This window comes from Rhodococcus sp. IC4_135 (assembly GCF_011602025.1).
Classification (GTDB): domain Bacteria; phylum Actinomycetota; class Actinomycetes; order Mycobacteriales; family Mycobacteriaceae; genus Rhodococcus_F; species Rhodococcus_F baikonurensis.
In genome coordinates, this window is record NZ_JAAOLG010000009.1 from 1 (window position 1) to 57314 (window position 57314).

At 61.5% G+C, this 57314-nt stretch carries 61 protein-coding genes (1 of these 61 running past the window's edge); 47 read left to right on the forward strand and 14 right to left on the reverse strand.

The window, feature by feature from the left end:
• Positions 1–38 precede the first annotated feature (38 nt).
• A complete protein-coding gene (locus G8767_RS17410; RefSeq protein ID WP_346843003.1) occupies positions 39–7451 on the forward strand; it encodes an amino acid adenylation domain-containing protein in 7413 nt (2470 codons plus the stop codon).
• Between the two features lie 169 nt (positions 7452–7620).
• Here G8767_RS17410 and G8767_RS17415 read toward each other — a convergent pair whose 3' ends face one another.
• The 9 genes from G8767_RS17415 to G8767_RS17455 form a co-directional block, all read right to left on the reverse strand.
• Positions 7621–8622 (reverse strand): alpha/beta hydrolase family protein, encoded by a 1002-nt coding sequence (locus tag G8767_RS17415; RefSeq protein ID WP_116058181.1) that lies wholly within the window; start codon positions 8620–8622, stop codon positions 7621–7623.
• A gap of 207 nt (positions 8623–8829) precedes the next feature.
• Positions 8830–9690, reverse strand: a complete 861-nt coding sequence (locus G8767_RS17420) for an ABC transporter permease (protein WP_116056981.1) — start codon at positions 9688–9690, stop codon at positions 8830–8832.
• Complete coding sequence (locus tag G8767_RS17425; protein WP_124566559.1) at positions 9687–10550, reverse strand: ABC transporter permease; 864 nt, start codon at positions 10548–10550, stop codon at positions 9687–9689. The genes G8767_RS17420 and G8767_RS17425 overlap by 4 nt, the downstream gene beginning before the upstream one ends.
• Positions 10547–11518 carry an ATP-binding cassette domain-containing protein gene (locus tag G8767_RS17430; RefSeq protein WP_116058180.1) on the reverse strand — a complete coding sequence of 324 codons (972 nt, stop codon included), beginning with the start codon at positions 11516–11518 and terminating at the stop codon, positions 10547–10549. The genes G8767_RS17425 and G8767_RS17430 overlap by 4 nt, the downstream gene beginning before the upstream one ends.
• A 514-nt stretch (positions 11519–12032) precedes the next feature.
• Positions 12033–12992 (reverse strand): diiron oxygenase, encoded by a 960-nt coding sequence (locus G8767_RS17435; protein ID WP_166810854.1) that lies wholly within the window; start codon positions 12990–12992, stop codon positions 12033–12035.
• Between the two features lie 6 nt (positions 12993–12998).
• The gene (locus G8767_RS17440; RefSeq protein WP_166810855.1) at positions 12999–13898 is read right to left on the reverse strand and encodes a prephenate dehydrogenase dimerization domain-containing protein; all 900 of its coding nucleotides are present in this window, start codon (positions 13896–13898) and stop codon (positions 12999–13001) included.
• An 8-nt stretch (positions 13899–13906) separates the two neighbouring features.
• Positions 13907–15991: an aminodeoxychorismate synthase component I gene (gene pabB, locus G8767_RS17445; RefSeq protein WP_124566556.1), complete on the reverse strand. Its 2085-nt coding sequence runs from the start codon at positions 15989–15991 to the stop codon at positions 13907–13909.
• Positions 15988–16512, reverse strand: coding sequence for a chorismate mutase family protein (locus G8767_RS17450; RefSeq protein ID WP_124566555.1), 525 nt, complete (start codon positions 16510–16512; stop codon positions 15988–15990). The genes pabB and G8767_RS17450 overlap by 4 nt, the downstream gene beginning before the upstream one ends.
• A 96-nt stretch (positions 16513–16608) precedes the next feature.
• Positions 16609–17085: a hotdog fold domain-containing protein gene (locus G8767_RS17455; RefSeq protein ID WP_124566554.1), complete on the reverse strand. Its 477-nt coding sequence runs from the start codon at positions 17083–17085 to the stop codon at positions 16609–16611.
• A gap of 565 nt (positions 17086–17650) precedes the next feature.
• Between G8767_RS17455 and rpsJ the strand changes: the two genes are divergently transcribed.
• The 32 genes from rpsJ (at position 17651) to truA (ending at position 35828) form a co-directional block, all read left to right on the forward strand.
• Complete coding sequence (gene rpsJ, locus G8767_RS17460) at positions 17651–17956, forward strand: 30S ribosomal protein S10 (RefSeq protein WP_003938093.1); 306 nt, start codon at positions 17651–17653, stop codon at positions 17954–17956.
• A 17-nt stretch (positions 17957–17973) separates the two neighbouring features.
• Entirely contained in the window at positions 17974–18630 is a 657-nt protein-coding gene (rplC, locus tag G8767_RS17465) for a 50S ribosomal protein L3 (RefSeq protein WP_003940826.1), read from the forward strand.
• Positions 18627–19301, forward strand: coding sequence for a 50S ribosomal protein L4 (gene rplD, locus G8767_RS17470; RefSeq protein WP_003940723.1), 675 nt, complete (start codon positions 18627–18629; stop codon positions 19299–19301). The genes rplC and rplD overlap by 4 nt, the downstream gene beginning before the upstream one ends.
• On the forward strand, positions 19298–19603 hold the full coding sequence (gene rplW / locus G8767_RS17475) for a 50S ribosomal protein L23 (RefSeq protein WP_003940990.1): 306 nt from the start codon (positions 19298–19300) through the stop codon (positions 19601–19603). Before rplD ends, rplW begins: the two co-directional genes overlap by 4 nt.
• Before the next feature lie 39 nt (positions 19604–19642).
• Entirely contained in the window at positions 19643–20479 is an 837-nt protein-coding gene (rplB, locus tag G8767_RS17480; RefSeq protein WP_003940895.1) for a 50S ribosomal protein L2, read from the forward strand.
• A gap of 13 nt (positions 20480–20492) precedes the next feature.
• On the forward strand, positions 20493–20774 hold the full coding sequence (gene rpsS / locus G8767_RS17485) for a 30S ribosomal protein S19 (protein ID WP_003940820.1): 282 nt from the start codon (positions 20493–20495) through the stop codon (positions 20772–20774).
• Positions 20771–21175 (forward strand): 50S ribosomal protein L22, encoded by a 405-nt coding sequence (gene rplV / locus G8767_RS17490; protein ID WP_003940717.1) that lies wholly within the window; start codon positions 20771–20773, stop codon positions 21173–21175. The genes rpsS and rplV overlap by 4 nt, the downstream gene beginning before the upstream one ends.
• Entirely contained in the window at positions 21175–21981 is an 807-nt protein-coding gene (gene rpsC / locus G8767_RS17495; protein ID WP_003941003.1) for a 30S ribosomal protein S3, read from the forward strand. The genes rplV and rpsC overlap by 1 nt, the downstream gene beginning before the upstream one ends.
• A gap of 3 nt (positions 21982–21984) precedes the next feature.
• Positions 21985–22401 carry a 50S ribosomal protein L16 gene (gene rplP / locus G8767_RS17500; protein WP_003940899.1) on the forward strand — a complete coding sequence of 139 codons (417 nt, stop codon included), beginning with the start codon at positions 21985–21987 and terminating at the stop codon, positions 22399–22401.
• Complete coding sequence (gene rpmC, locus G8767_RS17505) at positions 22401–22637, forward strand: 50S ribosomal protein L29 (RefSeq protein ID WP_003940734.1); 237 nt, start codon at positions 22401–22403, stop codon at positions 22635–22637. The genes rplP and rpmC overlap by 1 nt, the downstream gene beginning before the upstream one ends.
• Positions 22634–22915 (forward strand): 30S ribosomal protein S17, encoded by a 282-nt coding sequence (gene rpsQ, locus G8767_RS17510; protein WP_003941020.1) that lies wholly within the window; start codon positions 22634–22636, stop codon positions 22913–22915. Before rpmC ends, rpsQ begins: the two co-directional genes overlap by 4 nt.
• Positions 22916–23262: 347 nt before the next feature.
• Positions 23263–23631, forward strand: a complete 369-nt coding sequence (rplN, locus tag G8767_RS17515; protein ID WP_003940951.1) for a 50S ribosomal protein L14 — start codon at positions 23263–23265, stop codon at positions 23629–23631.
• Positions 23631–23948 carry a 50S ribosomal protein L24 gene (gene rplX, locus G8767_RS17520; protein ID WP_003941019.1) on the forward strand — a complete coding sequence of 106 codons (318 nt, stop codon included), beginning with the start codon at positions 23631–23633 and terminating at the stop codon, positions 23946–23948. The genes rplN and rplX overlap by 1 nt, the downstream gene beginning before the upstream one ends.
• A gap of 1 nt (position 23949) precedes the next feature.
• Positions 23950–24516: a 50S ribosomal protein L5 gene (gene rplE, locus G8767_RS17525; RefSeq protein ID WP_003940924.1), complete on the forward strand. Its 567-nt coding sequence runs from the start codon at positions 23950–23952 to the stop codon at positions 24514–24516.
• A 4-nt stretch (positions 24517–24520) separates the two neighbouring features.
• Entirely contained in the window at positions 24521–24706 is a 186-nt protein-coding gene (locus tag G8767_RS17530) for a type Z 30S ribosomal protein S14 (protein ID WP_003940698.1), read from the forward strand.
• Between the two features lie 451 nt (positions 24707–25157).
• A complete protein-coding gene (gene rpsH / locus G8767_RS17535) occupies positions 25158–25556 on the forward strand; it encodes a 30S ribosomal protein S8 (RefSeq protein WP_003940873.1) in 399 nt (132 codons plus the stop codon).
• A 14-nt stretch (positions 25557–25570) separates the two neighbouring features.
• Positions 25571–26110, forward strand: coding sequence for a 50S ribosomal protein L6 (gene rplF / locus G8767_RS17540; protein ID WP_003940970.1), 540 nt, complete (start codon positions 25571–25573; stop codon positions 26108–26110).
• A gap of 1 nt (position 26111) precedes the next feature.
• Positions 26112–26519 (forward strand): 50S ribosomal protein L18, encoded by a 408-nt coding sequence (rplR, locus tag G8767_RS17545; protein WP_003940996.1) that lies wholly within the window; start codon positions 26112–26114, stop codon positions 26517–26519.
• A 31-nt stretch (positions 26520–26550) separates the two neighbouring features.
• Complete coding sequence (rpsE, locus tag G8767_RS17550; RefSeq protein ID WP_003940718.1) at positions 26551–27222, forward strand: 30S ribosomal protein S5; 672 nt, start codon at positions 26551–26553, stop codon at positions 27220–27222.
• Positions 27222–27401: a 50S ribosomal protein L30 gene (rpmD, locus tag G8767_RS17555; RefSeq protein WP_003940751.1), complete on the forward strand. Its 180-nt coding sequence runs from the start codon at positions 27222–27224 to the stop codon at positions 27399–27401. Before rpsE ends, rpmD begins: the two co-directional genes overlap by 1 nt.
• A 2-nt stretch (positions 27402–27403) precedes the next feature.
• Positions 27404–27847 carry a 50S ribosomal protein L15 gene (rplO, locus tag G8767_RS17560; protein WP_003940829.1) on the forward strand — a complete coding sequence of 148 codons (444 nt, stop codon included), beginning with the start codon at positions 27404–27406 and terminating at the stop codon, positions 27845–27847.
• A gap of 257 nt (positions 27848–28104) precedes the next feature.
• Positions 28105–29424: a preprotein translocase subunit SecY gene (secY, locus tag G8767_RS17565; protein WP_003940773.1), complete on the forward strand. Its 1320-nt coding sequence runs from the start codon at positions 28105–28107 to the stop codon at positions 29422–29424.
• Entirely contained in the window at positions 29421–29966 is a 546-nt protein-coding gene (locus tag G8767_RS17570) for an adenylate kinase (protein WP_003940868.1), read from the forward strand. Before secY ends, G8767_RS17570 begins: the two co-directional genes overlap by 4 nt.
• A complete protein-coding gene (map, locus tag G8767_RS17575; RefSeq protein WP_003940806.1) occupies positions 29966–30763 on the forward strand; it encodes a type I methionyl aminopeptidase in 798 nt (265 codons plus the stop codon). The genes G8767_RS17570 and map overlap by 1 nt, the downstream gene beginning before the upstream one ends.
• Before the next feature lie 313 nt (positions 30764–31076).
• On the forward strand, positions 31077–31298 hold the full coding sequence (gene infA / locus G8767_RS17580) for a translation initiation factor IF-1 (protein ID WP_003418601.1): 222 nt from the start codon (positions 31077–31079) through the stop codon (positions 31296–31298).
• Positions 31299–31388: 90 nt separating this feature from the next.
• Positions 31389–31502: a 50S ribosomal protein L36 gene (gene rpmJ, locus G8767_RS17585; RefSeq protein ID WP_003938068.1), complete on the forward strand. Its 114-nt coding sequence runs from the start codon at positions 31389–31391 to the stop codon at positions 31500–31502.
• Positions 31503–31752: 250 nt separating this feature from the next.
• The gene (gene rpsM, locus G8767_RS17590; RefSeq protein ID WP_003940834.1) at positions 31753–32127 is read left to right on the forward strand and encodes a 30S ribosomal protein S13; all 375 of its coding nucleotides are present in this window, start codon (positions 31753–31755) and stop codon (positions 32125–32127) included.
• A complete protein-coding gene (gene rpsK / locus G8767_RS17595) occupies positions 32127–32540 on the forward strand; it encodes a 30S ribosomal protein S11 (protein ID WP_003940683.1) in 414 nt (137 codons plus the stop codon). The genes rpsM and rpsK overlap by 1 nt, the downstream gene beginning before the upstream one ends.
• A 22-nt stretch (positions 32541–32562) precedes the next feature.
• Positions 32563–33168: a 30S ribosomal protein S4 gene (gene rpsD, locus G8767_RS17600; protein WP_003940769.1), complete on the forward strand. Its 606-nt coding sequence runs from the start codon at positions 32563–32565 to the stop codon at positions 33166–33168.
• 120 nt (positions 33169–33288) lie between these two features.
• Complete coding sequence (locus G8767_RS17605) at positions 33289–34350, forward strand: DNA-directed RNA polymerase subunit alpha (RefSeq protein ID WP_003941016.1); 1062 nt, start codon at positions 33289–33291, stop codon at positions 34348–34350.
• A 29-nt stretch (positions 34351–34379) separates the two neighbouring features.
• Positions 34380–34937: a 50S ribosomal protein L17 gene (gene rplQ, locus G8767_RS17610; protein ID WP_095968898.1), complete on the forward strand. Its 558-nt coding sequence runs from the start codon at positions 34380–34382 to the stop codon at positions 34935–34937.
• A gap of 6 nt (positions 34938–34943) precedes the next feature.
• A complete protein-coding gene (truA, locus tag G8767_RS17615) occupies positions 34944–35828 on the forward strand; it encodes a tRNA pseudouridine(38-40) synthase TruA (protein ID WP_166810856.1) in 885 nt (294 codons plus the stop codon).
• Positions 35829–35885: 57 nt separating this feature from the next.
• On the opposite strand, the gene G8767_RS17620 is transcribed toward truA, so the two are convergent.
• Positions 35886–37028: an acyl-CoA dehydrogenase family protein gene (locus G8767_RS17620; RefSeq protein WP_166810857.1), complete on the reverse strand. Its 1143-nt coding sequence runs from the start codon at positions 37026–37028 to the stop codon at positions 35886–35888.
• Positions 37029–37085: 57 nt separating this feature from the next.
• On the opposite strand from G8767_RS17620, the gene G8767_RS17625 reads away from it, so the two are divergent.
• Both G8767_RS17625 and G8767_RS17630 read left to right on the forward strand, forming a co-directional pair.
• The gene (locus tag G8767_RS17625; RefSeq protein WP_124566553.1) at positions 37086–37664 is read left to right on the forward strand and encodes a TetR/AcrR family transcriptional regulator; all 579 of its coding nucleotides are present in this window, start codon (positions 37086–37088) and stop codon (positions 37662–37664) included.
• A gap of 22 nt (positions 37665–37686) precedes the next feature.
• Positions 37687–38244, forward strand: coding sequence for an NAD(P)H-dependent oxidoreductase (locus G8767_RS17630; protein ID WP_124566552.1), 558 nt, complete (start codon positions 37687–37689; stop codon positions 38242–38244).
• Positions 38245–38259: 15 nt separating this feature from the next.
• Here the strand turns inward: G8767_RS17630 and eccE are convergent, their stop codons facing one another.
• Positions 38260–39900 carry a type VII secretion protein EccE gene (gene eccE, locus G8767_RS17635; RefSeq protein ID WP_124566551.1) on the reverse strand — a complete coding sequence of 547 codons (1641 nt, stop codon included), beginning with the start codon at positions 39898–39900 and terminating at the stop codon, positions 38260–38262.
• 97 nt (positions 39901–39997) lie between these two features.
• On the opposite strand from eccE, the gene eccB reads away from it, so the two are divergent.
• Positions 39998–41464: a type VII secretion protein EccB gene (gene eccB, locus G8767_RS17640; protein WP_206029474.1), complete on the forward strand. Its 1467-nt coding sequence runs from the start codon at positions 39998–40000 to the stop codon at positions 41462–41464.
• A 14-nt stretch (positions 41465–41478) separates the two neighbouring features.
• Here the strand turns inward: eccB and mycP are convergent, their stop codons facing one another.
• Complete coding sequence (mycP, locus tag G8767_RS17645) at positions 41479–42891, reverse strand: type VII secretion-associated serine protease mycosin (RefSeq protein ID WP_166810859.1); 1413 nt, start codon at positions 42889–42891, stop codon at positions 41479–41481.
• Positions 42892–42905: 14 nt separating this feature from the next.
• Entirely contained in the window at positions 42906–44372 is a 1467-nt protein-coding gene (gene eccD / locus G8767_RS17650; RefSeq protein ID WP_166810860.1) for a type VII secretion integral membrane protein EccD, read from the reverse strand.
• Between the two features lie 197 nt (positions 44373–44569).
• On the opposite strand from eccD, the gene eccCa reads away from it, so the two are divergent.
• The 10 genes from eccCa (at position 44570) to G8767_RS17700 (ending at position 55602) form a co-directional block, all read left to right on the forward strand.
• Complete coding sequence (eccCa, locus tag G8767_RS17655; RefSeq protein ID WP_240952383.1) at positions 44570–48613, forward strand: type VII secretion protein EccCa; 4044 nt, start codon at positions 44570–44572, stop codon at positions 48611–48613.
• A 53-nt stretch (positions 48614–48666) separates the two neighbouring features.
• A complete protein-coding gene (locus tag G8767_RS17660) occupies positions 48667–50109 on the forward strand; it encodes a type VII secretion-associated protein (protein ID WP_346843004.1) in 1443 nt (480 codons plus the stop codon).
• 183 nt (positions 50110–50292) lie between these two features.
• The gene (locus tag G8767_RS17665) at positions 50293–50598 is read left to right on the forward strand and encodes a WXG100 family type VII secretion target (protein WP_095968907.1); all 306 of its coding nucleotides are present in this window, start codon (positions 50293–50295) and stop codon (positions 50596–50598) included.
• 86 nt (positions 50599–50684) lie between these two features.
• Positions 50685–50978: a WXG100 family type VII secretion target gene (locus tag G8767_RS17670; RefSeq protein ID WP_003940975.1), complete on the forward strand. Its 294-nt coding sequence runs from the start codon at positions 50685–50687 to the stop codon at positions 50976–50978.
• A gap of 288 nt (positions 50979–51266) precedes the next feature.
• Positions 51267–51710, forward strand: coding sequence for a 50S ribosomal protein L13 (gene rplM, locus G8767_RS17675; protein ID WP_166810862.1), 444 nt, complete (start codon positions 51267–51269; stop codon positions 51708–51710).
• Positions 51707–52219, forward strand: a complete 513-nt coding sequence (rpsI, locus tag G8767_RS35855) for a 30S ribosomal protein S9 (RefSeq protein WP_095968908.1) — start codon at positions 51707–51709, stop codon at positions 52217–52219. The genes rplM and rpsI overlap by 4 nt, the downstream gene beginning before the upstream one ends.
• 155 nt (positions 52220–52374) lie before the next feature.
• A complete protein-coding gene (gene glmM, locus G8767_RS17685; protein ID WP_095968909.1) occupies positions 52375–53712 on the forward strand; it encodes a phosphoglucosamine mutase in 1338 nt (445 codons plus the stop codon).
• Between the two features lie 140 nt (positions 53713–53852).
• The gene (locus G8767_RS17690) at positions 53853–54158 is read left to right on the forward strand and encodes a hypothetical protein (RefSeq protein ID WP_124566546.1); all 306 of its coding nucleotides are present in this window, start codon (positions 53853–53855) and stop codon (positions 54156–54158) included.
• On the forward strand, positions 54155–55297 hold the full coding sequence (locus G8767_RS17695; RefSeq protein ID WP_166810863.1) for a hypothetical protein: 1143 nt from the start codon (positions 54155–54157) through the stop codon (positions 55295–55297). The genes G8767_RS17690 and G8767_RS17695 overlap by 4 nt, the downstream gene beginning before the upstream one ends.
• Entirely contained in the window at positions 55294–55602 is a 309-nt protein-coding gene (locus G8767_RS17700) for a hypothetical protein (RefSeq protein ID WP_166810864.1), read from the forward strand. Before G8767_RS17695 ends, G8767_RS17700 begins: the two co-directional genes overlap by 4 nt.
• Here G8767_RS17700 and G8767_RS17705 read toward each other — a convergent pair.
• Positions 55563–56402, reverse strand: coding sequence for a dienelactone hydrolase family protein (locus tag G8767_RS17705; RefSeq protein WP_095968912.1), 840 nt, complete (start codon positions 56400–56402; stop codon positions 55563–55565). The two genes, G8767_RS17700 and G8767_RS17705, sit on opposite strands and share 40 nt — an antisense overlap.
• Positions 56403–56514: 112 nt before the next feature.
• Here G8767_RS17705 and glmS point away from each other — a divergent pair, with 112 nt between their 5' ends.
• Positions 56515–57314: the 5' portion of a glutamine--fructose-6-phosphate transaminase (isomerizing) gene (glmS, locus tag G8767_RS17710; protein ID WP_003940837.1), read on the forward strand. Its footprint extends 1063 nt past the window's final position; the window shows 800 of its 1863 coding nt (coding positions 1–800); the start codon lies at positions 56515–56517; its stop codon lies off the right edge, out of view.

Below are 57314 nucleotides of genomic sequence, written 5' to 3' on the forward strand. Positions count from 1 at the left end.
TGTTCGAGGTTGCGGTGTTCAGGGCTCCGGTGACGGCGGTGGAGGAGATCGTTGCGTCGGTGTTTGCCGAGGTGTTGGGTGTCGATCGTGTGGGTCTCGATGACGATTTCTTCGCACTCGGCGGCAATTCGCTGATCGCGACACGAGTGGCGGCTCGGTTGGGTCAGGCGCTCGATGCGCAGGTTCCGGTGCGGGTGCTGTTCGAGGTGTCCTCCGTTGAGGGGCTTGCTGCGCGGGTGGAGTCGGAGGTCGGTTCGGGAGCACGGGCGGCGTTGACGGCTCGGGTGCGTCCGGAGCGGGTGCCGTTGTCGTTGGCGCAGCAGCGGATGTGGTTCTTGAACCGGTTCGAGCCTGAGTCGACTGCGTACAATATTCCGGTGGCGATTCGGTTGTCGGGATCGTTGGATGTGGCGGCGTTGGATGCTGCTGTCTCGGATGTTGTTGCGCGGCACGAGATTTTGCGGACGGTTTACCCTGAGGTTGATGGTGTCGGGTTCCAGGACATTTTGTCTGCGGATCATGTTCAATTGCATCTGTCTCCGGTTGGGGTGTCGGAGTCCGATGTCGTTGGTGCGGTGACGGAGTTCTTGTCGACTGGTTTCGATGTGGCGGTGGAGGTTCCGGTTCGGGCGCGGTTGTTCGCGGTGTCGGAGTCGGAGTTCGTGTTGGCGATGGCGGTTCATCACATCAGTGGTGACGGATTTTCGATGGGGCCGCTCACGCGTGATGTGATGATCGCGTACGAGGCTCGTTCTCGGGGTGAGGTTCCGGGGTGGGCGCCGCTGCTGGTGCAGTATGCGGATTACGCGCTGTGGCAGCGCGAGGTGTTGGGGTCCGAGGATGATCCGTCGTCGGTGATTTCGCGGCAGGTCGACTTCTGGTCTCGGGCGTTGGCGGGGTTGCCGGATCAGTTGGTGTTGCCGTGGGATCGTCCGAGGCCTGCGGTGCAGTCGTTCGCCGGAGGCACAGTTGGAGTGTCGGTGGCTCCGGAGGTTCATCGGGCGTTGATGGAGTTGGTTCAGCGTACGAACACGACCATGTTCATGGTGGTGCACGCGGCGTTTGCGGTGACGTTGGCTCGTTTGTCCGGTAGCGATGATATTGTCATCGGTTCCCCGATCGCGGGACGTGGGGACGAGATCCTTGATGATCTGGTCGGAATGTTCGTCAACACGTTGGCATTCCGCACCAGAGTCGATGCAGGGGAATCATTCAGCGCTTTGCTTGCTCGTACGCGTGAGGCGGATTTGGCGGCGTTTGCGCATGCGGATGTGCCGTTCGAGCGTTTGGTCGAGCTGCTCAATCCGGCTCGGTCGACGGCGTATCATCCGTTGTTCCAAGTGGGGTTGTCGTTCCAGAACTTGGCGCAGTCGACTTTCGAATTGAGTGGCCTGACGCTTTCCGGCGTCGAGTACGAGAGTGGGAACTCGCAGTTCGACCTTCACTTGATCGTGACCGATCATCACGATGAGGTGGGCGCCGCGGCTGGGATAACCGGCATGATCACCTACGCGTCGGCGTTGTTCGACGATTCGACGGTGGCCGGTTTTGCGGATCAGTTCGTGCGCGTTCTCGAAATCATTTCAGCGGAACCGAGTGTCGCTGTGGGCGATATCGTTGTGTTGGGTGAGGTCGACCGCGCGCTCGTCTTGGAGTCCGGTTGCGGGGTGTCTCGTGCTGGTGTTTCGGGGACGTTGGTGGATTTGTTCGACGAGCAGGTGGTTCGTGGTGCGGATCGTGTCGCGTTGGTGTGTGGTGGTGTCGAGCTGTCGTATGGTGAGTTCGATGTGCGGGTGAATCGTTTTGCGCGGTATTTGATTTCGGTGGGTGTTGGGCCGGAGTCGTTGGTGGCGTTAGTTGTTCGTCGTGGTGTGGATTTGTTGGTGGCGATGTATGCGGTCGCCAAGGCTGGTGGTGGGTATGTTCCGGTGGATCCGGATCAGCCGGCGGATCGTACGGCGTTCATTCTCGAGGCTGCTGCTCCGGTGTGTGTGGTCAGTACTTCTGATGTTGGTTTCGATGCTGGTGGGGTGCCGGTGGTCGAGGTTGATGTTGTCGATGTGTCTGGTTTTTCGGGTGCGCCTGTCTTGGATGTGGATCGTGTTGCGCCGTTGCGGTCGGGGAATACGGCGTATGTGATTTTCACGTCGGGTTCGACGGGTCGGCCGAAGGGTGTGGCGGTTTCGCATGCAGCTGTGGTGAATCAGTTGCTGTGGAAGCGTGAGGTTTTCGGTCTTGATCAGGATGATGCGGTGTTGCTCAAGACTGCGTCGACGTTCGATTTGTCGGTGTGGGAGTTTTGGTCTGCGTTGGTTTCGGGTTCTCGGTTGGTGATCGCGAAGGTCGGCGGTCAGCAGGATCCGCAGTATCTGCTCGATGTGATGTCTGTGTCGGGTGTGTCGACGTTGCATGTGGTTCCGTCGATGTTGGAGGCGTTGGCGGCTGTTGGGGGTGGTGTTCTTCCGTCGGGGCTTCGTCAGGTGTTGGCGATCGGTGAGGCGTTGCCTGCTGATCTGGCGCGGCGTGTACGTGTGTCGAATCCTGGTGTGCGGTTGTTCAATTTGTATGGTCCGACGGAGGCGGCGGTTTCGGTGACCTCGCATGAGGTGACCGATGGTGATGTGTCGTCGGTGTCGATCGGGTCGCCGGAGTGGAATACGCAACTGTTGGTGTTGGATTCGCGGTTGCATCCGGTTCCGGTGGGTGTTGCGGGTGAGTTGTATCTGTCGGGTGCGCAGTTGGCTCGTGGGTATCACGGCCGGGTGGATTTGTCGGCGGAACGTTTCGTCGCGAATCCTTACGGCACTGCGGGTTCGCGGATGTATCGGACGGGCGATGTGGTGTCGTGGAGTCGTTCGGGTGAGTTGGAGTATTTGGGGCGCAGCGATTTCCAGGTGAAGTTGCGTGGGTTCCGGATCGAGCTCGGTGAGATCGAGGCCGCGTTGGTTGCCGTTGATTCGGTGGGTCGGGCGGTGGCTGTCGTGCACGAGGGTGCGCACGCTGGTGAGATGTTGGTTGCGTATGTCACTGCTTCGTCCGGGGCCGACGTCGATGTCGACGTTGTTCGTGAGGTGTTGTCGGCGGGTCTGCCCTCGTACATGGTGCCGTCGCAGATTCTGGTGCTCGATGAGTTCCCTCTCAATATCAACGGCAAGATCGATCGGAAGTTGTTGCCGGATCCGGTGTTCGAGAAGGCTGAGTTTCGGGCCCCGGTGACGCCGGTGGAGGAGATCGTCGCGTCGGTGTTTGCGGATCTGCTGGGTGTCGATCGAGTGGGTCTCGATGACGATTTCTTCGCACTCGGTGGTAATTCGCTGATCGCGACACGAGCAGCGGCAAGACTCGGTACCGCACTGAATACCAGGGTGGCCGTTCGTGTCTTGTTCGATGCCCCAGCTGTCGAAGCGCTGGCCGCACGACTCGGGTCCCACACGGGATCAGGCGGACGGCCAGCCCTAATTGCGCAGGACCGTCCGGCGTATGTTCCGCTTTCGATGGCGCAGCAGCGGATGTGGTTCCTGAATCGGCTTGATCAAGCCTCGGCTGCGAACAATATTCCGGCAGCGATACGTCTATCCGGCGTTCTGGATGTTCCTGCTTTGCAGGCTGCGATATCAGATGTGATAGCGCGCCACGAGGTTTTGCGAACGCTGTATCCAGAATCTGATGGTGTCGGCTTTCAGCGGGTCCTCGGAGTCGGGGAATTCGAGTTGGATCTAACCCCTGTCTCGGTCGACGAATCTGATGTGCAAGCTGCCGTCATCTGCTTTGTCAGCGAGGGCTTCGATGTCACAGAGCAGGTTCCCGTGAGAGGTCGCCTGTTCGAAGTCGGTGAAGACGATTTCGTATTGGTTCTGGTCGTTCATCACATCAGTAGCGATGGCTACTCGATAGCTCCGATGACGCGGGACGTGATGGTTGCGTATGCAGCCCGGAGAGTGGGGCAGGCACCCAGCTGGGCGCCACTACCCGTGCAGTACGCCGACTACTCGCTATGGCAACGTAAGGTTCTGGGATCTGAGCGTGACCCCGCATCTGTAATTGCACAACAAGTCGGCTACTGGTCAAATGCCCTGGCCGGACTGCCAGAACAACTATCGCTGCCGTGGGACAGAGCGCGTCCAACTGTCGCCACGCATGACGGTGCGCGTCACGATTTTTCGGTTGATGCCGAATTGCACAGTGCTCTCAAAGGTCTCGCACAAAGATTGAACTCGACAATGTTCATGGTTGTGCATGCGGCATTGGCGGTACTGTTGAGTCGCCTGGCGGGAACTCGCGACGTATCAATCGGTACCCCGGTTGCAGGTCGCGGCGAGCAGGAACTCGACGACTTGGTCGGGATGTTCGTCAATACTTTGGTGTTGCGGACTCAGGTAGATCCGGCGATGTCGGTAGATGGTCTGTTGGCATCGATACGGACGGTTGACATTGAGGCGTTCGATCACGCGGATGTTCCATTCGAGCGTTTGGTGGAAATACTCAACCCTGCACGATCACAGTCACACAATCCGTTGTTCCAAGTAATGCTCGCGTTCCAGAATTTGGAACAGGTCGCATTGGAGTTCGGTGAGTTGAAGGTGGCAGGAGTCGAGTTCGATACGGGATTCGCCAAGTTTGATCTGTCCGTCACCGTGGTCGAAAATATCGATGAGACAGGTGCATCTGGCGGAATGTCTTTCGGCGTCGACTACTCGACAGATTTGTTCGATGAATCGACCATTGCAGGATTCATGAGAAGATTCGTATCGATCTTGCGGGCCTTCGCGATACAGGATTCGGAGTCGGCTAGATCGGTGGGCGACATCGAGATCATGGACGATATAGAACGCACGCGAATGATCGAAGAGCGGAATTTGACCGAACATCGGCTGCCGACAAATTCGTTGGTTGACCTGTTCGACGCGCAGGTTCGTCGGTCGGCCGATAAGACTGCCCTCACGTATGGCGAGCATGAGCTGACATATGCCGAGTTCGACGCAAAAGCTAATCGTCTTGCCAGGAAACTTATTTCGATTGGAGTCGGCGCTGAGACTCGCGTTGCTGTGGCGCTTCGCCGATCGTTTGAGATGATGATTGCGGTCTATGCGGTCCTCAAGGCAGGAGGCGCGTATGTTCCAATTGATCCTGATCAACCGGATGAACGCAATTCGTACGTTGTGGGCGCCGCTGACCCGATTTGTATGCTCGTCACCAGCGATGTCCAGATCGATTCCGCTGGCGTCCCAGTTATTGTGATCGACGCCCCGGGTATTGATTCTCTTCCGGATTCTCCTGTCACGGATGATGATCGGATTGCTCCGCTCCACATTGAGAACGCGGCCTACACGCTGTTCACTTCGGGCTCAACAGGGAAGCCGAAGGGCGTTACGATTTCCCACGATTCAGTCGTCAATCAGCTGAGCTGGATGCAGGAACGATACAAACTCGATGGATCGGACGTCGTTCTGCACAAGACTCCGTTTACTTTCGATGCCTCGGTCTGGGAGATGTTTTGGCCCTTACAGGTTGGCGCGAGAGTGGTTCTCGTCGGGCCGGATGGGCATCGCCGGCCAGAGCATCTGGCCGAGATGATTTCGGAAAACGCTGTGAGTGTTGTTCAGTTTGTGCCCGCAATGATGGCCCCGGTCTTCAGTAGTTCAGTGAAACACGACCTTTCGCGTCTGCGCATGGTCTTTTCCGGTGGGGAGCAACTGCTCGCATCCACAGCAGCATTGGTGTGGGATCGATCTGGTGCTGCGATACACAACCTTTACGGCCCTACGGAGTCGACCATCCAGGTGACCTCGCATGAATACAAAGCGACGGAAGCGCCGATCGTCCCGATCGGCGTGCCGGCGTGGAACACTCAGGTGTTTGTTCTCGACGAGCGATTGAACCCAGTCCCGGATGGGGTTGCAGGCGAGTTGTACTTGGCAGGTGTGCAATTGGCGCGTGGTTACTATGGGCGCGCTGACTTGTCGTCTGACCGTTTCGTGGCCAATCCGTTCGCAGGTGAGCTCTCGATCAACGAGCGTGGGCGTTCGATTGGTGCTCGGATGTATCGAACCGGAGACATCGTTCGGTGGAGTCGGTCTGGGCAACTTGAATTCGTTGAGCGCAGTGACTTCCAGGTGAAGTTGAGGGGCCAGCGCATTGAGTTGGGAGAGATCGATGCGGCACTGACGACTCTTGCGTCGGTGAGCAATGGGGTCGTCGTCCTTCACGAGGACCCCAAAGCCGGAGCTAGGCTGGTTGCCTATCTGACTGGAGTTACAGCAGCACGTATCGAGATCGAGGATGTTCGTGAAGAACTTGCGAACAGACTGCCTTCGTACATGATTCCGTCGCAGTTTGTTGTGTTGGATACGCTTCCACTCACAGCATCGGGGAAAGTGGATCGTCGGAAACTGCCTGAGCCAGTGCTCGAGGAAAGGCCATATCGTGCTCCGGGTACTGAGACCGAGAAACTTGTTGTTGCCGTGCTCGAGGACGTGTTGGAAACTCGGATGGTCGGTCTCGACGACGACTTCTTCGAACTCGGCGGCAATTCCCTCATCGCAGCAAAGGTCGTTGCGCGATTGAGTGCTGCGGTGTCCGCCGATGTCCCGATTCGTGTGTTGTTCGCTCACTCCCGAGTCGAAACCTTAGCTGACGCTCTAGCATTGGGGATTCGTGTCGGATTTGAATCTGGCAGTGGTGCAGCGCTGCAGGTGGTCCTTCCGCTCCGGAGTAGCGGCTCGGAATCGCCTCTGTTCTGTGTGCACCCTCTGATGGGGTTCGCATGGCCGTTCGCGCCTCTGGCCGGCTACATCGAGCGATCGGTGCCGGTCTACGGATTGCAGACACCGGTGCTGTCCGACGACGGGTTCATGCCGACGCATCTGACTGACTATATCGACCGGTACGTGTCGGAGATGATGCTGATCCAGCCCGATGGCCCATATCGAATTGTCGGCTGGTCGTTCGGTTGCATTCTGGCTCAAGGAATTGCCACTCGAATCGAGTCGCTCGGAGGAGTGGTTGGCGCTTTGATTCTCCTTGACGGAACTCCGGAGAAGCGAGACGAGAAGGAATTCGCAGATATGGTCCGGGTCGAGCTTTCGGCGCTGGGGTTGGAGGTCGACCGAGACGAGCGGATTGATTCTCTCTCGGTCGAACGGGCTGCTGAAATCCTCGATTCAGTTCAAGGCGAACGAATCGGCTTGACTGTTGAGCGTGTGCAGCGATTGTTCGACAGCATCGCGCGTACGGCCACTCTGATCAACGAACATCAACCACGCGTGTTCACCGGACCGACGACGTTCGTTGCATCGCGGACCAGAAGTTCAGAAGTCGAGGGCGCAGACCGGTGGCGTCCATTCCTTCAAGGGGGATTGGCGACACACAGTGTCGACATCGAGCATATCGAGATGATGACGCCTCATGGACTCACGAAGCTCGGCCCGATTGTCGGGGAGGCTCTCAAGTAGGCCGTGGGTAAGAAGTATCTGCCCCGCCTGTTTGCCGACGCGGGTGGTGGCAGATTTCGAACTACGTCGATGCACAATTTTGAACTGCGCCAGGCGTGGATTCGCATAACAGAAGGGGTGGTGCAGTGGACCCTGTTGTCCCCTGCACCACCCCTTGGGTTTGAGTTCGTCAGATTCCGAGGGACTGCGCAATAAATGGCCAGGACTTGTGTAGGTCGTCCTGCCAGTAGCCCCACGAGTGAGTGCCAGTCGGCCGGAAGTCCACTACGGCTGGGATCTTCAATTCGAAGAGGCGTTTAGCCATGTTCGAGGTGCAAAGATTGGTTGCAAGCTCGATGGGGCTGCCGACAACGATCTGGTCGAACATCGCCGCGCGACCGTCTTGGATACGCGGGTTTGCGGGTGTGTCATTGGGGAAACCGGGGAGTCCGCTACCGGTGCTCATGTAGATCTGTGTGCCACGCAGCTTTTCCGCATTGACTAGAGGGTCGTGTTCTCGCCAGCCAGGCCCGTCGAACGGTCCCCACATGTTCTGTACATCTTCGACGCCTCCGATCCACTCTGTGGTGGTCTTGATGAACTGTTGTCCGAGAGGATCACTCGTCTGAGCGCATCCACTGAATGCGGCGACGGAGTTGTAGAAGCCGGGGTATTCGATCGCAAGGTTGAGCACCGAAGTGCCTGACATCGAAATTGCGGCGAGCGACTGTTGGCCGTTGCTACCGAGCTGCTTGTTCAGCAGTGGCGGGAGCTCCTTTCCTAGAAAGGTGCTCCACATGTTTTTCCCGAGCTTCGGGTCTTCCTTCTCCCAGTCGGTGTAGTACGAAAGGCGACCACCTACAGGTGTTGCGACGTTGACATTTTTGTCCTGGAAAAAGTCGACGACATCGGTCTGGTACTCCCATGTTGCCGAGTCTTCGCCGCCGCCGGCGCCGTTGAGAAGATAGAGGACGGGGCGGGGAACAGAATTGTCCGCGGGGGTGATGATCTGGATTGGAACAACGCGTTCCATCGACGCCGCGTACACGTTTACGATCTGTTGGCGATCGTTGATCTGCTCGACAGACTCGATGTAGGAACCATCCGATATGGACTCTGCTACATCCCCGCCGCCCTGGTGAGCGACAGGCGACGCGCTTGCGATACCGGCCGGAACCAGAGCGCACACCATCGACACGGCTGCGACGCCCGTCGCACGCCTCCATATGGACTGTCTTGTACGCGTCAAGTTAGATCCCTCTCGTTGCGCGGCACGGGAATGTCAATCTTCAACCCGGAGCCACTTGTTTTTCTCGATCTGTGAAGTCGGTTTTCGGGCCGAGATCGTTACGGCGCGATCAAATTCCTTGGCTCCATGAGGAGCCCCGATCCGCTCTCATCACGACATCGACGCGGCGCGTCGGTATCCACGAACTGCGGGGTACACAAAGACCGCGACCATGCCTAGTGACCAAATCAGGGTTTTGATCACGGGTTCGGCTACCGGGCCTCCCAGCGATAGCCCCTTCATCGCATCGATTGCAACCGACATGGGTTGTTCGGCAACTATGGGCTGCAGCCACTTGGGGTACGCGATCACTGGAACGAATCCGGAATTGAAGAACATCAAGAGAGTGCAGGAGATCGATACAATCTCGACGAGCGGCAGGTTGTCGGAGACAGTGGCCAGTGCCGTCACCATCATTGCGAAGCCGACACCGAAGATTATGGGTAACGCCAAGAGTGCAACGGCCGCGAGTGGGCCCTGGTTGAACCTGAATCCCAGCAGATATCCGACACCGAGGATCACAATTGATGTCACGAGAACGCGAACTGCTTCCGCGATCATTCGCCCTACGAGGCCTGACGCACGATGCGCGGGGAGCGTCCAGAATCTGCTCAAAAGGCCAGACGCTCTTTCGCCTTTGAGGCCGACTGCACTAGCAATCGACCCGAACATGGCGCCGACGAGAATGATCAGCGGAACCGTTCCGAAGATGCTCGACTGTCCGGTTGCTGCCGTGATCGAATTGCCCAAGACAACCCGAAACATCAAAAGCATGAAAGCCGGATATACGAGCGCTTGAATAGTCGTCGACGGATCCCGCAGCCAGGTGAGTAGCAGACGCTTGGCCTGTATCCCACTGTGCACGACGAGAGCCTTGAACGAGGTTTCCGGAAGCGCATTGTCGGGGTAGGGGAAGTTGAATCCCTCGACCGGACGAACAACCGCCATGAAACGATCTGTCGGCTCGCTCATGACCGCCTCATGCTTGCCCAGAACGCCAACGGCGCAAAGAAGACGATCAATCCGACGGTCCAAGCGACGACCGGAAACAGGACGTTCCAGGTGACGCCTCCTTGCGCAAGATCGCGCATGGCAAACGAGAACTGGGAGACCGGCTGGTTACGCACGAATGGGCGTATCCATTCGGGGAAGCCAGTCTCGGGTGCAAAACCGCAGGACAACATCCCCAAAATCAACTGTGGGAGTGTCAGCGCCTGACTGGTTGCCTGTGGGCTCTTCGACAACGAACCGATCGCGTCACCCGCGAAGGACAGACAAGTGCTGAAGGCCAGGGCAATCGCACAAAACAGTGCGGCCTGGCCTACGCCCGCGGAGAACCGGAATCCAATCAGGTGTCCGAAGGTCAACGCCGCGGCGAGGGAGACTGTCGAACGTACGAAGCCGCTCGATTGACGGGACAAGAGGGGCACGGGGCCGACGACGGGCATGGTTTTCATGCGGTTGCTGAAGCCGGTGATCGATTCTGTCGAAGACATCTGGGCGGCCGAGATCGATGTGAATGCCATGGCTTGCAGAACGATGATCGGCATCAAGAACTGTGCGTAGTTGATGCCCTGCAGTTGCATGACGAACTTCAACGGGAGGTAGAAACCGATTGTGAAGATCAACGGCGCGATGACCGCGATCAACAGTTCGTAGCGCTTCACCATTGATTTGACGGTGCGTGCCGTCAATACCCACCACTGGTTGATCGCTGAGGGATGTGGTCGGCGATGCTTGCCGACGCTCAAGGCTTCAGGGACTGCAATCTTGCTGCGCGTGTCCCCACGGACAGCCACCTGATCGACCCCGAATTTGGTTGTTGTCGTCACTTCGTCTCACTTACGTGCTGCTCACCTGTGAGCGCGAGGAAGACGTCATCGAGCGACGGGCGGCGAAGTGCGATGTCGGCAAGCGGTATCCGAGCATGATCGAGACGGCGAAGGGCTTCGGAGAGTGTTCCGGCGCCGACAGGCGCAGGTATGGCGATTCGGCCACTCTCCTGTGCCAGGTCGAACCGGAAGTCTCGCGGCACCAGATTTCCTAGGGCGTGGACCGCGTGGGCCAACTGCTTGAGGTCGGCAGGCACGATCTCACAAAAGCTTGCACCAGTTCGTGCCTTCAGTTGATCAGCAGTTCCCTCGGCGATAACCGCGCCTTTGTCGATGACGATGATGTTGTCGCTCAGGAGATCGGCTTCCTCGAGATACTGGGTGGTCAGGAGCACCGTGATGCCCTGTTCCTTCAAAGATTGAACCAGTGACCAGACACTCTGACGGCTTCGCGGATCGAGGCCGGTCGTCGGTTCATCGAGGAAAACGACCTCGGGGCGAACGACGAGGCCACAGGCGATATCGATTCGTCGACGCATACCTCCCGAGTAATTCCGGACAACGCGAGAGCCTGCCTCCACGAGGTCGAACTGCGAGAGTAGATCGGCGGCACGTACCTTTGCCGACACTCTGTCGAGTCCCATCAAACGGCCGAAAAGTTCGATGTTCTCGCGGCCGGTGAGTGAATCATCGAGGGCAGCGAATTGCCCTGTCATCATGATCGAGCGGCGCACCTCAGGAGCGTTGCGCACTACGTCGTACCCGGCGACCATTGCGCGTCCGCTGGTGGGGCGAATAAGTGTGGAGAGAACCTTCACCGTCGTCGTCTTGCCTGCGCCGTTAGGGCCCAAAATCCCCAAGACTGTGCCGCGGGGGGCAGTGAAGTTGATCCCTCGCAGCGCGTGCACGTTCTTGAAAGACTTGTGGACGTCTTCCACCAGTACTGCTGCATCCGTGGAAAAGGGCATCAACACTCCGCTGTCTGCATGGTCGGAACGGGCACGCGCTCCCGACGGGCGCACAGATGCCTTCTGTCTTCTATCTGTAATCTCTGGTCAGATGTTACCGGAGGGTCACGCGCTGGCCCGTTTGTCGGGCAGGTCCCAAGGTCGGGTGCTCCTCGAGCTGCTGGTCCCGGCGGGGAGTTCACCCTCCAATTCACCTTGTGCTCGATGTCACAGTCGATTCGAACTGTCTGAAGTGCTTGCGCAGGTCACCAACTACTCATTCTCTGAGGCTGCTCGGCCGTAGCTGTCATGATTTGGAGAAATTGAATTATCGGGTTGATAAGAACTCAATGGAATCGGGTTCTCCATGGGGGTTCATTCTTCATCGGAGGAAACCCGGTGTTATTTCTGACGCGCATGGCGGTATGAGAGGAGATGGATCTGACAATGCGATACTTCCTTGGGCTCGCAGTTTTTTATAGGTAGTGTTAGTCCAAAATCTTCGGATCTGGAAATAAGGAAAATTGATACGAATTTATGATTCCGTCGGGTGTAATGGTTCAATCGTCAATTTCTTGTACAAGGATTGAATGCCGCTGTAATCCTGTACGAACAGTTCGTTGCTCGGTTCCAACGCGACATCATCGAGCATTTTCTGTCCGCCGGGTATGGCTTCGATCTCCATGATTGCTCGCCACGCGCCGAAGTCGGTCCCGCTGAAAGCGCGCATGGCGCCCTCGAAGCCTTCCAGCAGATAGCTGCGATCTCCACTATCCAGGGAATCCCAGACCAGCACGGCCAGGTCACCAGCAATCGAGGCATGGCAGTACTCGTCGCGAGCGTGCAACCGGATCGTCGCGCGGTTGATCGACTGAACGCCCGGGTCGTCGGAGATCAGGTCGAGGTATGCGGTGATCGAGACCTCTGCGACTGTCATGAACGCCAACTCGGTCAGCGCGATCTTGCGATGATCACCGGCCGCGTCGAGGGCTTGCGCTCGCGTGCGGACCGTCAGGACGTCGGGCAGTGCCTTCGACGGAAGCGCCCAACCCCTCCCTCGTCGGGTCGCTGAGCTGGCATTGAAGTGCATGAGCGTGTGATATTGCTCGTCGACCATCGCCTGATTGACGGCCACTGCAGCCCAATCTCCGAGCCCGACGCCGAGTCGGTCTTCGGCGAGAACGTCGAATCCGGGATTGACGACGTACTTCTCGATGTCCATGACGTTCTTGTTGAACGCAATCCATGCCCAGGCCTGCAGGTGTTGCTTCTGCTCGGGACTCAATGCCAGGTAGGTCGGATGCTCTGCGAACGGGAGCAATGCTTCGGGGTAGTCGGACAGCGACGAATCGAAGAGATCGTCCAGTTCCGGCTCCGCTTTCTTCACGGTTGCCCGGCGTGCCCAGTTGCTCGCAAGCCGACTGACGATTGCACTCTCAACCGGATCGGAAGCGTCGAATTCCGGGAGGCTGGGCGGACTGACTCCAGGTCTCATCGTGCCCTACTCTCTGTGCCCTTCGGCAATCTCTCTGTGCCCTTCGGCAATGCGATCGAACAAGCTCTGGCACTCCGCGTTCAGTTGGCCTGAGCGGTCGCCGAGCGCTGCCTCGGCGGTTTTCATCAGCGTCGTGAATTTTGCGAGGGTCTCGGCCGCCGTGTCCACCTGTGAGGTGGCATCGAACAGTGCTTTTCGTGTCGCACCTGCATACGGATTGCCCGCTTGTACGTCCCAGTACACCTCCGGTTCGCCGCCGGCTACACGCGCCAGGAGCGCGAGCAAGGTCCGATGCGGGGGAGGGGCGACCGCGAGGAGATCGTCCGCGGAAACTCCGAGTTCGGCCAGGGCAACGCCGAATGCCAGAACCGACGCGTGGGTCAGAACCTGGGAAGCAGCAGCGAGTCGGTCGTGACGATCGGCATCCATCACCGAGACCGAGGCTCCCCACGAGCGCACGACGTCGAGAAAGCTCTGAGACTGCGGACCGTCGACGTACGGCACGGCGATGACGGCCCGACCGCGCGGGCCGAGCGACGGACGGAACATGGGGTTGAGTCCGAGGAACTCCCGTACTCGGCCCGCGTCGGCGATTGCTGCGTCCATCCGCGATTTGACCGAGAGAGTGTCCACAACGAGAGCGCCGGATGTTCGAAGCGTCGGTAGTGCGGCCAGAGCGACCTGTTCGGGAACCGCGAGCACGATGATGCTCGAGGACTCCACGTGCGCGAGGACCCGGTCACTGGGTTTCGTGATGTCTCCGACGACTACGTCTCCGTCAGGATCGCTGCCCGCTGGGTCGACGACGGTGACCGTCCACCCCTCGGCACGAAGCAGTTCGACGAACATGGATCCGACGGCACCCAGCCCGCCGACAACCGTCGCTGTGCCCGATGCCGCCGTCATGGCTGGATCTACCCGCCGTACTCGAGGACCCGCGAGGACACCGCGTCGAGCGCACGGAGCAGCGTGGACGCCTTGACCGTGGTCTCGTCGAATTCTTCTTCCGGATCGGACAACGCTGTGATGGCACCGCCGATTCCGAAGGTCACGCCGCTCTCGGTGCAGACGAGCGACCGAATTACGATCGAGAGGTCCGCGGCGCCACCGAGGGCGAAGTACCCGATCGATCCCGAGTAGACCCCACGTGGGCCGGATTCGAGGCGGTCGATGATCTCCATCGTCCGTACCTTCGGGGCGCCTGTCATCGATCCACCGGGGAACGCGGCACGGACACAGTCCACCGCCGACGATCCTGGACTCAGATGTCCACGCACAGTCGACACCATTTGGTGAACGGACGAGTACGACTCGATCGCGAACAGCCTCGGAACGTGGACACTTCCCGGAACGCAGACCTTGGTGAGGTCGTTGCGAGTGAGGTCCACGATCATCAGGTTCTCGGCGCGGTCCTTCTCGCTGTCGAGCAGGTCCTGCCTCAGGGCAGCATCACGCGCTCGCGTGACGCCGCGCGGGCGGGTCCCTTTGATCGGCTTGGACTCGACGTTGCCGTCCGAGTCGACGCGAAGGAACCGCTCAGGCGAGGCCGAGACCACCGAGATGCCGGTGAAGTCGAGCAGTGCGCTGTACGGCGTCGGATTGATCGAGCGTAGATACTCGAACGCCCGCCGTGCGTCGATCGTCTCGTCGACGCTCGCCATGTTGGTCAGACATACCTCGTAGGACTCACCTGCCCGGATCTCCGAGAGGGCCGTTCCGATCAACGACAGGTACTGATCGCGATCATGCCGCAGGCGAGCCTGCGTCCAGACGGTGTCGCTGATCAATGGAACTGGGGTGCGTTCCGGAAGGTCCGCGCCGAGTCGCGCCAGGGCGTCGACGGTCGATTCGAGCCAATCGTCGTGGCCGGCGTCGCGGACTTTCTCGCGCAACCTCAAAACGTGAGTGCGGCCGGCGGTGTGATCGATGACGACGGCGCGATCGGCAAACACCAGGGCGGCATCAGGAGTGGGTGCCGGATGGACTGCCCTTCCTCCGGTCTGCGCCTTCAGTTCGTAGCCGAGGTAGCCCACGTATCCGAGGTTGAAATCGAGTTCCGGATGCGAGGGAACGAAGCGTGTCGCGAGTTGCCCGTCCAGGTAATCGAAGAACGGAACTCGAATGTTCTCGTCGGACAGGCCTTTTCGGCTGACAGTGAGTACCTCGGCCTGCACGTCGTACGTGATGAACTCGGCCAGCGGCCCCGACGAATCGCCGAGAATCGAAAAGCGTGCACTCGGTTCTGCAGTTGCCGCGCGGTCCAGCCAGAACGCGTTCGGGCCGTCTGCGAAGAGTGCTGCAAAGGCCGCCGACGGATCCACCGCAAAATCGAGAGTCACGTCGTCGACGTCGTAGTTGATCGCCGGTCGCAGGTCGGGTGTTTGCGGAGCCGGTTCGGGTCGGATCACCGAATCCAGAGTTCGTCCGACAGACAGATCACGGAAGTTCTCGAGCAAATCGATGCCGAACTCCGTACTGATCGACTCCGGATGGAACTGCACGCCCCACATCGGCTTGGTCCGGTGCCGGACACCCATGAGCAGACCGTCGGACGTCCACGCGGTACGAACGAAGGCATTCGGCAGATTCTCGACGGTCAACGAGTGGTAGCGAACAGCTCGGAACGGCGACGGAAGTCCGGCAAAGATGCCCGAACCGTCGTGATCGATCAGCGAAATCCGGCCGTGCATCGGTACGGGCGCAACCACGACATCCGCGCCGAACAACTCGCACAGGCCCTGGTGGCCGAGACAGACACCGAGAAGTGGGAGAGGCGCTTCCTCGATGAAACGGCGGCTGATTCCGAAATCACGGTCGCGATCCGGCCGGCCGGGACCGGGGGAGATGACCACGTTGTCGTACGACGCCAGATCGAGGGAATCCCAATCCGCGTCGTTGCGGACCACGGTGGGAACAACCCCGTTGACCTCGGTCAACAGGGTGAACAGGTTGTAGGTGAACGAGTCGTAATTGTCCACCAGAAGGGTGTGGGAACTCATGTCGATGATCCTGATCTCGGTCCGACGGATTCCCGAACAGTGTCCTCCTCCTCAACAGGTGCGTTGATCACCAGGTCTTCGAGTCGACAGGTCTCGGCGATCATCAGCTCGTACAGGGCGTTGAAGAAGTCAGGGGAGAGGTCGTGGCTACGAGCGAATTCACGCGCCCGTTCCTGCACGAGGCGGACTCGGCCGGGTTGCATCATCGGAACCTCACGGGAGCGCTTCCACTCGCCGATGCGCAGGCAGAGTTCCAGCCGCTGCCGCACCGTCTCGAGAAGTAGCGCGTCGATGGCGTCGAGGTCGCGCCGGAAGCTGTCCAATCCCTCGGCCTTGTCCGGATACGACGAGGTCTGCGTGCCTGCTTCGGAACTCGTTGTGGTCAAGAACTCTTCCACGAGGCCTCCCGGTGCTCGGCGTGACGCGAGGTCGACAATGTGGTGCCCGGAACGCAACTCACCTCCGGACACCGGCACCCCGACCGACCATCGCCGTTCGGGGAGGTGTTCCACGATCGTCATTCGCCGAAACCTGCGGTGGTGCCCAATTCTGCGAAACCTGCCGGCGGGCGAATCAGCTTGCGATGCAGGCGGGTTCGTGAGCGCCTACGGGGGTGCCTATTTGGGGGAGACCCAGGTGGTGATTTCGGCGTGGACTACTTCCTTGCCGCCTCGGTCGAAGATCGAGATGGGAACGACCAGTTCGGTACCGCGCTCGATCGCCGCGAAGTCCGGCACAGTCTCGAGTCGGGCGACTGCCCGCAGGCCGGTCTCGGCCTTGGCGAGGTAGTCGACCTTCATGGACTTGGGGATCCAGCGGTGCGAGTTCGGAACCGTCGCTTCGCTCAGCATGCCCATTGCGACCTCCGCGAGATTGCATGCTGCGATCGCGTGAAACGTGCCGAGATGGTTGTGGACGCCCCACCATTTGGGGGAGCGGACCTCGCACAGTCCCGGTTCCAGCTTGGTCACCCGGGGGAGGACGGAGGCAAAGTAGGGCACACGAATGGACATCGCCGCCGAGAAAACTGCATGTCCGAGGGCGTTGTCCGGCAATTTCTGCCATCCGCGATAGGTGGGGCTGGAAGTAGTCATGTGCCTATCTTACTTCTGAGTAAGGTTGTTGTCGCGCAGCTCACTCGGAAAGGCTGGTTCGGGGGAGTTGAGGAATCGGGCCAGGTACGGCATACTGGTCGGGTTGCCTTGTCCGGGACGCGGTCGTTTGCGGCCGTGATCGGGTAAGGGTAAGACGTCACAGACGATCGATCGCAGATCCCGTCAGGGTAATCGGGTCAACGACTGTGACCATGCAAGACGAGAAGTAATGCAGGACGGAAGCAGTACCTACTTTGTGTTCGACATCGAACACGTCCGGTACGCATCACGCGCCAGATGATCGAAAGATTGTCCGGCGCAGGATGAGTGAGAAGGCGACACGCCCGACCGCGTGTACCGGAGAACAATGACAAACGAACAGCGGCAGCAGATCCTGATCTCGATCCGATGCTCGGTTTACCGCTAACACGGTCTCCCGAACTTCGACTTGGTCCCGATCGCTTCAGTGTTCGTCGTGTCATCGTCCAGGCAAGGACTGTGCAGACGAGGTAGCTCGAGCCTGACCAGGCGGGCTACGAAACGCGGCAAGAAAAGGACACTAAGCGTGGCGGGACAAAAGATCCGCATCAGGCTCAAGGCCTACGACCACGAGGCGATCGACGCGTCAGCGCGCAAGATCGTCGAGACGGTAACCCGTACGGGTGCCCGCGTCGTTGGACCTGTGCCGTTGCCGACCGAGAAGAACGTATATTGCGTCATCCGCTCGCCGCACAAGTACAAGGACTCGCGCGAGCACTTCGAGATGCGTACTCACAAGCGGCTGATCGACATTCTCGACCCGACGCCGAAGACGGTTGACGCGCTCATGCGCATCGACCTTCCGGCCAGTGTCGACGTGAACATTCAGTGACGGCGGAGACAAAAACAATGACTGATACCAAGATCAAGGGAATCCTGGGCACCAAGCTCGGCATGACCCAGGTCTTCGACGAGAACAACCGGGTTGTCCCGGTCACCGTCGTGAAGGCTGGGCCGAACGTCGTAACCCAGATCCGTACCGAAGAGCGTGACGGCTACAGCGCCGTTCAGCTCGCGTTCGGCGCCATCGACCCGCGCAAGGTGAACAAGCCGACTTCCGGCCAGTTCACCAAGGCTGGTGTGACCCCGCGTCGCCACGTAGTGGAGCTCCGCGTTGCGGACACCTCCGACTACGAGGTCGGCCAGGAACTCACCGCCGAGGTCTTCGAGGACGGCGCATACGTCGACGTCACCGGAACCAGCAAGGGCAAGGGCTTCGCCGGAACCATGAAGCGTCACGGCTTCAAGGGACAGGGCGCGTCGCACGGTACCCAGGCTGTTCACCGCCGCCCGGGCTCCATCGGTGGCTGTGCAACTCCCGGCCGCGTGTTCAAGGGCATGCGCATGTCCGGACGCATGGGTAGCGACCGCATCACGACGCAGAACCTCTCGGTCCACAAGGTGGATGCCGAGAACGGCCTGCTGCTGATCAAGGGTGCGATCCCCGGCCGCAAGGGCGGCCTCGTGATCGTCAAGAGTGCAGTGAAGGGTGGTGCACGGGCATGACCAGCACCGAGACCAAGTTGACCCTGGACGTCAAGGTCGCCGGCGGCAAGACCAACGGCACCGTCGATCTCCCCGCTGAGATCTTCGACGCTCCGGCCAACATCGCGCTTCTCCATCAGGTTGTCGTCGCGCAGCTCGCAGCTGCTCGTCAGGGAACCCACTCCACCAAGACCCGCGGCGACGTCCGCGGCGGTGGCAAGAAGCCGTACCGCCAGAAGGGCACCGGCCGCGCACGCCAGGGCTCGACTCGCGCACCGCAGTTCGTCGGCGGCGGAACCGTTCACGGCCCGCAGCCGCGTGACTACAGCCAGCGCACCCCCAAGAAGATGAAGGCAGCCGCTCTTCGCGGAGCCCTCTCTGACCGCGCACGCAACGAGCGCATCCACGTCATCACCGAATTGGTTGCAGGGCAGACGCCTTCGACCAAGGGCGCAATCGCGTTCCTCGGCGAGATCTCGGATCGCAAGAAGCTGCTGCTCGTCGTGGGTCGCCAGGATGTAGCCGCTTGGAAGAGCGTGCAGAACCTGGAAGGCGTGCATCCCATTGCACCCGACCAGCTCAACACCTACGACGTGCTCAATGCAGACGATGTCGTGTTCAGCGTCGAGGCACTCAACGCGTTCATCCACGGGCCCGCAGAGAGCGCTCAGAACAAGGAGGACGCCAAGTGAGCACCATCGCTGACCCCCGCGACATCCTGCTCGCTCCGGTCATCTCCGAGAAGTCCTACGGACTGATCGAGGAAGGCACCTACACCTTCCTGGTGCACCCGGACTCGAACAAGACGCAGATCAAGATTGCCGTCGAGAAGGTCTTCGGCGTCAAGGTGACGAGCGTCAACACCGCCAACCGTCAGGGCAAGCGTAAGCGGACCCGATTCGGTTACGGCAAGCGCAAGGACACCAAGCGCGCGCTCGTGACCCTGTCCGCTGACAGCAAGCCCATCGAGATCTTCGGAGGACCGGTCGCGTAAGCGCCGGGACTTGACGAGACATAGAGGACGAGAAGACTCATGGCAATCCGTAAGTACAAGCCGACAACACCGGGCCGTCGTGGCTCGAGCGTCTCGGACTTCGCCGAGATCACTCGGTCGACCCCCGAGAAGTCGCTGGTTCGCCCGCTGCACGGTCGCGGTGGACGTAACGCACACGGTCGTATCACCACCCGTCACAAGGGTGGCGGACACAAGCGTGCATACCGACTGATCGATTTCCGTCGCAACGACAAGGACGGCATCCCGGCAAAGGTCGCTCACATCGAGTACGACCCCAACCGCACAGCAAACATCGCACTCCTGCATTACGCAGACGGTGAGAAGCGCTACATCATCGCCCCCAAGGGCCTGGTGCAGGGTTCACCGGTCGAGTCCGGTGCAGGCGCCGACATCAAGCCGGGCAACAACCTGCCGCTGCGCAACATCCCGACTGGTACCACCATCCACGGTGTGGAACTGCGTCCCGGCGGCGGAGCCAAGATGGCTCGTTCCGCAGGCGCCAGCATCCAGCTCCTCGGTAAGGAAGGCAGCTACGCCACGCTGCGTATGCCTTCCGGTGAAATCCGTCGCGTCGACGTGCGCTGCCGCGCATCCGTCGGCGAGGTCGGCAACGCCGAGCAGTCGAACATCAACTGGGGCAAGGCCGGCCGTATGCGTTGGAAGGGCAAGCGCCCGACCGTTCGTGGTGTCGTGATGAACCCGGTCGACCACCCGCACGGTGGCGGCGAGGGCAAGACCTCAGGTGGACGCCACCCGGTCAGCCCGTGGGGTAAGCCTGAAGGCCGTACCCGCAAGAACAAGGCAAGCGACAAGATGATCGTCCGTCGCCGCCGCACCGGCAAGAACAAGCGCTAGGAGGGAGTGAAGGATGCCACGCAGCCTTAAGAAGGGCCCGTTCGTCGATGACCACCTCCTCGCGAAGGTGGATGTACAGAACGAAAAGGGAACCAAGCAGGTCATCAAGACCTGGTCCCGTCGTTCGACAATCATCCCGGACTTCATCGGCCACACGTTTGCAGTTCACGACGGCCGCAAGCACGTCCCCGTGTTCGTTTCCGACTCCATGGTCGGACACAAGCTCGGAGAGTTTGCACCGACCCGCACGTTCAAGGGTCACATCAAGGATGATCGGAAGGCGAAGAGGCGATGAGCAACACCGAAACCGCCAACCCGACTGCCAAGGCCGTAGCGAAGCACGTTCGCGTTACGCCGATGAAGGCACGTCGAGTTGTGGACCTGGTCCGCGGGCGCTCGGTTGAAGACGCCCTGAACATCCTGAAGTTCGCGCCGCAGGCAGCGAGCGAGCCGGTCGCCAAGGTGATCGCCTCCGCAGCAGCCAACGCCGAGAACAACCTCGACCTCGACCCCAGCACGCTTGTCGTTGCTACGGCGTTCGTGGACGAGGGCGCGACCCTCAAGCGGTTCCAGCCGCGTGCACAGGGACGTGCGTTCCGTATTCGCAAGCGCACCAGTCACATCACCGTGATCGTGGAGAGCCTGCCGAAGACCGGAACATCGACCCGTAATCGCCGGAAGGGAAGTGCTCAGTAGTGGGCCAGAAAATCAACCCGCACGGCTTCCGTCTCGGCATCACCACCGACTGGAAGTCTCGCTGGTACGCAGACAAGCAGTACGCGGAGTACGTCAAGGAAGACGTCGCGATCCGTAAGCTCCTCGCCACCGGCATGGAGCGCGCAGGAATCGCGAAGGTCGAAATCGAGCGCACCCGTGACCGTGTTCGCGTGGACATCCACACTGCACGTCCGGGCATCGTCATCGGCCGCCGCGGCGCCGAAGCCGATCGCATCCGCTCCGAGCTCGAGAAGCTGACCGGCAAGCAGGTCCAGCTGAACATCCTCGAGGTCAAGAACGCAGAAGCTGAAGCACAGCTCGTCGCACAGGGTGTGGCCGAGCAGCTCTCGAACCGCGTTGCCTTCCGTCGTGCAATGCGCAAGGCCATCCAGTCGGCCATGCGTCAGCCCAACGTCAAGGGAATCCGCGTTCAGTGCTCCGGTCGTCTCGGCGGCGCCGAGATGTCCCGGTCGGAGTTCTACCGCGAAGGCCGTGTGCCGCTGCACACGCTTCGTGCGGACATCGACTACGGCCTCTACGAGGCCAAGACCACCTTCGGTCGCATCGGCGTCAAGGTCTGGATCTACAAGGGCGACATCGTCGGTGGCAAGCGTGAGCTCGCCGCCAACACGGCCGCACCGGCCGGGGATCGCCCGCGTCGTGAGCGTCCGAGCCGTCCGCGTCGTTCCGGTGCCACCGGTACCACTGCGACCAGCACCGAGGCCGGCCGCGCAGCGACCGCAACCGCCGATGCTCCCGCAACTGAACAGAATCAGGAGGGCTGACGCATGTTGATCCCACGGCGGGTCAAGCACCGCAAGCAGCACCACCCGAGCCGTTCGGGTGCCGCCAAGGGCGGTACCCAGGTGACCTTCGGTGACTACGGCATCCAGGCTCTCGAGCCTGCCTACATCACCAACCGGCAGATCGAGTCCGCTCGTATCGCCATGACTCGGCACATCAAGCGTGGCGGCAAGATCTGGATCAACATCTTCCCGGATCGCCCCCTCACGAAGAAGCCGGCCGAAACCCGAATGGGTTCCGGTAAGGGTTCGCCCGAGTGGTGGATTGCCAACGTCAAGCCCGGACGCGTTCTGTTCGAGATGACATACCCCAACGAGGAGATTGCTCGTGAGGCCCTGCGCCGCGCGATGCACAAGCTCCCGTGCAAGTGCCGGATCGTGACCAGAGAGGAGCAGTTCTGATGGCTACTGGAACCCCAGCAGCAGAGCTCCGCGAGCTCAGTGAAGACGAGCTGGTCACCCGGCTCCGTGAGTCGAAGGAAGAGCTTTTCAACCTTCGTTTCCAGATGGCTACCGGCCAGATGGACAACAACCGACGACTGCGCACCGTTCGTCACGAGATCGCGCGCATCTACACCGTCCTGCGTGAGCGTGAGCTCGGACTCGCTGTGGGTCCGGATGCAGGTGACGCGGCATGAGTGAGGAAAAAGCAGTGAGCACAGAAGAGCGCGCGAGCCGTAAGGTCCGTGTCGGATACGTCGTGTCCGACAAGATGGAAAAGACGATCGTGGTCGAGCTCGAAGACCGCGTCAAGCACAAGCTCTACGGCAAGATCATCCGCCGTACGACCAAGGTGAAGGCGCACGACGAGAACGGCGTTGCCGGCGTCGGCGACCGCGTTCAGCTGATGGAAACCCGTCCGCTGTCCGCGACGAAGCACTGGCGTCTGGTCGAGGTCCTCGAAAAGGCCAAGTAAGCCTGATCGAATCCTCGAGCTGATCGAGTATCACCGAATGGCCCGCTTCCCCTTGGGGGAGTGGGCCATTCGGCTTTCCGGGACTTTCGCAGGCTTTGCCGGGCTAAGGGTTCGAGTTGCGTCGAGTACGGCTGATTTGGTAATCGGTGAACCCTTCCCTACAATAGAACGGTTGCCTGTGGCAGAGGTGTGTCTTCACGTGCGCAGCTCGAACGGTGCTTGCAGTGATCGTCTCCCGACGTCAGTCGGTGGGACTGCAGCTCGGACACGACGCAGGTGGCAACAATGACCGCGCGCACCGGGTCGGTAATCCGTTGCGCACGAAATTCCAGGTCTAGGGAGATCAAGTGATTCAGCAGGAGTCGCGAGTTCGCGTCGCTGATAACACGGGTGCCAAGGAAATCCTTTGCATCCGCGTTCTCGGCGGTTCGTCACGTCGCTACGCCGGGATCGGTGACGTCATCGTCGCCACCGTCAAGGACGCAATCCCCGGTGGAAACATCAAGAAGGGTGAGGTCGTCAAGGCCGTCATCGTTCGCACGACCAAGGAGCGCCGTCGTCCGGACGGTTCCTACATCAAGTTCGACGAGAACGCTGCAGTGCTCATCAAGGCTGACAGTGATCCCCGTGGAACCCGCATCTTCGGACCCGTCGGCCGTGAGCTGCGCGAGAAGAAGTTCATGAAGATCGTTTCGCTTGCCCCGGAGGTGCTGTGATGAAGGTGCACAAGGGTGACACCGTTCTGGTCATCGCCGGCAAGGACAAGGGCGCGAAGGGCAAGGTCATTCAGGCCTACCCCGCGACCGACAAGGTCCTCGTCGAAGGCGTGAACCGAATCAAGAAGCACACCGCGGTTTCCGCGAACGAGCGCGGAGCATCCTCCGGCGGCATCGTCACGCAGGAAGCCCCGATCCACGTTTCCAACGTTGCAGTCGTCGACTCGGACGGAAACCCCACCCGCGTGGGCTACCGCACCGACGAAGAGTCCGGCAAGCGCGTTCGGATTTCCCGGAAGAACGGGAAGGACATCTGACATGACCTCCACCGAAAACAAGGTCCAGCCGCGCCTCAAGGCACGCTACCGCGCTGAGATCAAGGACGCGCTCAACAGCGAGTTCGACTACTCGAACGTCATGCAGATCCCCGGCGTCGTCAAGGTTGTCGTCAACATGGGCGTCGGCGACGCTGCCCGTGACGCCAAGCTGATCAACGGCGCTGTCCATGACCTGTCGCTGATCACGGGCCAGAAGCCCGAGATCCGCAAGGCACGTAAGTCCATCGCGCAGTTCAAGCTCCGCGAGGGTATGCCCATCGGCGCGCGCGTCACCCTCCGTGGCGACCGTATGTGGGAGTTCCTGGACCGCCTCGTGTCTGTCGCTCTGCCCCGTATCCGCGACTTCCGCGGTCTCTCGGGCAACCAGTTCGACGGCAACGGCAACTACACGTTCGGCCTCAACGAGCAGTCGATGTTCCACGAGATCGACGTGGACAAGATCGATCGCCCCCGCGGTATGGACATCACCGTCGTGACCACCGCAACCAACAACGAAGAAGGCCGTGCACTGCTCAAGCACCTCGGCTTCCCGTTCAAGGAGAACTGAGCGCATGGCTAAGAAGGCATTGGTCAACAAGGCCAACAAGAAGCCCAAGTTCGCGGTTCGCGCCTACACCCGCTGCCAGCGGTGCGGTCGCCCGCACTCGGTGTTCCGCAAGTTCGGCTTGTGCCGTATCTGCGTTCGCGAGATGGCTCACGCAGGCGAGCTTCCCGGAGTTCGCAAGAGCTCTTGGTGATCTGAGGCCCTCGGGCTTCGTCACACCACGCATGTGAATGGGTGTGGGTTCCTTTGGAACCCACACCCATTCGTGGTTTCCGTCGAGATGTATGTCGTGCCGATCCTGAAAAGGACTGTCTCGCTGCGACTCTGGTTGAAAGCGATCATCATTCGTCGACGTCGCACTTCGGTCTCGAACGAGCAGTTCGGATTTCGGAGCGCGTCGACACCCGCCCGATCCGCGGCCGCGAGCCGCAGTGGGGGAGGCGACGCGGTATCCCGGTGGACACCTGCGCCAAAGTTCCCTACACTAGAGCGGTTGCCGTGGCTGACGCATGCGTTCAGCTCGGTGCGGTAACTTACGCCGTCTGACACAAGTCGGACGGCCCAGCCGAATTGCTGGAGGCCCACGATCGGATTCGTCCGGTGTTGCATGGGAACCACAGCGAGAAAGGTGTCGAGGTCGACCTATGACCATGACTGACCCCATCGCAGACTTCTTGACGCGTCTGCGCAACGCCAACACGGCGTACCACGATGAGGTGAAGCTTCCCCACTCGAAGATCAAGGCGAACATCGCCGAGATCCTCAAGCGCGAGGGCTACATCTCCGATTTCCGTACCGAAGACGCAGAGGTCGGCAAGACCCTCATCGTCGATCTGAAGTACGGTCCCAGCCGCGAGCGTAGCCTCGCCGGCGTGCGTCGCGTTTCCAAGCCCGGTCTCCGGGTTTACGCGAAGTCCACCAACCTGCCCAAGGTCCTCGGAGGCCTCGGCGTGGCCATCATCTCCACGTCGTCCGGTCTGCTCACCGATCGCCAGGCGGCCAATCAAGGAGTAGGCGGGGAAGTCCTCGCCTACGTCTGGTAAGGGAGGCCACCACAATGTCGCGTATTGGAAAGATTCCGGTCACCGTCCCCGCGGGCGTTGACGTCACGATCAGCGGCCAGGATGTCACCGTCAAGGGTCCCAAGGGCACCCTCGCGCTGACCATCTCCGAGCCCATCGCAATCGAAAAGGCAGAGGACGGCTCGCTGAGCGTCACGCGCCCCGACGACGAGCGTCGTAGCCGCGCGCTGCACGGTCTGTCGCGGACCCTGGTTGCGAACATCATCACCGGTGTCACCGAGGGGTACACGAAGAAGATGGAGATCCACGGTGTTGGTTACCGTGTGGCACTGAAGGGCAAGGACCTCGAGTTCGCGCTCGGCTTCAGCCACCCGGTGCCGATCGAGGCTCCTGAAGGCATCACCTTCGTCGTCGAGTCGCCCACCCGGTTCTCGGTGTCCGGCATCGACAAGCAGAAGGTCGGGCAGATCTCGGCCAACATCCGTCGTCTCCGTCGTCCGGACCCGTACAAGGGTAAGGGCGTGCGTTACGAGGGTGAGCAGATCCGCCGCAAGGTCGGAAAGACGGGTAAGTGATATGAGCCAGACTGCAAACCAGAAAGCCAAGCGGATTCCGCTGGGCAAGGATGCGTCCACCAAGCGTCGTCTCTCGAAGACGCGTCGTCACTTCCGTCTCCGCAAGAAGGTCTCCGGCACGCCCGAGCGTCCCCGCTTGGTCGTCAACCGGTCCTCGCGCCACATCCACGTCCAGCTCGTGGACGACCTGGCCGGCCACACCCTGGCCTCCGCGTCGACCATCGAAGCAGACGTGCGCGTGGCAGAAGGCGACAAGAAGGCTGCGAGCGCGAAGGTCGGTCAGCTGATCGCCGAGCGCGCCAAGGCTGCCGGCGTGGAAGCAGTTGTCTTCGACCACGGCGGACACGGCTACCACGGTCGCATCGCGGCCCTGGCAGACGCGGCTCGCGAAGGCGGGTTGAAGTTCTGATGACCAACATTTTCAACGGAAGGACAGCCTGATGCCGGGACGTCAAAGGCGTGACGGCGGAAGCGGACCCGCCGGACAGAATGGCCCCAACAGCGGTGACAACAGCAACGCTCGTGGGGACAACCGTGGTGGCGGCCGTGACCGTCGCGACGGTGGCCGTGGCGGAAACGCTGCGGAGAAGTCACAGTTCATCGAGCGCGTTGTCACGATCAACCGCGTTTCCAAGGTCGTCAAGGGTGGTCGTCGCTTCAGCTTCACCGCTCTGGTGATCGTCGGAGACGGCAACGGACTGGTCGGCGTCGGCTACGGAAAGGCCAAGGAAGTTCCCGCGGCCATCCAGAAGGGTGTCGAGGAGGCTCGCAAGAGCTTCTTCCGCGTCCCGATGATCGCCAACACCATCACTCACCCCGTTCAGGGTGAGGCTGCTGCCGGCATCGTCATGCTTCGCCCGGCAAGCCCCGGTACCGGTGTTATCGCCGGTGGCGCTGTGCGCGCCGTGCTGGAGTGCGCTGGTATCGCGGACATCCTGTCGAAGTCGCTCGGTAGCGACAACGCCATCAACGTCGTGCATGCGACCGTTGCTGCGCTCAAGGGTCTGCAGCGTCCCGAGGAAGTTGCGGCTCGCCGCGGCCTCACCCTCGAAGAGGTTGCACCCGCCGGCATGCTTCGCGCTCGCGCACAGGCTGCTGGGAGTGTGAAGTAATGGCAGATCTCAAGGTCACTCAGATCAAGAGCATCATCGGGACCAAGCAGAACCAGAAGGATTCTCTGCGCACGCTCGGTCTCAAGGGCATCCGTCAGACCGTTGTTCGTGAGGACAACGCACAGAACCGCGGTCTGATCAACGTGGTGCGCCACCTCGTAACAGTTGAGGAGGTCTAACCATGACCATCAAACTGCACCACCTGCGCCCCGCTCCCGGATCCAAGTCCAACAAGATTCGTGTTGGACGCGGTGAGGGCGGCAAGCGTGGTAAGACCGCAGGTCGCGGTACCAAGGGCACCAAGGCACGTAACACCGTGCGCGTGGGCTTCGAGGGTGGACAGATGCCGCTTCACATGCGTCTGCCCAAGCTCAAGGGCTTCACGAACCCGTTCCGCGTCGAGTACCAGGTCGTCAATGTCGGCGACATCGCCCGTCTGTTCCCCGAAGGTGGAGCAATCACGGTCGAGGATCTCGTCGCCAAGGGCGCAGTCCGCAAGAACCAGCTCGTCAAGGTTCTGGGCGACGGCGAACTGACAGTTGCCGTTCAGGTGACCGTCGACAAGTTCACCGGTTCCGCCAAGGAAAAGATTGCTGCTGCCGGTGGTTCCGCCACCGAGCTGTGAGTGATCACGCGTAGCTAGTCCGATGGCCGCAGCGCAGCGTTTGCTGCGCTGCGGCCATCGGCGTCTACCAGGTCTTGTCACAGATTGGTCGTGCATGCTCGGACGGGCCAGTATTCTGGTCACCGAGTGGCAAATGTATCTTCGGCTTACCCGGTTTTCGTGGTCTGCCCGCCTAGTTCCCAAATGCTCACTGTTAGAGTTCAAAAGTTCGACAGGTCAAAACGATCTGTCTCCCTACCGTCGTGCCAGGAGGATCTTTGCTTTCCGCCTTCGTCTCGGCCCTCAGGACCCCAGACCTGAGGCGGAAGATCCTCTTCACCCTCGGCTTGGTGGCTCTGTATCGGGTCGGCGCTCTCATTCCGTCCCCAGGTGTCGACTACGGCCGTGTGCGTCAGTGCATCGATATCGCCAACTCCGGTGATTCAGCAGGTATCTACTCGCTGATCAACCTGTTCTCCGGCGGCGCTCTGCTGCAGATGTCGATCTTTGCGATCGGCATCATGCCGTACATCACGGCAAGCATCATCGTGCAGCTGCTGACCGTGGTGATCCCGAAGTTCGAGGAACTTCGAAAAGAAGGCCAGTCCGGCCAGGCCAAGATGACGCAGTACACGCGTTATCTGTCCATCGCTCTGGCAATCCTGCAGTCGACCGGTATCGTCGCTCTCGCGGCACGCGGACAGTTGCTCCAGGGCTGTGACGACATCATCGCCGACAAGTCGATCTTCGGCCTTGTCATCATCGTGCTGGTCATGACTGCCGGTGCTGCCATGGTCATGTGGTTCGGCGAGGTCATCACCGAACGCGGCGTCGGCAACGGTATGTCGCTCCTCATCTTCGCCGGTATCGCATCGCGTATCCCGAGCGAGGGCAAGGCGATCCTCGACAGCCGTGGTCCGCTGGTCTTCGCCTTCGTCTGCCTCGCAGCGCTGTTGATCATCGCCGGCGTCGTCTTCGTCGAGCAGGGTCAGCGCCGCATCCCGGTCCAGTACGCAAAGCGGATGGTCGGACGCAAGATGTACGGCGGATCCTCGACGTACCTGCCTCTGAAGGTGAACCAGGCCGGCGTCATCCCGGTGATCTTCGCGTCTTCACTGCTGTACCTCCCGAACTTGATCGCACAGCTGACTTCGGCCAGCACAGCGGTCGACCCCAGTTGGTGGCAGCGCCTCATCAACACCTACCTGGTGAACCCGGCCAACCCGGTGTACATCGCGATCTACTTCGGCCTGATCGTCTTCTTCACGTACTTCTACGTCGCCATCACCTTCAATCCCGAAGAGCGCGCCGACGAGATGAAGAAGTTCGGCGGCTTCATCCCCGGTATCCGACCCGGTCAGCCGACCGCGGACTACCTCAACTACGTGCTGAGTCGCATCACCCTTCCGGGTGCGATTTACCTCGGCACCATTGCTGTTCTGCCCAACCTGTTCCTCGACATCGGGAATGGCGGCGGCGCGCAGAACCTGCCGTTCGGTGGCACCGCGGTGCTGATCATGGTCAGCGTCGGCCTGGACACCGTGAAGCAGATCGAGAGTCAGCTAATGCAGCGTAACTATGAAGGGTTCCTCAAGTGAGACTTGTCCTCCTTGGTCCTCCCGGTGCCGGCAAGGGCACCCAGGCCGCTATCTTGTCCGAGAAGTTCGGCGTTCCCCATATCTCCACGGGTGATCTCTTCCGCGCGAACATCGGTCAGGCCACCGCTCTCGGTGTGGAAGCAAAGAAGTACATCGACGCCGGCGAACTCGTACCGAGCTCGATCACCAACGACATGGTGAAGGCTCGCGTCGCAGAACCGGATGCCGCAAACGGTTTCCTCCTTGACGGATTTCCGCGCTCGGTCGAACAGGCTCAGGCTCTCGAGGGCATCTTGAAGGACCTCGACACCAAGCTCGATGGTGTTCTCTCCTTCGTTGTCGACGAGGACATCGTGGTCGAGCGCATGCTCGCTCGCGGCCGTGCAGACGACACCGAGGACGTCATCCGCAACCGACTCCGGGTCTACCGCGACGAGACGTCACCGCTGTTCGACTATTACAAGGACAGCATCGTCTCCGTCGACGCGATCGGCGAGGTCGAAGAGGTCAACGCTCGCGCACTGGCAGCGTTGGGTAAGTAATGGTCTTCGGGCGTAAACGCAAGGTCGTTCCGTTCCGCTCTGCGGGCGAACTCGACGCGATGGCTGCTGCCGGCGCGATCGTGGGTTCGGCTCTGGTGGCGGTGCGCGCTGCGGCGAAGCCCGGTGTCAGCACTTTGGAATTGAACGCGGTCGCAGAATCCGTCATTCGTGACGCCGGCGCCGTGCCCTCGTTCCTCGGGTACCACGGCTTCACCGGTTCGATCTGCTCTTCGGTCAACGACCGCGTCGTTCACGGGATCCCTTCAGCTCAGGACATCCTGGCTGAAGGCGATCTCGTTTCCATCGACTGCGGTGCGATCCTCGACGGTTGGCACGGTGACTCTGCCTGGACGTTCGGTGTGGGTGAGATCAGCGTCGCCGATCAGGAGCTCAGCGAAGCCACTCGGCTTTCGATGGAAGCCGGGATCGCGGCGATGATCGCCGGCAATCGTCTGACGGATGTTTCGCACGCGATCGAGGTCGGTACTCATGCCGCCGAGAAGCTGCACGGTCGTTCCTACGGCATCGTCGACGGATACGGTGGACATGGAATCGGTCGGGAAATGCACATGGATCCGTTCCTCGCCAATGAAGGTGCCCCGGGTAAGGGTCCTGAACTGGTAGTCGGATCGTGCCTGGCGATCGAGCCGATGCTCACGCTCGGTACCACCGACACGGTGATTCTCGACGACGACTGGACCGTTGTGACGACCGACGGGTCCCGTGCGGCGCACTGGGAACACACTGTCGCTGTGACCGAGGACGGTCCGCGGATTCTGACTCTCCGCCCGGAGTAGTCGACCCCGTCGCTGACAAGTGTTGGCAGCGAGCATGATTCACGTTCGAGAAGTCCCAGCCTCATGTCGAGGCTGGGACTTTTTCGTTGGGGGAGCGGTGTGCGTCGTCGCCCTGACCGGAGGCGCATTTGGCCTGGTCGTTTACATCGCGTAACATGGCTAGGCGGTGCGCTATGCGCGTCGATAGTTCGTGTGCCTACGCCCGGATCGCTCCGGGATCGGGTCCGCGAAGTGCCGACGATCTTTCCATTGCGTGCCAATGTAACGGAAGCCGATGCACGAAGCATGCCAAACCAAACGGATCGCGGAGGATATGGCTAAGAAAGACGGGGCCATCGAGGTCGAAGGACGAGTAGTCGAGCCGCTGCCCAATGCGATGTTCCGCATTGAGCTCGAGAATGGCCACAAGGTCCTCGCCCACATCAGCGGAAAGATGCGTCAGCACTACATTCGCATCCTCCCGGAAGATCGCGTTGTCGTAGAGCTCTCGCCCTACGATTTGTCGCGCGGACGCATCGTTTACCGCTACAAGTAACGAACTTCCCGGACCTGACCTGGGTCAGGGAGAAGTATGTCTGCTGCGGTTCATCGCGGCGGGCTGCGACAAAACAGGAGATCAGAAGACGTGAAGGTTCAGCCGAGCGTCAAGAAGATCTGCGAGAAGTGCAAAGTGATTCGCCGTAACGGTCGAGTCATGGTGATCTGCGAGAACCTGCGTCACAAGCAGCGTCAGGGCTAGATCTAGCTTTTCGAAGATCTGCTTGGCAACAAGCAAAGAAGACCTCCCAGTACCAGCCATTGTTGACGAGACCCCACGCGATCGTTCACCGATCGCCAAGGTCGGACAATGGTTCACCCCCGGCACGGAGGCCGGGGCCCCACTGAGTTAGTTGATGAGATCATCTGCGCCTTACGGCGCCGGTACTCGGCAAGAGGCACAGGGGAAGGGCTGGGAGCAGACCTCCGCACACCGATAAGGAAATGCCACCATGGCACGTCTCTCTGGTGTTGATCTTCCTCGCGAAAAGCGCATGGAGATCGCACTGACATACATCTACGGCATCGGCCGTACCCGCTCCAAGGAAATCCTTGACGCCACCGGCGTCAGCCCGGATCTCCGGAGCAAGGACCTCTCGGACGAGGACCTGGCAAAGCTCCGCGAGTACATCGAGGAGTCGCTCAAGGTCGAGGGTGACCTGCGCCGCGAGGTTCAGGCCGACATCCGTCGCAAGATCGAGATCGGCTGCTACCAGGGCCTGCGCCACCGTCGTGGTCTGCCCGTGCGTGGTCAGCGCACCAAGACCAACGCCCGTACCCGTAAGGGTCCGAAGCGCACCATTGCCGGCAAGAAGAAGGCGAAGTAATGCCCCCGAAGTCACGTAGCACCGGTCCGAAGAAGACCCAGAAGACGCGTCGCAGGGATAAGAAGAACATCCCGCACGGCGCCGCTCACATCAAGAGCACCTTCAACAACACCATCGTGTCCATCACGGACCCCGCCGGAAATGTCATTTCCTGGGCGTCTTCGGGACACGTCGGCTTCAAGGGTTCGCGTAAGTCGACTCCCTTCGCCGCTCAGCTTGCTGCTGAGAGCGCTGCCCGTAAGGCGCAGGAGCACGGTGTCAAGAAGGTTGACGTCTTCGTCAAGGGACCGGGATCCGGTCGCGAGACCGCAATCCGTTCCCTCCAGGCTGCTGGCCTCGAGGTCGGCACCATTTCCGATGTAACCCCCCAGCCGCACAACGGCTGCCGTCCGCCCAAGCGGCGTCGGGTATAGCGGGAAGGATAGGTAGAAGAAAATGGCACGTTATACCGGACCCATCACCCGCAAGTCGCGTCGTCTGCGCGTCGACCTCGTTGGAGGCGACCAGGCATTCGAGCGTCGCCCGTACCCGCCCGGACAGCACGGCCGCGCGCGTATCAAGGAGAGCGAGTACCTGCTCCAGCTGCAGGAGAAGCAGAAGGCTCGCTTCACCTACGGCGTCATGGAGAAGCAGTTCCGCCTGTACTACAAGGAGGCGAACAACCGCCCCGGCAAGACCGGCGAGAACCTGCTTCGCATCCTCGAGTCGCGTCTCGACAACGTCGTGTACCGCGCAGGCCTCGCTCGCACGCGCCGTCAGGCACGTCAGCTGGTCACGCACGGTCACCTTCTCGTGAACAACAAGAAGGTCGACATCCCGAGCTACCGCGTCTCGCAGTACGACATCATCGATGTCAAGGAGAAGTCGCTCTCCACGCTTCCGTTCCAGGTTGCGCGTGAGACCGTCGGCGATCGCCCGGTTCCCGGGTGGCTGCAGGTTGTCGGCTCGCGTCTGCGGATCCTGGTTCACCAGCTTCCCGAGCGCGCGCAGATCGACATCGCTCTGCAGGAACAGCTCATCGTCGAGTACTACTCGAAGTAAGGCGCTTCGCACCCCGTGAGTGGTTGAGGAGTCTCCGGACTCCTCAACCACTCACAGGGCCGCAGGCCCTTTCCCATCGTGGGCGTCAAATAGTGGACGTCCGTACAGGAGGAAATACCAATGCTCATTTCTCAGCGACCCACGCTGACCGAAGAGGTCATCGCTGATAACCGCTCGAAGTTCGTCATCGAGCCCCTGGAGCCAGGTTTCGGGTACACGCTCGGCAATTCGCTGCGCCGCACGCTGCTCTCGTCGATCCCCGGCGCTGCTGTCACCAGCATCCGTATCGACGGCGTTCTCCACGAGTTCACCACCGTCCCGGGAGTGAAGGAAGATGTCACCGACATCATCCTGAACCTCAAGGGCCTCGTCGTGAACTCCGAAGAGGACGAGCCGGTCACCATGTACGTCCGCAAGCAGGGCCCCGGCGCTGTTACTGCAGGCGACATCGTGCCTCCGGCAGGCGTCACCGTGAACAACCCTGATCTGCACATCGCCACCCTGAACGACAAGGGAAAGCTGGAGATCGAGCTCGTTGTCGAGCGCGGTCGCGGCTATGTCCCCGCCGTCCAGAACAAGGCGTCCGGCGCAGAGATCGGCCGTATCCCGGTCGACTCGATCTACTCGCCGGTGCTCAAGGTCACCTACAAGGTGGAGGCCACTCGCGTCGAACAGCGCACCGACTTCGATCGGCTCGTTCTCGACGTGGAAACGAAGAACTCCATCACCGCACGGGACGCGCTCGCTTCGGCGGGCAAGACCCTGGTTGAGCTCTTCGGCCTGGCCCGTGAGCTGAACGTCGAAGCAGAAGGAATCGAGATCGGGCCCTCGCCCGCCGAGGCCGATCACATCGCTTCCTTCGGACTCCCCATCGAGGATCTGGACCTCACGGTCCGCTCCTACAACTGCCTCAAGCGCGAAGGTGTTCACACCGTCGGTGAGCTTGTCGGCCGTACCGAGTCCGATCTGCTCGACATCCGCAACTTCGGACAGAAGTCCATCGACGAGGTCAAGGTCAAGCTGCATTCGCTCGGCCTGTCCCTCAAGGACAGCCCCGCATCCTTCGATCCCACCACCGTTGCCGGCTACGACGCCGCCACCGGAACGTGGAGTGACACTGATGCCGGTTCCTTCGGCGATGCCGAGGGTACCGAGGACTACGCCGAGACCGAACAGCTGTAGCAGCTCAGGTCCTTTACTAGGAGATCATCATGCCCAAGCCCAAGAAGGGTGCCCGCTTCGGCGGGTCGGCTTCCCACCAGAAGGCGATTTTCGCCAATCTGGCTACCGCGCTCTTCGAGCACGGTCGCATCACCACCACCGAGTCCAAGGCCAAGGCACTGCGCCCCTACGCCGAGAAGCTCGTCACGCACGCGAAGGCCGGCACGCTGGCTCACCGTCGTGAGGTGCTGAAGGTCATCCGTAACAAGGATGTCGTTCACACCCTCTTCGCCGAGATCGGCCCGTTCTACGCGGACCGTAACGGTGGATACACCCGCATCATCAAGACGATCCCCCGCAAGGGCGACAACGCTCCGATGGCAATCATCGAGCTCGTCAAGGAAAAGACCGTCACCTCCGAGGCTGACCGCGCACGTCGCGTCAAGGCTTCGCAGGACGCTCCCGCCGCAGAGAACGTCGTCGAGGCCGTAGAGGCCGACGCGACCGACGCTGAGGTCGAGAACGCTGACGCAGTCGTCGAGGCCATCGAGGACGAGACCGCAACTGCGGCCGACGCTCCCGAGGCCGAAGAGGCCAAGAAGGACTAGTCTCCCTTGGTTTCGGCACACGCTGAATCGAACGAGCCCGCCGCCCCCATCGGGGACGGCGGGCTCGTTCGATTGCGGCTCGACATCTCGTACGACGGCACCGACTTCTCGGGTTGGGCCCGCCAGACCGACCTGCGCACTGTGTGCGGCGAGATCGAAGACAAGCTGGGAACGGTACTACGGCAACCGGTTCAGCTGACTGTTGCCGGTCGGACCGACGCCGGTGTACACGCCACGGGTCAGGTAGCGCACGTCGACGTCCCGGGCGAGTTGCTCCCGGACGGCCCGTCGCGACTCGTGCGCAGGCTTGCACGCTTCCTGCCCAAGGACGTTCGGGTCAAAGAAATCTCGGTGGTTCCCGGTGAGTTCGACGCGCGCTTCTCGGCGATGCGACGCTACTACGAGTACCGGGTGACCAACGCGGCATTCGGAGTGGAACCCTTGCGCGCACGCGATACGGTGTCGTACCCCAAACCACTCGATCTCGGAGCGATGCAGGAAGCGTCGACTCGGCTTCTCGGCCTCCACAACTTCGCGGCATTCTGCAAGCGTCGTGAAGGTGCGACCACGGTGCGGGAGTTGCAACGTTTCGACTGGGCGCAGGAAGGCACGGTGTTCACGGCGTACGTGAACGCCGATGCGTTCTGCTGGTCGATGGTCCGGAGTCTTGTAGGGGCAGTCCTCTCGGTCGGTGAGGGGCGGCGCACCGCCGACTGGGTGGCAGGGTTGCTCGACGAAACTTCGCGATCAAGTTCCATCCTCGTTGCGCCGGCGCACGGACTTTCGTTGGTTCGCGTGGACTACCCCGACTACTCGGAACTGGCCGCCCGCAACGCGATTACTCGTGAAACCCGCGAGATTCCGTCTTCGGGTGGATGCTGCGGCGACTGACGACCACTATGCAAAATGCCCTCCCACTTTGTGTGGGAGGGCATTTCACGTGAGCGCCTAACCGGCCAGTTGGCGCGCGATGACCAGCCGCTGAATCTGGTTGGTGCCCTCGAAGATCTGCGTGATCTTGGCTTCGCGCATGTAGCGCTCGACGGGGAAGTCCTGGGTGTAGCCGTACCCACCGAAGACCTGCACGGCGTCGGTGGTGACCTTCATGGCCGCGTCGGTGGCAACGAGCTTGGCGACGCTGGCGTTGCGCGAATACGGAACTCCGGCGTCGCGGCGGCGGGCTGCGTCGAGGTAGGTGGCCCGAGCGGAGTCGACCGCGGCAGCCATGTCCGCGAGCACGAATCCGAGTCCCTGGTGATCGATGATCCGCTTGCCGAAAGCCTTGCGCTCCTTCGCGTAGGCGACCGCGTCGTCGAGTGCGCCCTGAGCGATTCCGACGGCAACGGCAGCGATTCCTAGTCGGCCGGAGTCGAGAGCGCTGAAGGCGATCGGCAGCCCTTGGCCGCGCTGACCGATCAGCCGTTCGTCAGGGATGAAGGCGTCGTCGTAATTCGCGGATGCGGTGGGGACCGCGCGTAGTCCCATCTTCTCTTCGGGCTTGCCGAAGCTGAGGCCCTCGGTGTCCTTGTCCACCAGGAGGCAGGAGATGCCACGTGAGCCGTCGTCACTGGTGCGGGCGAAGAGGTTGTAGAAGTCTGCCTTGCCGCCGTTGGTGATCCACGCCTTCGAGCCGTTGACGCGGTAGCCGCCGTCGGTGGGCGTCGCCTTGCACGACAATGCGGCGGCGTCGGACCCTGCCTGCGCTTCGGAGAGGCTGTACGCGCCGATGGTGTTGCCGCCCAGCATGTCCGGGAGCCAGCGGTTCTTCTGTTCGTCGGTGCCGAAGGTGAACAGCGGGAAGCACGACAGACTGTGGACACTGGCCGCCACCGCAACCGCTGCCCAGCGCGAGGCGATTTCTTCGAGGACTTGGAGGTAGACCTCGTAAGGCTGATCACCGCCGCCGAACTCCTCGGGATACGGAAGGCTCAGTAGTCCTGCCTGTCCGAGTGCGGGGAACACGCCGTCTGGGTACTTCTCGGCTTTTTCGTATTCGTTGACCTTGGGCGCGAGTACCTTGTCCGCGACATCACGCGTCAGTTCGATGAGATCGCGAGCTTCTTGGCTGGGCATGAGGCGTTCGACGGGCACGGTCGGCTCCTAGCTAGACGGTAGTACTGTGAACGATACTGCAGTACTGTTTTCAGTATGGCAAGGGTGGCTCACAAGACGACTGCACGCAGGGCTGAACTGTTCGACCAAATGGTCGAGCTGTTCTTGAGTGAGGGTTTCGCCCACTTCACGCTCGACGAGATCGCAGCCCGATTGCATTGCTCCAAGAGCACCTTGTACACCGTGGCAGCGGGAAAAGAGGATCTGGTGCGGGCCGTCACGGTTCACTTCTTCCGTGCGGCGACCGATGCGGTGGAGAGTGCCGTGACCGCAGAAGCGACACCCACTCGTCGAGTGGCGGTCTATCTCGAAGCAGTCGGCGATCGCTTGTCCGCGGCGTCCAGTCAATTCATGGAAGACCTGGCCGAATCGGCGTCGGCGAGCCAGGTTTACGAGAAGAACACGTCAATTGCTGCTGATCGTGTGCGAGCGCTCATCGTCGAGGGCGTGGATTCGGGCGCATTCCGGCAGGTACACGCATCATTTGTGGCCGATGCCGCCGCGGCGACGATGGTTCGGATCCAGCAACGAGCGGTCTACCGGGCAACAGGACTGGACGATGCCAACGCCTATAGGGAATTGGCCGCACTCATCACGGATGGGATCACTGCGTGACCAGTCGCTAGCATCGACGTTCATGGCACCTTTGAACGTCGAAGTCATCGTAGGTTCGGTCCGTGAGGGGCGAATAGGACGCGCAGTGGCGGATTGGTTTGTCGAGGAAGCAACCGCGAATCCGTCGTGGAACGTGTCGGTGATCGATCTCGAGGAGTTGTCGTTGCCCCAGGACTTCTCGGACTCACTTGTTACGGAGGATTTTCGCAAGCGAATCGGGCGCGCCGACGCGGTTGTTGCCGTGACCTCGGAATACAACCACGGGTATCCGGCCGCTCTGAAGACCGCATTCGACTCCGTGAAACACGAGTGGCGGGCCAAGCCGATCGGTTTCGTGTCCTACGGCGGGATTTCAGGTGGTGTTCGGGCCGTCGAACAGCTGAGGCAAGTGGTGGCGGAGCTGCACATGGTCTCGGTGCGTCAGTGCGTGACCATTCATCGGGTACGTAAGCAATTCGGACACCAGCCGTTCGACGTCGATTCGATCGCGATCGATGCACGCGAGAAGATGATTCGTGAATTGCATTGGTGGGGGAGCGGATTGCGGACGTTGCGTGCGAGTGACCCCTACCCCGGCTGATCGGAACCGGCACGATCACGCCATCTGGTGAGCGTCGCCGGCTCGTGGACGGCCGATGAACGAGGTCTCGGAAGCAATGGTCACCAGAGTCAGTTCAACGCGCGCGCGGCCGGTTTCGACCGTGATCTTGTCACCGAGTGCGAATGGCTGAACTATCGAGATTTCAGGGTCGATCCGAGGCCATTGGCGGGGATGTCCGTATACGTAGATCGCGGTCACGCCCGCACGCGGAGGTAGGCCCTCGACGCCGTCGAACAGGACGGTGTCGAAGGCTCCCTCAGACCCTCCACCCTGCCCGGACACACGGAGTCGGTCAGGCACTCCCATGGAGTCGGTGAGCGGGGTCCAGGCACCCGGTCGATCGGTGTGGACGAGTACTCGTGCGCCGGTCGCAATGGCTCGAAAGATCAACTGTTGAGCCAGATAGAGTTCGCCCGCGACGAAAACGGTGTTGACGCCGGGTCCCGACATTCTTGCCGTGACGCCGTGCCCGTTTCGGTCCGAGCCGATGAGCTGGCCGCAGCCGGCCAGGGGCAGAGCGAGTGAGTCGAGTGTGCCGCCATCCATGCGGATGTGCGGCGTGATCGGATCCAGCGCGGTCAGTGCGGTCGGCAAGTTGGTCAGCAATCCGTCGCGCTGGCGCCCACGTAGCGAGACCAAACCGGCCAGCGGTGCGTTCTCAGGTGGATTGCGTGTGGTGAAGCGACAGGTCGCACTGACCTTCGCCGTTCCGCGTTCGCCGGTCGGGCGCAACCGAATTGTCACGGACGTCCCGACCGTTGCCACTGCCCATACCTGAGTCAGGGTCGCGGCTGTGATGAAGCGGGGTTCGATCCCGTATCCGATGTTGGACACGCCGGGCAAGGGGGTACTTCGCCACGTTTCGGTGACCTCGTGGCTGGCGACTCCTCTTGTCACCTGGACTGTGGACGATGCGATCTCCGGTGCGGTCAGGATCCGCGCCTTGCATCCCGTTGAATCGAGCACCCGGATGACACGATTTGCGGCAACAGCGATCGCGCGACCCGCGCCCTGTTCGCCCCCGCCTCGGCGTTCGACTGCTGCACCACCCTCCAAAGCGTCGAAACGTAGAGCAAGCCAGACACTTCTGGTGGCGGTGGCCGGTAGTGGTCCGATGAGACGTTCGTAGACTTCGGTGGCCGGCGTTCCCGATGCGGCGCGGTATCCGTGACTGACAATGTCGATGCCGGTGAGTGAAATATCGTGCTGATAAAGACAATTGGCGAGGGCTGCCGTGGGAAGAAGGTGGGAAGCGTCGAACGAATGACGCCCGATTCTGGTCAGGTAGTCGCGTGGGGGAGCGATCTCGACGACAGCGACGAGTGAAGATCCCTCCACTCGGAGCCCGATCGACTGCTCGGAGGGGGAGTGAAAACTGACGATCGTGCCGCCGCCGACGTCCTTGCGGCGCAGATAGCGAAAGTACTTGACAATCCAGGACATTACCGACCAACCGCCCACATGAAGCAGCATTGATCCGGCGACCATACAACCGATTGCCAGCGCCCAGAGCCAATCCAGCCCACTGGCCATCGCGATTCCGCCCGCACCGATTCCGAGAATCTGTGCCGACACGAATTCGTGCGTCGAAATCCTGTGCGACGACGGCCAATGCCTCAACCGCGATCGGTCCACGGTTCCTCCCCGATACCTGACCTGCGAACTACCCGAAAATTTCCGCCCCGGCGAAACTGTACTGTGTCTTCGCAAGGGGATGTAAGGCACGGGGGGAATGATGGCTGCGACACCTACCACTCGCTGGCAGGTCAACGGGTACCGATTCTTGGTCAGGCGGATGGAACACGCGCTGGTCAGACGAGACGTTCGGATGCTTTACGATCCGATGCGGTCACAGTCGCGCGCCTTCGCCGTCGGAATAGTCCTCGCTGCACTGGGATTGGCGGGTTGCGCGGTGCTTGCTCTGTTTCGGCCACAGGACAAGATCGGCGATGCGGATATCGTCGTTGCAAAGGAATCGGGCGCGATGTTCGTCGCCATGGAGGGTACTTTTCGCCCTGTGCTGAACTTGGCATCCGCACGACTGATTCTGGGTTCGCCAGGAAAACCGGCAATAGTCAAGGCATCCGAGGTCGAGGCGAAACCCCGGGGCGCGCTCGTCGGCATTCCCGGCGCACCGTCCGCGCTGCCGGAATCGGCCGACCCGACCAACGCATTGTGGACGGTGTGCGATTCCGTCGGATCCGACGGGAGAAAATCGTTGACGACTTCGGTCCTGGTCGGCTCGTCCAATGTCGGTGAAAACACGACATATCTGACGAATGACCGTGCATTCCTGGTGAAGTCGGGGGCCGATCACTTTCTCGTGTACGACGGAAAGCGAGCGGAAATCGATGTGGACAATCCGGCGATCATGCGGGCTTTGGGGCTGGAAGGGGCACAGGCGCGACCGATCAGCATCGGATTCCTCAATTCGATTCCCGAAGTTCCGCGCGTCGACGCTCCGCGAATTCCCGAACTGGGCTCAGCACCCCGGTTTCCTCTGCAGAACAAAACTGTCGGCTCCGTCGTCCAGGTTTCGGCGGGTGCGGACCCGCAGTACTACGTGGTACTCGAGAACGGTATCCAGAAGGTCGGCGCGGCAGTCGCTCAACTGATCTACTTCTCGGATTCACAGGGCGCCACCGGGATCACGAACGTCACCCCTGATGCCATCAGTCGTATTCCCTCGGTGAGCGAGTTGACCGTCGACTCGTTGCCGCAGGCGGTTCCGGAGATCGTCGATGATCGCGGCGCGCCTGTCGGCTGTCTGCAATGGGCTCCCTCGCCTGCAGTCGAGGGCGGCGAAAGTAGTTCTGCAACGCTGAAACTCGTCGCTGGATTGCAGGTTCCGATCCCGGAGGGGGGCAAGTTGGTATCCCTGGCGCAGGCGGACGGATCGGGTGACAATCTCGACAGCGTCCATGTCGAACAGGGATTCGGCGGATTTGTTCAAGCGACCGGAATCGAGACGAGCAGCACCAGGCGCGACGGAGTGTTCTACGTATCCGATACCGGTGTGAAATACGGAGTTCCAGACGAAACCTCGGCTCGCGCACTCGGATTGACGCGAACGCCTGATCGCGCGCCGTGGCAGATGCTCGACCTACTTGCATCAGGTCCTGCGCTCGAGAAGGAAAACGCACTGATAGCTCACGACGGAGTCGCCCCCGATACAGCGCCGGCCGCTCCGGTGAACTGAACAGCGCTGACGGTTCAGAGATCGATGTTCCGGCGTTCGGGAAGATGCCGACGAATGACTCGACGAAGGGGCATCGATGCCAACAGCGTCAGTAGGGCGAGGGTGCCGACCGTTCCGGCTCCGACGAGTGCCGCGTCGCGAGATCGGTTGTCGGGGGTCGGCGGCGTGGGTAGGGGATCGATCGATACCGACTGATGATGGACCTGGACGGGTTCCCCCGGTGCCGATTCGCCAGTTACCGCAGCGAGTGGATCGATGACGCCGTGACCGACGTAGGGATTCCAACCCTGCGCCGGAGCGTGGGCCGTGGCTTCGATACGTCGCATGACCTCGAGCGCAGTCAGTTCCGGGTGAACCGACCGGACCAGTGCGGCGGTTGCCGCGACATAGGGCGCAGCGAAACTGGTCCCGTTGAACGACTGTACGGCGCCGTCAGGGCCGTAAACCCCGTTGGTCAGACCGGGCGATGTCGGGTGAAGCGAGGTGATTCCGGTGCCGGGCGCCGCCACGTCGACCCATGGACCTCCGAGGCTGAATGAGCTGGCGGCGCCAGTGGGGTCTACCGACCCGACGGTGAGGACATAGTCGTCGTACCAAGCCGGACTGGCAATCGTCACAACCGAGTCCCACGGATCGGCTAGGGGAGCGAGGGGATCCGGCGGTGGATTCTGGTTCTTGCACCCTCCTGATCCGACGTTACCTGCAGCAGCGACGACTACGACGTTCTTCGCGGCCGTGGCGTATTCGATTGCAGCGCCGAGTCGTTGGTCGTTGATCCCGTCCCCGGCAGGCTTACAGGCGACTTCGGAGATGTTGATGACGCTTGCACCCATGTCCGCAGCGTGACGGACCGCCGATGCCATGGTGTCGACGTTTCCGTAGCCAGACGAGTTCTCGGCTACAGCAGGGTCTTCGCGTTGGCCGGTCACCGAGAAGGCGGCACTGGACTGCCTGATCGAGATGATCTGTGCGTCAGGCGCAGCTCCGGTGAATCCGGAACCCTCGACCTGCTGGGCGGCGATGAGACCCGCCACGACTGTTCCATGTGAGTCACAATCATCGGTGCCGTCGGAGGTCCCGACATAGTCACCGCCGCCTTCGAGTGCCGGTAGCCGGGGATGTCTGCTGACGCCGGTGTCGATGACAGCAATTCGCTGCCCTGCCCCTCGGGTGATCGGCCACACCGAATCGAATCCCAGATCCTGTTGAGAACGTGGGATATCCGCACCGTCACCACCCGCTACGGCGGGGACGCACAGGGTTCGCTGTTCGGTGGGGTGGGGAGGTGCGGGCGGACCGTCCTCCGGCAGCATTGCAGGATCGATGGGGGAAGGAACCGCACTCGATGCGCCACCCGCCCCGGCGAGAACTGTGAAGGCAACGATCACGAATGCGGCACAGGTGTTTGTCGCGCGTCGAATCACCATCGAGATCCGATCGCTCAGAGACCGCGCATGAGCGCGAAGAGCCCGCTGACCCAGCAGATCAGCGGAACGATTGCTGCAATCGCAGCGAGGTCCAACAGTTCGGCCGCGCGCCGCATCACGGGGCTGAATGTGTTCTGGGGGGCGAGGATTCCCAGAATCAGTGACAGGAGGAGAACAGTCATAGTGATGGCGAAGACGACCAATGCATGGTCGCGATGGGTCCATGCCATGTCGCCCAGGAGAACGAGAATCACCGAGATGCCTGCCGCGATGAGTGGGACCGCCTGCTGTGCGCCCGCATAGGTGCGCCCGCGAAACATCAGCACGACGGCCGTCGCCAATGCGAGAGCAAGGTTCGGCCAGACGATTCCCTGACCGGTCCAGGACCACCCGAGTGCGACTGCGGCAGTGAGCGCGACCACCGACGTGGCCACGATCAGTCCGGTCAGATAGCTACGAGCCCGCCCCGCCCTGTCGGTCAACTCGGTCAGCCCGGGTAGCTCGGGCTCGGGCACGCCGTCGCGATCGTCGTCGAGGGGATTACTCGGCGTCGGAACCGGGGGAAGCGGTAATCGCGCGAACAGCATCGACAGTCGAGCAGTGAACGTGAGAACGATCAATGCCGCGGCAATCACCGCGCTGCTGACCGTCGCGGTGCGCGCCTCGGGAAGCGTCGTCGTGACGGCGAAGGTGCTCACCGCAGCAAGGAGGACGACGAGAAGTGTGGTGAAGACGGCTAATCCGGCACCGCACAAGCGGAGGCAGATCAGAGTTACCGCGGCTGCGAATGCCGAACCGAGAAGGAGATGAGCAGAAAGGACAGTGCCGGGTACACAAAGTGCGCCGGAGACGAAAGCCAGTGGCACCGCCGTGCATCCGAGTGTGATGGAGCTTGCAGTGTCTGCGTACACGCGCGCTGCCACGACGGCGGTGACGGTGAGCACCAAGGACGTGACTCCGCCGCAGACAGCGCCGATCAGACCCGTATCGCCGAGGACCAGGGCGAGGGCCGCGATGAGCGCTGCGACGAGGGCGGCGGACGAGCCGACGACGCGCGCGGTGATCGGAGTCCAGCGCCGGTAGATGTCTGCATCCGTGGCCGCGACGGTGTACATGATGTCGTCGAAGAGTGGGGGCGGGGCAGCCGTGTCCGCGGCCTCGAGTACGAGCAATTCCCCATCGCGTATTCCGTGCTCGTGCAGCGACAGCATCGGTGCCAGCGGCGCCCTGCCGACTTTCGACAGAGTCCAGTCGACGGGCTCGAATTGTTCGGTGCTGTGGTCGAACTGGTTGAGATTGCTGTGGTTGACAATTGTGTCCACAATGCCCGGAATGACCGCCGTGAGTGGAACACGAAGCGGCACCGCAAGATCCACCTGCGAATGGGCTGAAAGTACCGTCAACCTGCACAGTTCGGCAGAATGGGTCGCGCGTGGTCCGTGTCCGGTGTGTGCAGCGCTGGTTGTAGTGGTGCTGGTCAAGATCTGTCCCCTCCCATGACGCGATTCCCCTGTCGCGTCACCCCAGTTCACCCGAACGATACGACATGAACTGCGCGCCCGTGTCGGAGACAGCGCCGACAACAGGTGGCACCGACCCGAGTGTCGGTGTTGTGATCTACTCTCTTGCAATTGCGCGAGTACGCCTTGGGGGGCCGGCGGTAGCCGGGACGAGGCGCATGTCGGCAACAGTTGCAGCACCGATGGGGGTGGGTGAATTGAGCACTGTCAGATTTGCGCGTCGAGCGCGCCGTGAATCGCCGCGCACACCGGGCGGCGAGGTGACGCTTCAGGCCCCACCGGAGATTCCTCGCGTCACGCCGGGAAACCTACTGACCAAACTACTTCCGGTGATCATGGTGGTTGCCATGATCGGCATGGTGGCGCTGATGTTCTCTTCCGGCATGGCGCGCAATCCGATGTCTCTCCTGTTTCCGGTCATGATGATGGTGTCGATGCTCGGGATGCTCGCCGGGGGCGGTCGTAGCGGTGGAGCACGGGCGTCCGAAGCGAACGAGGACCGCAAGGACTACCTGCGGTACCTGGATCAGATGCGCAGCGATGTTGCTGCGACGTCTGGTGCGCAGCGTGCTGCACTGCAATGGAGCAACCCCGAGCCGTCGTTGCTCTGGACGTTGGTCGGAACTGTGCGGATGTGGGAACGTCAGATCACCGACTCGGACTACTGCCACGTTCGGGTCGGTCTGGGTACACAGCGATTGGCCACCAGACTCGTATCTCCGGAGACCGGGCCGGTCGAGGATCTCGAACCCGTCGCCGCTGTCTCGCTTCGGCGATTCGTTCGTGCGCATTCGGTTGTCAAGGATCTGCCGACAGCCGTCTCGCTTCGCGGATTTGCTGCGATGTCCATCGAGGGGCAGAGAGATTCCGCTCGTGCGCTTGTCCGCTCGATGTTGATGCAGCTGTGCACTTTCCACGGTCCGGACACGGTCCAAGTTGCGGTGGTGTGCGGTCCCGATACCGAATCCGAGTGGGAGTGGGTCAAGTGGCTCCCACACGTGCAACATCCGGAGTCTCAGGACGGCGCCGGCACTTCACGTATGGTGTTCGGTTCGTACCTCGAGTTCGAGAGTTCCCTCGGTGAATCGCTTTCGATGCGTGCTCGGTTCGCCCGCAACACTCCAGCGAGTGCGGGCGTTCCGCATCTCGTGTTGGTCGTGGACGGTGGCTTGCTCGAAGGTGACACCGGCCTGTTATCCGAATCCGGGCTCGACTCGGTGACCGTCCTCGACCTGTGCGGGTTCTGCCCGCGCTTGGCGGCGGCGCGTGGTCTGCGACTGGTCGTCGGTAGCGAGCAGATCGGCGCGGTGAGCAGCGCAGGAGTCGAGAACTTTGCGACGCCTGACGCTGCGACGACGAGCCTGGCCCAGTCGTTCGGACGTCGCATCGCACCGTTCCGCGCGGCATCGCAGAACGCCGTGGACGCAGCCGACGACGACCGGTCCCTTCGGACTTGGAGCCAGATGTTGGGGATAGGAAATGTTGCGAGGTTCAATCCCGAGCACGGCTGGCTGCCACGTCAGGGGCGCGACCGACTCCGCGTGCCGATCGGTGTCGGACAAGACGGAAACCCCGTCGAACTGGATCTGAAGGAATCGGCCGAGAACGGTATGGGTCCGCACGGGCTGTGTATCGGAGCCACCGGTTCTGGCAAGTCGGAGTTCCTGCGAACCTTGGTGCTCGGCCTGATCGCGACCCATTCACCCAACGCGCTGAACCTCGTCCTGATCGACTTCAAAGGTGGTGCAACCTTTCTCGGCCTCGAAGAGGCGCCGCACGTTGCTGCGATCATCACCAACCTTGCCGAGGAATTGGCGATGGTCGATCGTATGAAGGACGCGCTCGCCGGCGAAATGAATCGTCGACAAGAACTGCTGCGTGCGGCGGGAAACTTCGCAAACGTGTCCGATTACGAGAAGGCGAGGCTGGCCGGCGCTGCACTCGATCCGTTGCCTGCACTCTTCGTGGTTGTCGACGAGTTTTCCGAACTGCTCAGTCAACAGCCGGAATTTGCCGAATTGTTCGTGGCCATCGGGCGATTGGGGAGATCACTTCACATCCACTTGTTGTTGGCCAGTCAGCGGCTCGACGAAGGAAAGCTTCGGGGGCTCGACAGCCATCTTTCGTATCGGGTCGGTTTGAAAACTTTCTCGGCGAACGAGTCTCGTTCCGTTCTCGGTGTTCCCGATGCTTATCACCTACCAGGTACGCCCGGTGCGGGATATCTGAAGTCCGATTCTGCTGAGATCGTTCGCTTCCAAGGTGCATACGTGTCAGGCCCGTACGAGGGCGAGCGGATAGTGCCCGCTCGATTCTCGGTCGATTCCCCCGTCGAACTCGCGCCGCTGCCCTTTACCGCGACGCCCGTGATCGGGCCGGAGGCTGTTGTCGGTCCCGTCGAGCCCGATGTCGTCGACATGGGTGAAATTGGTGACGATGCACGTACTCTCATGGGAGTCCTCGTCGACCGCATGCGCGGTCACGGTCCGCGCGCGCACGAGGTGTGGCTCCCGCCACTCGACGCATCTCCGACGCTTGACCAGTTGCTGCCGCGGTGGGCGGCCGGTGATCAACCTCGCGGAAATCTGAGCGCACCCTTCGGCATAGTCGACAGGCCGTTCGATCAGCGCCGCGATCTTCTCGTCGCCGATCTCAACGGATCGACGGGCAACCTTGCGATCGTCGGCGGCCCGCAGTCGGGAAAATCGACGGCGTTGCGCACATTGATCCTGTCTCTGAGCATGACGCACACGTCGGAACAGATTCAGTTCTACTGCCTCGACTTCGGCGGTGGAACGCTCCTCGGGTTGAAGGATCTGCCGCACGTCGGATCGGTGGCAAACCGCTTGGATTCCGACCGCGTCCGGCGCACGGTTGCCGAGGTACTCGGTGTGGTCGCGAAACGAGAGCGGCTGTTTCGTGACCTCGGCATCGACTCGATGGCCGATTTCCGAAGACTGCGAACAGTTGATCCCACCGGGGAAGGTGTGGCGGCGGGACTCCGAGATGACCCGTACGGTGACGTCTTCCTCGTCGTCGATGGTTGGCCCAGTGTTCGTTCGGATTTCGAATCGCTCGAGCCTCAGATCAACATGCTCGCCGGTCAAGGATTGTCCTTCGGTGTGCACGTGATCGTCACGACGTCGAGGTGGGCCGAGATCCGGCCGGCACTCAAGGACCAACTGGGTACTCGTATCGAACTTCGGTTGGGCGATCCGGGAGATTCGGATGCGGGTCGCCAGAAAGCCGGCCTGGTGCCGGAAGGTCGACCGGGTCGAGGCATCACACGCGACGGACTTCACCTTCTTACCGGACTACCTCGAATCGACGGTTTGCCAGGTAGTGAGAACTCCAACGGGAGTGTGACGGCGACGGTCGAACGTATTGCGGCCATGTCGAATTCGCGTCCGGCACCGACCGTGCGGATGCTTCCGGATTCGTACTCGCGGGCAGAACTTCTCGAAGCTGTCGGGACCCGGTGGCCCTCACCGAGCGCGGCCGACGGTCGGTGCCTCACCGTGCCGATCGGCCTCGGTGAGACCGACCTCGCGCCGGTGTACATGGACTTCCGGGAACACCCGCACTTCTTGATATTCGGCGACACCGCGTGTGGCAAGACATCTCTTCTGCGCGCAATAGCGGAAGGGATCATCGCGTCGAACACACCGGCCCAGGCCAAGCTGATTATCGGTGACTATCGGCATTCCCTGCTGGGAGTGGTCGAAGGGAATCACCTCGGCGGGTACTCGGCGTCGTCGACGACCTTCGGAGAGTTGATGGTCGACTTGGCTCGGATAGTCGCCGCGAGGATGCCGAACGCCGAAACAACGCAGCAGCAATTGCGGGAACGATCGTGGTGGAGTGGGCCGGAGATTTATGTACTGATCGACGACTACGACCTTGTGGCTACACCGAGTGGAAATCCGGTGGCGCCGTTGCTCGAATACATTCCGCATTCCAAGGACATCGGTTTGCACCTGGTGATTGCCCGCCGTTCCGGTGGTGCGGCCAGAGCATTGTACGAGCCGGTGATCGCGAGAATTCGCGACATGGCACCGGCCGGATTGATCATGAGCGGGAGTCGTGACGAGGGAAATCTCGTCGGCACCGTCCGCGCGTCGACATTGCCGGAAGGTCGTGGGGTCTACGTTTCTCGCTCGCAAACCCAACTTGTCCAAGTTCCGTGGATGCCACCGCTGTGACCGTTCCGTCCTTGGTGTCAGTCTCGTTACATTGGGGTCCATCCAATATCTGGGTGGTATCGGGTCAACGCGAATTCTGTTGCAGTGCAGACCTCAGACGGGAAACGGCGTCGGGTCCCGGTACCGGTGAAAATGCGATCGATTTCGTCGACGACGACTATGTCGACGTAGATGGTCGGATTGTCCCGACGGTTTTGGAGCTGGCCAGGCTGATTTCCAGGGCGATGGACGGGTGCGGAATCGTCGATGTAGACATTCTCTATCTCAGTCATCCCTCGGATTGGGGTGCCCCACGCAGGCGGCGATTGCTCGATGCCGCACGGCGAGTGGCGCACGACGTCGTCCTCGTTCCGACGTCGGTCGCGGCGGCGAGGTCGGCTCACACAGCCTGGCGATCGCGGTGCGTCGTCCTCGAACTGCGTGGCGGAACGGTGGTCGCGTCTGTTGTCGGTGAGGTCGACGGCGAACTCCGAATCGACGGGGCACAAAGTTCGGCGATCGCAGACGTTGCGGGGTTGTTTTCCGCAATAGGGGACTTGTCGGTTCGGGACGCCGTGGTGCTGGTCGGGCCGCGCTCCCATGCCGTTGCGGCTTCGCTCGAACGTGGCTCGACGAATGTCCACGGCCACGCGAGCATTCGAATTCTGGACGAGAGTCGGGTGGCGTCGTCTCTGGTGGATCCTCAGACGCTCGTTCGCCAGACAACCGCGCGGGACAGTTCCGGTCGAATCGTCGACAATTCGGCTTTTGGCGCCGGGTGGGTAGGCGATTCGGATGGCGCGATGTCGATTACTTCCATGGACTCGACTGCCTCCTCACCGCGTCGAGTCGGCGGGAGGAACGGAGGCCGTCGATGGTTCGCTGCGGCGCTTGCGATGGTCGCCGTCGTCGCTGTGGTCGCGGCAACGGTTGTGGTGTTCACTCGCGATCGAAGCGATTCTCGGTCGGCAGGGTCGGTCGCAGCTACGGCGGAAGACGAAGTTGAGATCGCGGAGGCGTCGAAAGATCAGGGGAAGCCCGCACCGAAGACTTCGATTCCGTCGATCGAGCCCGATGCCACGCCGGAACTCAGGCGTGTGGACCTGGGAAGCGTTGCAGCAGAGTTGCCTTCCGATTGGAAGCTTCTGTCACCAGGGACTTCGAGCGGTCGTACCGATTTGATACCCAGCTCCGGCGAGGATCGCAAGATCGTGGTCATCGAGAAACGTCTTGCGGAAGGTGCGGGATTCGATTCCGTCGAAGCTGCTTTGCGTCAGCAGTTTTCGGCGTTCGAGGACCCGTTGCGGTTCGGAGAGTTTTCTGTGATCGACGATGCCGCAGGAAAACAGGCAGTGGTGTACGTCGAGTTTCCGGACGATTTCTCCGAGGTGCGTTGGCACGTGTACGTCGGCAACGGTCGGCAAGTGAGTATCGGCTGCCAGTATCTGGTCGGTGAGTGGGACAGTCTCGAAGCGGATTGTCTGCGGATGTGGCAGTCACTCGAATTCAAACCCTGATCGGATCGGTCGGTTCTGAAAATATTCTTCGGTCGGGCCGGAACCGTTGGCACGGAGATCGCGTCAAAGTATGTGTAGCGCACATCAGGGAGTTCCGCTCGGACCCCGGTGCACATTCGACGGGCAAGCCGTCGTGTGTGATCGCCGATACCGAACGGTACTCACCGAATCCAGGGGGACGACATGGGCTTTACCGCAACTACCGCTGAATTGATCGATTCGGCGGGGACCATCGACGGACATCTCGGTGACATCAGGGGACTGGTCAACGCTGTTCGGTCGGAGGCCGACGCTTCGCACAATTCGTGGAACGGCGCCGCACAGGTCGAATACGCAGGAATCATGGAGCGATACAACAGCGCGGCCCTGAAGTTGGACACTGCTCTGACCGACATCTGCGAGCAGATCAAACAGGCTGCTGGAACCTTCGACTCGACCGAAGACGACAACGTCAGCGCGCTTCGCGGCGCGACGGTGAACATGTCCTGACCGTGAGCGCTTCACCGTTCGATCAAGCAGTCCTCAGCCAGTAGTTCTCACAATTTCTCTCCAGTCACACCGAACCGGGAGCAGTTATGTCCGACAGGATCAAGTACGACTTCGGCGGCCTCGCAATGCTGTCCGACCAGATGAAACAGCAGGCCAAAGCGATCAACGACAAGCAGGGCGACATCAAGGTTGTCGTAGACAAGCTGCAAGCAGGCTGGGAAGGGGCAGGCTCCGAAGCGTGGAACGACGCTCAGCGCCGCTGGGCCCAGGCTTCCGAAGAACTGAACATGGTTCTCGCGCAGATCGCCGGAGCGACGGCGAGCGGCTCGGAGAAGATGCAGGAAGCTGATCGGATCGCCGCAAACGGGTTCGGTCGCTGACAGCATTCATGTCGTGATGACACCCCGCCTGCCCCGGTACCGTCAGGTTGCCGGGGCAGGCGCATGTCGATCGCTTACCCCCTGGTTCCGGGGAGGGCGTTGTCGACGGCGATGGCTGCGCTTTGACCTGGCAGCGGGTAGACCGGTATCGTCTATCGGTGGCGTGCCGTAGGGCTCCGGCAGAAATGCGTGGAGACCGGCGGTTCTCGGGTCTCAACTGGCCGCCGAGGATCGTTTACGCGATACGCACATGGTCAGCAGTGGAATGAATTAAGACGAGGAAGATCTGTGTCTACGTACACCCCGAAGGCCGGAGATGTGACCCACACGTGGCACGTCATCGACGCCACTGACGTGGTGCTCGGCCGTCTTGCCGTTCAGGCAGCGAACTTGCTGCGTGGCAAGCACAAGCCCACCTACGCGCCGCACATCGACGGTGGTGACTTCGTTGTCATCATCAACGCAGAGAAGGTTGCCATCAGCGGCAACAAGCTCCAGGGCAAGAACGTTTACCACCACTCCGGATTCCCGGGTGGCCTGAAGTCCCGCACTGTCGGTGAGGTCCTCGACAGGACTCCCGATCGTCTCGTCGAGAAGGCCATTGTCGGCATGCTCCCCAAGACGAAGCTCGGCCGCGCAATGAGCAGCAAGCTCAAGGTCTACGCGGGCCCGAATCACCCCCACACCGCGCAGCAGCCGGTGTCGTTCGAGATCAAGCAGGTCGCACAGTGACATCGCCGGAAGAGCAGAACGTGTCCGAAGAGAACATCGAAGCAGTGGAAGAGCTTGTCGCCGCTGACGCAGTCGAGGTCGTCGAAGAGGTTGCTGCAGCTACGCTCGCACCGATCGTCCTCGATCGCCCGGTCCAGACCGTCGGTCGCCGCAAGGAGGCTGTCGTTCGCGTCCGGATGGCTCCCGGCACCGGTCAGTTCAAGCTCAACGGCCGTACGTTGGAGGATTACTTCCCCAACAAGGTTCACCAGCAGCTGATCAAGGCTCCGCTGGTGCTCGTCGAGCGTCCCGAGTCTTTCGACATCATTGCACTGCTGCACGGTGGCGGCCCGTCCGGTCAGGCAGGCGCACTGCGTCTGGCTATCGCGCGCGCACTCATCGAGGTAACCCCTGATGATCGTCCGGCCCTCAAGCGTGCAGGCTTCCTGACGCGTGACGCCCGCGCGGTCGAGCGTAAGAAGTACGGCCTGAAGAAGGCCCGTAAGGCATCGCAGTACTCCAAGCGCTGATGCTTTGCCGAGGTTGACCCAACGGGTCTGCTTCGGCACCTGCTTCACCACAAGAGCGGGCGTCCATCGTTACCGGACGCTCGCTCTTGTGTTTCTCGGAGAAATTCCATTCTCGAGTTCCATTCTCGAGGTTCACAGGATTCAGGAGTCGTTCTATGGGTCGGTTGTTCGGTACTGACGGTGTTCGTGGACTTGCCAATTCGGATCTGACTGCAGATCTTGCATTGAGATTGGCAGTGGCCGCGGCGAGCGTACTGACAGCCGACACCTCGGATGCACGTCCGACCGCCGTGATCGGCCGCGATCCTCGCGCCAGCGGTGAGATGCTTCAGGCTGCGGTGACGGCCGGGTTGAGTTCCGCAGGCGTCGACGTGCTCGACGTGGGTATTCTTCCGACTCCGGCAGTTGCCTACTTGACGGCAAAGCTCGACGCCAGTCTCGGTGTCATGATTTCGGCATCGCATAATCCCATGCCGGACAACGGAATCAAGATCTTCGCGGCCGGTGGACACAAGCTGGACGACGCCGTCGAGGTGGCGATCGAGGATGCGCTCGACGGCGCTGCAGCGCCTGTACTTCCGACCGGTGCCGGGATCGGCCGAGTCCGTACCGTCGACGACGCCTCTCAGTTGTACCTGGCACATCTGGCGAGCGCGGCTAGCGAGCCGCTTGCCGGGCTCACCGTTGTCGTCGACTGCGCCAACGGCGCTGCTTCCGCGCTCGCACCGGCTGCCTACGCCGCAGCGGGCGCTCGCGTCATCGCGATCAGCGCCGATCCCGACGGCCTCAACATCAACGACGGTTGCGGATCGACACACCTGGAGAATCTTCAGAAAGCCGTGGTCGATCACGGGGCGGATCTAGGGCTCGCACACGACGGCGACGCGGACCGCTGCCTGGCAGTCGACGAGACCGGAGCGGTGGTCGACGGAGACGCGATCATGGCTGTTCTGGCGATCGCGATGAATGACGCCGGCGAATTGGTCGAGAACACTCTCGTCGCGACCGTCATGAGCAATCTCGGGTTGCACATCGCGATGCGGGAGGCCGGAATCAACGTCGTGACGGCGGCCGTAGGTGACCGCTATGTCTTGGAAGAACTGCGTGCGGGCGGGTACAGCCTCGGTGGAGAACAGTCAGGCCATGTCGTGTTGCCGGCGTTCGGTACCACCGGCGATGGAATTCTCACCGGTCTCCGTTTGCTCGGACGCATGGCTCGTACGCGCAAGTCGGCATCCGCATTGGCCGCAACGATGACCACCCTCCCGCAGGTGCTGATCAACGTCAAGGTCGGCGACAAGGCGACGGTGGCAGCGTCGCCGTCGGTGCTCGCGGCAGTCGCGGACGCCGAGCGCGTTCTCGGTGACGGTGGTCGAGTGCTCCTGCGTCCGTCGGGGACAGAGCAACTGGTTCGCGTCATGGTCGAAGCAACCGAACTCCCGCTCGCGCAGAAGTTGGCCGACCAGTTGGCCGAGATCGTCGGTTCGGTGTAGCCCCACATCGCGAGTTCGCATTGCCGAGAAAACGTAGACGCGTTCGCGTTTTCGAGGGAACGTAAATGCGCCCCGCTGCGTCCAAGGAGTCATAGGCCGCTCGACGTGCGAGTGGTTCCGCTCAAACTTGGGGGTCGCTCGTGGACGTCGACCGTGCTGGAACAGATGAATTGGCACGCCGTGCGGTGTCGGCGGCTCAGGATCTGCGCGCTTCTGCGGAACCGATCAGGCATTTGCGATTCGGCGGTGCTGTTTCGGGCCGTGACTATGCCGAGCACGGGGTCGCGTTGGCCTCGGCATTGGCGGTCGTGAATTCCCGCTTGGTCGGGCGTGCCGATTTTCTCGAGATGCTGGGGCGCAGGCTTTCCTCCTCGACCGAGGCGGTCGTCGACGTGGACCGTGCGGGCGCGCAGCGGTTGCGCGGCTCCGGCGGGTCGGCTTCGTGACCCCCAACAGCGTGACGCCTCACGCCGTGACGAACGGCTTTAGGTTCGTCGAAGATATTCTTGCACTGCGTGATTCGCTCGTGCATCCCGACGAGATCCTGGATGCTGGTGCGAGAGGACTGCAGTTCTTCGGTCGATTTCACGACCTGGCCACTCAGTTGGGTTTCGAAGAACGACTGCTTACGTCCTACGAGGATTCGTATCGTGCTGAAGTGGGCATCGATTTGGAGGCACTGACGCGGGACGTGTCGGACTTGGCTGGGGCCGTGGATGGTTCGGTCGCGGAGATCACGATGCTGACGGTCCTGGCGGAGAACCTTCCAGCGGCGTGGAATGTTTCCGGAGTGGATGTGGTCGTAGATCAGGTCTTCGGGGCGAGGCGAGAAGCTCGGTCCGATGCAGATTCGGCGCCACTGTTGATCGCACTGGCTGACGAATTCGCGCGGACTGTTCGAACGGCGCTGGCCGACAAGGCTTTCAAGGTGGCCAGTCTCGACCGGGCGACGATCGGCGGTCTGGGCGTGGGGGAGATCGAGCAGTTGACCCGCGCCGCTTCCAGCGGTTGTGGTGCGGAGCAATGGCTGGAGACAGTTTTTCGTTCTGTGTATCTGGACGCTCGCGACGAATTCGACAGGGCGTGTACGCAGTGCGCGAGTGCAGTAGGTGATGCTTTCGACGTTGCGACGCAGTGGCTGACAGATGCGTTCCCGTCAAGCTTGCCGGTCGCGGAGCCGAGCGCTTCCGGTGCCGCGGCGTCGCCGTTCTCGTTTTCGATCGGCGGCAACGTGTGGGGCTTCTCGATTACTCCCGACGGTCGCGGGGTGAGTCTCGATGTCACCGGCGCTGACGGGAGCGCTGCGTCGGTCAGCGTGGAGTTGGACGAAAATGGTTGGCCGCGAATAGTGTTCGACGCCGATCAGCAAACGCTGCAGGAACCGCCCCAGTCGGAGGTACTTCGGCCCGAGCTGCCGGTTGAAACCACCACCGAGGTATCCACCACTGAGGTTTCCGCCGCAGAGGTATTGCCGGGTCCGGAGATGGAGCCAGACGCGGAGCCGACTGTTGCAGTTCCCGAGGAGTCGTCTGCCGTCCCCGCCGACGAGACGGGTGCCGAGTTGGCCGGCGCTGGTCCGCTGTGAAGTCCGTACACGCGCCGTTCGAAGCGATCCGGCGAACCCTCGATGCTCAACTCGACGATTTCCGTGAGCGCAGAGCAGTCGCGGCGACCGAGGAAGCGCGTCGGAGCCCACCGTCGCTGCGATTCGATACCGAAGTTGCCGCGAACGACACCGCTGACAGCGATCCTGAAAGCTCCGTCGGAGTCGGCCCGTACCTGCGGGCCGCGTCCGAGCCGACGCCGACTGAGCCGAGCCCGCCGCCGAAGACGGGGGCGAGCCCGGACCCCTACTTACGCAACAGCTGGCTGGCCCGCGCGTCGGAGTGAGGTTCGACAGGGAGCAACGGTGACGTGTGCGGGATTTCGACGTCGGGATCAGCGAAGTCCTTGTACTTCTTGTCTCCGGTCAGATGGAACAACAGGAAGCCCGTGAGCAGGCACCGTGTGGCGGCCTGTGTCTTACGCTCGGACCCACCGAGACCCAGAGCGCCGAGTAGTCGTCGGCCTTCGATCAGTCCGGCGTCCTGACCGTCGTTCACGGTACGTGCCACGACGGGTCCGCCCCACTCCACGCTCAGCGGGCGGGCATTGCTGGTCATGGAATCGACGTCGTCTTCGCCCGCGAGGATCAATCCGGGCGCTGTGATCTTCGACGCGTAGTTCTCCGCCTTGGGTGCCGTCGGGGCCGGGAACAGCGCGGCCACCGCACCGACATCCCCACGTTGAGCTGCCGCCAGCACTGCCGCGCCCGCGCCCATGCCGTGACCGGCAAAGGCGACCCGATCGGGTTGGACGCTGATCTGGCCGGGGCCGAGGCGTACGCCGACGCAGATGTCGAGAGTGGCCCGAAGATCTGCCGCCAATCCGAGGTGTGACGGGACCGGACCGCGTTCGCTGTCGGGCGCCGCTGCGACGATTCCCCAGGAAGCGAGGTGCTGGAGTGTCTGCTCGTACTTGTGGGACCCGACCATCCACCCGTGCGCGAAGGCAACGGCGGGGAGATTGAAACCGGTTTCCGGCGTGTACACGACACCCGGCTGTCCGGCCAGGGCGAGGTTGCCGCGGAGAACTCGATGCGGGCCGCGCTTGGACAGCTCACGGGTCAGTGTCTTCAGTTTCGGTGCCACGGTTGAAGACGTTATCCGATGAGTCGCCTCGTGTATGCGGAGCGGACACTGCAACCAGGTGCGGGAACCGCAAAATGCGCCCACTGCCGATGTCCAAGTACCCTGAGTCACCATGTGCGGAATCGTGGGATACGTCGGCCACCGCCCAGCTCTGGGCGTTGTGGTGGAGGCTTTACGGCGAATGGAGTATCGCGGGTACGACTCGTCGGGAATCGCGATTCTCGACGGAACCGGTGGGGTCGAGATCGAGCGTAAGGCCGGTAAGTTGGCCAACCTCGAGGCGGAGCTCGGCGAGTACGGCGCGGATCACTTCGTCGGTACGTCCGGTATGGGCCATACCCGGTGGGCGACGCACGGGCGTCCGACGGATCGCAATGCACACCCGCATCGTGATGCGTCGGGCAAGCTGGCTGTCGTTCACAACGGAATCATCGAGAACTTCGCCCCGCTGCGAGCGGAGCTCGAGGCTGCAGGCGTCGAGCTTCAGAGCGACACGGATTCCGAGGTGGCAGTCCACCTGGTAGCCCGGGCGTACGCGCAGGGGCCGACGGCAGGCGACTTCATCGAGAGTGCCCTGTCGGTGGTTCGCCGGTTGGAAGGTGCGTTCACGCTCGTCTTCACGCACGCCGACCACGCGGACACGATTGTCGCCGCGCGTCGCTCGACGCCGCTCGTCGTCGGTGTCGGTGAGGGCGAGATGTTCCTCGGCTCCGACGTCGCCGCGTTCATCGAGCACACGCGCGATGCGGTCGAACTCGGACAGGATCAGGCAGTGGTGATCACTGCCGACAGCTACCGGATCTCGGACTTCGCGGGCAACGAGGCAGAAGGACGCCCGTTCCGCATCGACTGGGATCTCGCGGCCGCCGAAAAGGGTGGTCACGACTACTTCATGCTCAAGGAGATCGAAGA

What these genes read in the sequence shown, in the direction of transcription:
- G8767_RS17670 (WP_003940975.1), top strand. Translation starts at nt 50,685, where the DNA reads ATGTCCGACAGGATCAAGTACGACTTCGGCGGCCTCGCAATGCTGTCC.
- infA (WP_003418601.1), top strand. Translation starts at nt 31,077, where the DNA reads ATGGCTAAGAAAGACGGGGCCATCGAGGTCGAAGGACGAGTAGTCGAG.
- rpsS (WP_003940820.1), top strand. Translation starts at nt 20,493, where the DNA reads ATGCCACGCAGCCTTAAGAAGGGCCCGTTCGTCGATGACCACCTCCTC.
- G8767_RS17530 (WP_003940698.1), top strand. Translation starts at nt 24,521, where the DNA reads ATGGCTAAGAAGGCATTGGTCAACAAGGCCAACAAGAAGCCCAAGTTC.
- G8767_RS17625 (WP_124566553.1), top strand. Translation starts at nt 37,086, where the DNA reads ATGGCAAGGGTGGCTCACAAGACGACTGCACGCAGGGCTGAACTGTTC.
- G8767_RS17630 (WP_124566552.1), top strand. Translation starts at nt 37,687, where the DNA reads ATGGCACCTTTGAACGTCGAAGTCATCGTAGGTTCGGTCCGTGAGGGG.
- G8767_RS17450 (WP_124566555.1), bottom strand. Translation starts at nt 16,512, where the DNA reads ATGACGATCGTGGAACACCTCCCCGAACGGCGATGGTCGGTCGGGGTG.
- G8767_RS17605 (WP_003941016.1), top strand. Translation starts at nt 33,289, where the DNA reads ATGCTCATTTCTCAGCGACCCACGCTGACCGAAGAGGTCATCGCTGAT.
- rplB (WP_003940895.1), top strand. Translation starts at nt 19,643, where the DNA reads ATGGCAATCCGTAAGTACAAGCCGACAACACCGGGCCGTCGTGGCTCG.
- rpmC (WP_003940734.1), top strand. Translation starts at nt 22,401, where the DNA reads ATGGCTACTGGAACCCCAGCAGCAGAGCTCCGCGAGCTCAGTGAAGAC.
- rplX (WP_003941019.1), top strand. Translation starts at nt 23,631, where the DNA reads ATGAAGGTGCACAAGGGTGACACCGTTCTGGTCATCGCCGGCAAGGAC.
- glmM (WP_095968909.1), top strand. Translation starts at nt 52,375, where the DNA reads ATGGGTCGGTTGTTCGGTACTGACGGTGTTCGTGGACTTGCCAATTCG.
- G8767_RS17420 (WP_116056981.1), bottom strand. Translation starts at nt 9,690, where the DNA reads ATGAGCGAGCCGACAGATCGTTTCATGGCGGTTGTTCGTCCGGTCGAG.
- rplQ (WP_095968898.1), top strand. Translation starts at nt 34,380, where the DNA reads ATGCCCAAGCCCAAGAAGGGTGCCCGCTTCGGCGGGTCGGCTTCCCAC.
- rplF (WP_003940970.1), top strand. Translation starts at nt 25,571, where the DNA reads ATGTCGCGTATTGGAAAGATTCCGGTCACCGTCCCCGCGGGCGTTGAC.
- G8767_RS17415 (WP_116058181.1), bottom strand. Translation starts at nt 8,622, where the DNA reads ATGGTGTGCGCTCTGGTTCCGGCCGGTATCGCAAGCGCGTCGCCTGTC.
- G8767_RS17665 (WP_095968907.1), top strand. Translation starts at nt 50,293, where the DNA reads ATGGGCTTTACCGCAACTACCGCTGAATTGATCGATTCGGCGGGGACC.
- rplR (WP_003940996.1), top strand. Translation starts at nt 26,112, where the DNA reads ATGAGCCAGACTGCAAACCAGAAAGCCAAGCGGATTCCGCTGGGCAAG.
- rpsQ (WP_003941020.1), top strand. Translation starts at nt 22,634, where the DNA reads ATGAGTGAGGAAAAAGCAGTGAGCACAGAAGAGCGCGCGAGCCGTAAG.
- rplP (WP_003940899.1), top strand. Translation starts at nt 21,985, where the DNA reads ATGTTGATCCCACGGCGGGTCAAGCACCGCAAGCAGCACCACCCGAGC.
- rpsK (WP_003940683.1), top strand. Translation starts at nt 32,127, where the DNA reads ATGCCCCCGAAGTCACGTAGCACCGGTCCGAAGAAGACCCAGAAGACG.
- eccB (WP_206029474.1), top strand. Translation starts at nt 39,998, where the DNA reads ATGATGGCTGCGACACCTACCACTCGCTGGCAGGTCAACGGGTACCGA.
- rplE (WP_003940924.1), top strand. Translation starts at nt 23,950, where the DNA reads ATGACCTCCACCGAAAACAAGGTCCAGCCGCGCCTCAAGGCACGCTAC.
- eccCa (WP_240952383.1), top strand. Translation starts at nt 44,570, where the DNA reads ATGTCGGCAACAGTTGCAGCACCGATGGGGGTGGGTGAATTGAGCACT.
- G8767_RS17430 (WP_116058180.1), bottom strand. Translation starts at nt 11,518, where the DNA reads ATGCCCTTTTCCACGGATGCAGCAGTACTGGTGGAAGACGTCCACAAG.
- rpsD (WP_003940769.1), top strand. Translation starts at nt 32,563, where the DNA reads ATGGCACGTTATACCGGACCCATCACCCGCAAGTCGCGTCGTCTGCGC.
- rpsE (WP_003940718.1), top strand. Translation starts at nt 26,551, where the DNA reads ATGCCGGGACGTCAAAGGCGTGACGGCGGAAGCGGACCCGCCGGACAG.
- G8767_RS17435 (WP_166810854.1), bottom strand. Translation starts at nt 12,992, where the DNA reads ATGAGACCTGGAGTCAGTCCGCCCAGCCTCCCGGAATTCGACGCTTCC.
- rpsM (WP_003940834.1), top strand. Translation starts at nt 31,753, where the DNA reads ATGGCACGTCTCTCTGGTGTTGATCTTCCTCGCGAAAAGCGCATGGAG.
- mycP (WP_166810859.1), bottom strand. Translation starts at nt 42,891, where the DNA reads ATGGTGATTCGACGCGCGACAAACACCTGTGCCGCATTCGTGATCGTT.
- rpsH (WP_003940873.1), top strand. Translation starts at nt 25,158, where the DNA reads ATGACCATGACTGACCCCATCGCAGACTTCTTGACGCGTCTGCGCAAC.
- rplD (WP_003940723.1), top strand. Translation starts at nt 18,627, where the DNA reads ATGACCAGCACCGAGACCAAGTTGACCCTGGACGTCAAGGTCGCCGGC.
- rplV (WP_003940717.1), top strand. Translation starts at nt 20,771, where the DNA reads ATGAGCAACACCGAAACCGCCAACCCGACTGCCAAGGCCGTAGCGAAG.
- pabB (WP_124566556.1), bottom strand. Translation starts at nt 15,991, where the DNA reads ATGAGTTCCCACACCCTTCTGGTGGACAATTACGACTCGTTCACCTAC.
- G8767_RS17440 (WP_166810855.1), bottom strand. Translation starts at nt 13,898, where the DNA reads ATGACGGCGGCATCGGGCACAGCGACGGTTGTCGGCGGGCTGGGTGCC.
- map (WP_003940806.1), top strand. Translation starts at nt 29,966, where the DNA reads ATGGTCTTCGGGCGTAAACGCAAGGTCGTTCCGTTCCGCTCTGCGGGC.
- rplC (WP_003940826.1), top strand. Translation starts at nt 17,974, where the DNA reads ATGACTGATACCAAGATCAAGGGAATCCTGGGCACCAAGCTCGGCATG.
- rpmD (WP_003940751.1), top strand. Translation starts at nt 27,222, where the DNA reads ATGGCAGATCTCAAGGTCACTCAGATCAAGAGCATCATCGGGACCAAG.
- G8767_RS17455 (WP_124566554.1), bottom strand. Translation starts at nt 17,085, where the DNA reads ATGACTACTTCCAGCCCCACCTATCGCGGATGGCAGAAATTGCCGGAC.
- rplO (WP_003940829.1), top strand. Translation starts at nt 27,404, where the DNA reads ATGACCATCAAACTGCACCACCTGCGCCCCGCTCCCGGATCCAAGTCC.